Annotated in this window: 48 protein-coding genes, 1 tRNA gene and 1 other RNA gene (2 of these 50 running past the window's edge); 36 read left to right on the forward strand and 14 right to left on the reverse strand. The window is 72.6% G+C overall.

Annotated elements, in window-relative coordinates; translation table 11 throughout:
* Window positions 1–649: the beginning of an FHA domain-containing protein gene (locus ACZ4VF_RS29305; RefSeq protein ID WP_467929720.1), read on the reverse strand. 2,900 nt of this gene lie to the left of the window's left edge; only the first 649 of its 3,549 coding nucleotides appear in the window; its start codon is at window positions 647–649; its stop codon lies beyond the left edge, outside the window.
* A 306-nt stretch (window positions 650–955) separates the two neighbouring features.
* On the opposite strand from ACZ4VF_RS29305, the gene ACZ4VF_RS29310 reads away from it, so the two are divergent.
* The 4 genes from ACZ4VF_RS29310 (at window position 956) to ACZ4VF_RS29325 (ending at window position 6,411) form a co-directional block, all read left to right on the forward strand.
* Complete coding sequence (locus ACZ4VF_RS29310; RefSeq protein ID WP_467929722.1) at window positions 956–2,674, forward strand: serine/threonine-protein kinase; 1,719 nt, start codon at window positions 956–958, stop codon at window positions 2,672–2,674.
* Between the two features lie 111 nt (window positions 2,675–2,785).
* A complete protein-coding gene (locus ACZ4VF_RS29315) occupies window positions 2,786–4,012 on the forward strand; it encodes a serine/threonine-protein kinase (protein ID WP_467929724.1) in 1,227 nt (408 codons plus the stop codon).
* A gap of 98 nt (window positions 4,013–4,110) precedes the next feature.
* On the forward strand, window positions 4,111–5,217 hold the full coding sequence (prfB, locus tag ACZ4VF_RS29320; RefSeq protein WP_467929726.1) for a peptide chain release factor 2: 1,107 nt from the start codon (window positions 4,111–4,113) through the stop codon (window positions 5,215–5,217).
* A 294-nt stretch (window positions 5,218–5,511) separates the two neighbouring features.
* Window positions 5,512–6,411 (forward strand): hypothetical protein, encoded by a 900-nt coding sequence (locus ACZ4VF_RS29325; protein ID WP_467929727.1) that lies wholly within the window; start codon window positions 5,512–5,514, stop codon window positions 6,409–6,411.
* 104 nt (window positions 6,412–6,515) lie between these two features.
* On the opposite strand, the gene ACZ4VF_RS29330 is transcribed toward ACZ4VF_RS29325, so the two are convergent.
* The gene (locus ACZ4VF_RS29330) at window positions 6,516–6,716 is read right to left on the reverse strand and encodes a hypothetical protein (RefSeq protein WP_467929729.1); all 201 of its coding nucleotides are present in this window, start codon (window positions 6,714–6,716) and stop codon (window positions 6,516–6,518) included.
* 263 nt (window positions 6,717–6,979) lie between these two features.
* Here ACZ4VF_RS29330 and ftsE point away from each other — a divergent pair, with 263 nt between their 5' ends.
* From ftsE to ssrA, 5 genes are all read left to right on the forward strand, one after another.
* Entirely contained in the window at window positions 6,980–7,669 is a 690-nt protein-coding gene (gene ftsE / locus ACZ4VF_RS29335; protein WP_030610589.1) for a cell division ATP-binding protein FtsE, read from the forward strand.
* 42 nt (window positions 7,670–7,711) lie between these two features.
* A complete protein-coding gene (gene ftsX / locus ACZ4VF_RS29340; protein ID WP_467929731.1) occupies window positions 7,712–8,629 on the forward strand; it encodes a permease-like cell division protein FtsX in 918 nt (305 codons plus the stop codon).
* Between the two features lie 68 nt (window positions 8,630–8,697).
* On the forward strand, window positions 8,698–9,882 hold the full coding sequence (locus ACZ4VF_RS29345) for a S41 family peptidase (RefSeq protein WP_467929732.1): 1,185 nt from the start codon (window positions 8,698–8,700) through the stop codon (window positions 9,880–9,882).
* Window positions 9,883–9,949: 67 nt separating this feature from the next.
* On the forward strand, window positions 9,950–10,492 hold the full coding sequence (gene smpB, locus ACZ4VF_RS29350; protein WP_153535457.1) for an SsrA-binding protein SmpB: 543 nt from the start codon (window positions 9,950–9,952) through the stop codon (window positions 10,490–10,492).
* Window positions 10,493–10,595: 103 nt separating this feature from the next.
* Window positions 10,596–10,965, forward strand: a transfer-messenger RNA (tmRNA) gene (ssrA, locus tag ACZ4VF_RS29355).
* A gap of 65 nt (window positions 10,966–11,030) precedes the next feature.
* Here ssrA and ACZ4VF_RS29360 read toward each other — a convergent pair.
* A complete protein-coding gene (locus ACZ4VF_RS29360; RefSeq protein ID WP_467929733.1) occupies window positions 11,031–12,266 on the reverse strand; it encodes an MFS transporter in 1,236 nt (411 codons plus the stop codon).
* Window positions 12,267–12,350: 84 nt separating this feature from the next.
* Between ACZ4VF_RS29360 and ACZ4VF_RS29365 the strand changes: the two genes are divergently transcribed.
* The 3 genes from ACZ4VF_RS29365 to ACZ4VF_RS29375 all read left to right on the forward strand — a co-directional run bounded on the left by ACZ4VF_RS29365 (window position 12,351) and on the right by ACZ4VF_RS29375 (window position 17,022).
* Complete coding sequence (locus tag ACZ4VF_RS29365) at window positions 12,351–13,355, forward strand: LysR family transcriptional regulator (RefSeq protein ID WP_467929735.1); 1,005 nt, start codon at window positions 12,351–12,353, stop codon at window positions 13,353–13,355.
* Window positions 13,356–13,672: 317 nt separating this feature from the next.
* A complete protein-coding gene (locus ACZ4VF_RS29370) occupies window positions 13,673–14,836 on the forward strand; it encodes a hypothetical protein (RefSeq protein WP_467929736.1) in 1,164 nt (387 codons plus the stop codon).
* 17 nt (window positions 14,837–14,853) lie between these two features.
* Window positions 14,854–17,022, forward strand: a complete 2,169-nt coding sequence (locus ACZ4VF_RS29375; protein WP_467929737.1) for a bifunctional polysaccharide deacetylase/glycosyltransferase family 2 protein — start codon at window positions 14,854–14,856, stop codon at window positions 17,020–17,022.
* On the opposite strand, the gene ACZ4VF_RS29380 is transcribed toward ACZ4VF_RS29375, so the two are convergent.
* From ACZ4VF_RS29380 to ACZ4VF_RS29390, 3 genes are all read right to left on the reverse strand, one after another.
* Window positions 16,967–17,302 carry a hypothetical protein gene (locus ACZ4VF_RS29380; protein WP_467929738.1) on the reverse strand — a complete coding sequence of 112 codons (336 nt, stop codon included), beginning with the start codon at window positions 17,300–17,302 and terminating at the stop codon, window positions 16,967–16,969. The two genes, ACZ4VF_RS29375 and ACZ4VF_RS29380, sit on opposite strands and share 56 nt — an antisense overlap.
* 63 nt (window positions 17,303–17,365) lie before the next feature.
* Entirely contained in the window at window positions 17,366–17,557 is a 192-nt protein-coding gene (locus ACZ4VF_RS29385; RefSeq protein ID WP_467929740.1) for a DUF397 domain-containing protein, read from the reverse strand.
* Window positions 17,558–17,568: 11 nt separating this feature from the next.
* A complete protein-coding gene (locus tag ACZ4VF_RS29390; RefSeq protein WP_467929741.1) occupies window positions 17,569–18,420 on the reverse strand; it encodes a DUF5753 domain-containing protein in 852 nt (283 codons plus the stop codon).
* 228 nt (window positions 18,421–18,648) lie between these two features.
* Between ACZ4VF_RS29390 and ACZ4VF_RS29395 the strand changes: the two genes are divergently transcribed.
* Window positions 18,649–19,110: an ATP-binding protein gene (locus ACZ4VF_RS29395; protein ID WP_467929742.1), complete on the forward strand. Its 462-nt coding sequence runs from the start codon at window positions 18,649–18,651 to the stop codon at window positions 19,108–19,110.
* 845 nt (window positions 19,111–19,955) lie between these two features.
* On the opposite strand, the gene ACZ4VF_RS29400 is transcribed toward ACZ4VF_RS29395, so the two are convergent.
* Window positions 19,956–20,555, reverse strand: coding sequence for a hypothetical protein (locus ACZ4VF_RS29400; RefSeq protein ID WP_467929744.1), 600 nt, complete (start codon window positions 20,553–20,555; stop codon window positions 19,956–19,958).
* A 294-nt stretch (window positions 20,556–20,849) separates the two neighbouring features.
* Between ACZ4VF_RS29400 and ACZ4VF_RS29405 the strand changes: the two genes are divergently transcribed.
* Window positions 20,850–21,992, forward strand: coding sequence for a hypothetical protein (locus ACZ4VF_RS29405; protein ID WP_467929746.1), 1,143 nt, complete (start codon window positions 20,850–20,852; stop codon window positions 21,990–21,992).
* A 431-nt stretch (window positions 21,993–22,423) separates the two neighbouring features.
* On the opposite strand, the gene ACZ4VF_RS29410 is transcribed toward ACZ4VF_RS29405, so the two are convergent.
* Together ACZ4VF_RS29410 and ACZ4VF_RS29415 are read right to left on the reverse strand one after the other, a co-directional pair.
* Complete coding sequence (locus tag ACZ4VF_RS29410; protein ID WP_467929747.1) at window positions 22,424–23,575, reverse strand: uroporphyrinogen-III synthase; 1,152 nt, start codon at window positions 23,573–23,575, stop codon at window positions 22,424–22,426.
* 88 nt (window positions 23,576–23,663) lie between these two features.
* Window positions 23,664–25,034, reverse strand: a complete 1,371-nt coding sequence (locus ACZ4VF_RS29415; protein ID WP_467929749.1) for a nitrate/nitrite transporter — start codon at window positions 25,032–25,034, stop codon at window positions 23,664–23,666.
* Window positions 25,035–25,262: 228 nt separating this feature from the next.
* Here ACZ4VF_RS29415 and ACZ4VF_RS29420 point away from each other — a divergent pair, with 228 nt between their 5' ends.
* The 6 genes from ACZ4VF_RS29420 to ACZ4VF_RS29445 all read left to right on the forward strand — a co-directional run bounded on the left by ACZ4VF_RS29420 (window position 25,263) and on the right by ACZ4VF_RS29445 (window position 32,347).
* The gene (locus tag ACZ4VF_RS29420) at window positions 25,263–25,847 is read left to right on the forward strand and encodes a CGNR zinc finger domain-containing protein (RefSeq protein ID WP_467929750.1); all 585 of its coding nucleotides are present in this window, start codon (window positions 25,263–25,265) and stop codon (window positions 25,845–25,847) included.
* Between the two features lie 218 nt (window positions 25,848–26,065).
* A complete protein-coding gene (locus tag ACZ4VF_RS29425) occupies window positions 26,066–26,650 on the forward strand; it encodes a sigma-70 family RNA polymerase sigma factor (protein ID WP_079071569.1) in 585 nt (194 codons plus the stop codon).
* A gap of 62 nt (window positions 26,651–26,712) precedes the next feature.
* Entirely contained in the window at window positions 26,713–27,480 is a 768-nt protein-coding gene (locus ACZ4VF_RS29430) for an anti-sigma factor family protein (protein ID WP_467929751.1), read from the forward strand.
* Between the two features lie 157 nt (window positions 27,481–27,637).
* Window positions 27,638–29,971, forward strand: coding sequence for a HelD family protein (locus ACZ4VF_RS29435; protein ID WP_467929752.1), 2,334 nt, complete (start codon window positions 27,638–27,640; stop codon window positions 29,969–29,971).
* Window positions 29,972–30,327: 356 nt separating this feature from the next.
* The gene (locus ACZ4VF_RS29440; protein WP_467929753.1) at window positions 30,328–31,743 is read left to right on the forward strand and encodes an NAD-dependent malic enzyme; all 1,416 of its coding nucleotides are present in this window, start codon (window positions 30,328–30,330) and stop codon (window positions 31,741–31,743) included.
* Window positions 31,744–32,065: 322 nt separating this feature from the next.
* A complete protein-coding gene (locus ACZ4VF_RS29445) occupies window positions 32,066–32,347 on the forward strand; it encodes an HU family DNA-binding protein (protein ID WP_023550134.1) in 282 nt (93 codons plus the stop codon).
* Between the two features lie 176 nt (window positions 32,348–32,523).
* Here ACZ4VF_RS29445 and murA read toward each other — a convergent pair whose 3' ends face one another.
* Window positions 32,524–33,864 (reverse strand): UDP-N-acetylglucosamine 1-carboxyvinyltransferase, encoded by a 1,341-nt coding sequence (gene murA, locus ACZ4VF_RS29450; RefSeq protein ID WP_467929754.1) that lies wholly within the window; start codon window positions 33,862–33,864, stop codon window positions 32,524–32,526.
* 276 nt (window positions 33,865–34,140) lie between these two features.
* On the opposite strand from murA, the gene ACZ4VF_RS29455 reads away from it, so the two are divergent.
* From ACZ4VF_RS29455 to ACZ4VF_RS29490, 8 genes are all read left to right on the forward strand, one after another.
* The gene (locus tag ACZ4VF_RS29455) at window positions 34,141–34,713 is read left to right on the forward strand and encodes a YqgE/AlgH family protein (RefSeq protein WP_467929755.1); all 573 of its coding nucleotides are present in this window, start codon (window positions 34,141–34,143) and stop codon (window positions 34,711–34,713) included.
* A 229-nt stretch (window positions 34,714–34,942) separates the two neighbouring features.
* Entirely contained in the window at window positions 34,943–35,230 is a 288-nt protein-coding gene (locus ACZ4VF_RS29460) for a DUF3039 domain-containing protein (RefSeq protein WP_189294548.1), read from the forward strand.
* Between the two features lie 163 nt (window positions 35,231–35,393).
* Complete coding sequence (locus ACZ4VF_RS29465) at window positions 35,394–37,037, forward strand: beta-N-acetylhexosaminidase (RefSeq protein ID WP_467929756.1); 1,644 nt, start codon at window positions 35,394–35,396, stop codon at window positions 37,035–37,037.
* Window positions 37,038–37,331: 294 nt separating this feature from the next.
* Entirely contained in the window at window positions 37,332–38,225 is an 894-nt protein-coding gene (locus ACZ4VF_RS29470; RefSeq protein ID WP_467929757.1) for an FAD binding domain-containing protein, read from the forward strand.
* Entirely contained in the window at window positions 38,222–40,222 is a 2,001-nt protein-coding gene (locus ACZ4VF_RS29475) for a (2Fe-2S)-binding protein (RefSeq protein ID WP_467929758.1), read from the forward strand. The genes ACZ4VF_RS29470 and ACZ4VF_RS29475 overlap by 4 nt, the downstream gene beginning before the upstream one ends.
* Window positions 40,219–42,528, forward strand: a complete 2,310-nt coding sequence (locus ACZ4VF_RS29480; RefSeq protein ID WP_467929759.1) for a xanthine dehydrogenase family protein molybdopterin-binding subunit — start codon at window positions 40,219–40,221, stop codon at window positions 42,526–42,528. The genes ACZ4VF_RS29475 and ACZ4VF_RS29480 overlap by 4 nt, the downstream gene beginning before the upstream one ends.
* The gene (locus ACZ4VF_RS29485; RefSeq protein ID WP_467929760.1) at window positions 42,525–42,653 is read left to right on the forward strand and encodes a hypothetical protein; all 129 of its coding nucleotides are present in this window, start codon (window positions 42,525–42,527) and stop codon (window positions 42,651–42,653) included. Before ACZ4VF_RS29480 ends, ACZ4VF_RS29485 begins: the two co-directional genes overlap by 4 nt.
* 210 nt (window positions 42,654–42,863) lie before the next feature.
* Window positions 42,864–44,021: an SUKH-4 family immunity protein gene (locus ACZ4VF_RS29490; protein ID WP_467929761.1), complete on the forward strand. Its 1,158-nt coding sequence runs from the start codon at window positions 42,864–42,866 to the stop codon at window positions 44,019–44,021.
* A gap of 106 nt (window positions 44,022–44,127) precedes the next feature.
* On the opposite strand, the gene ACZ4VF_RS29495 is transcribed toward ACZ4VF_RS29490, so the two are convergent.
* Window positions 44,128–44,202: transfer RNA gene (locus tag ACZ4VF_RS29495), tRNA-Cys, on the reverse strand.
* A gap of 177 nt (window positions 44,203–44,379) precedes the next feature.
* On the opposite strand from ACZ4VF_RS29495, the gene ACZ4VF_RS29500 reads away from it, so the two are divergent.
* The 4 genes from ACZ4VF_RS29500 to dapE all read left to right on the forward strand — a co-directional run bounded on the left by ACZ4VF_RS29500 (window position 44,380) and on the right by dapE (window position 49,927).
* Window positions 44,380–45,825: an MFS transporter gene (locus ACZ4VF_RS29500; RefSeq protein ID WP_467929762.1), complete on the forward strand. Its 1,446-nt coding sequence runs from the start codon at window positions 44,380–44,382 to the stop codon at window positions 45,823–45,825.
* 154 nt (window positions 45,826–45,979) lie between these two features.
* Window positions 45,980–47,779: a DEAD/DEAH box helicase gene (locus ACZ4VF_RS29505; RefSeq protein WP_467929763.1), complete on the forward strand. Its 1,800-nt coding sequence runs from the start codon at window positions 45,980–45,982 to the stop codon at window positions 47,777–47,779.
* 296 nt (window positions 47,780–48,075) lie between these two features.
* Window positions 48,076–48,717 (forward strand): IclR family transcriptional regulator, encoded by a 642-nt coding sequence (locus ACZ4VF_RS29510; RefSeq protein WP_467929764.1) that lies wholly within the window; start codon window positions 48,076–48,078, stop codon window positions 48,715–48,717.
* A 154-nt stretch (window positions 48,718–48,871) separates the two neighbouring features.
* A complete protein-coding gene (gene dapE, locus ACZ4VF_RS29515; RefSeq protein WP_467929766.1) occupies window positions 48,872–49,927 on the forward strand; it encodes a succinyl-diaminopimelate desuccinylase in 1,056 nt (351 codons plus the stop codon).
* Here the strand turns inward: dapE and ACZ4VF_RS29520 are convergent.
* Window positions 49,908–51,485 carry a PucR family transcriptional regulator gene (locus tag ACZ4VF_RS29520; RefSeq protein ID WP_467929767.1) on the reverse strand — a complete coding sequence of 526 codons (1,578 nt, stop codon included), beginning with the start codon at window positions 51,483–51,485 and terminating at the stop codon, window positions 49,908–49,910. The genes dapE and ACZ4VF_RS29520 overlap by 20 nt on opposite strands.
* Window positions 51,486–51,589: 104 nt before the next feature.
* Between ACZ4VF_RS29520 and ACZ4VF_RS29525 the strand changes: the two genes are divergently transcribed.
* Genes ACZ4VF_RS29525 through ACZ4VF_RS29535 form a run of 3 tightly spaced genes read left to right on the forward strand, consistent with a single transcriptional unit; the run spans window position 51,590 to window position 54,294 of the window.
* Entirely contained in the window at window positions 51,590–52,339 is a 750-nt protein-coding gene (locus ACZ4VF_RS29525; protein WP_467929768.1) for a chorismate synthase, read from the forward strand.
* On the forward strand, window positions 52,336–53,445 hold the full coding sequence (menC, locus tag ACZ4VF_RS29530; protein ID WP_467929770.1) for an o-succinylbenzoate synthase: 1,110 nt from the start codon (window positions 52,336–52,338) through the stop codon (window positions 53,443–53,445). The genes ACZ4VF_RS29525 and menC overlap by 4 nt, the downstream gene beginning before the upstream one ends.
* A gap of 57 nt (window positions 53,446–53,502) precedes the next feature.
* Window positions 53,503–54,294 carry a S16 family serine protease gene (locus tag ACZ4VF_RS29535; RefSeq protein ID WP_467929771.1) on the forward strand — a complete coding sequence of 264 codons (792 nt, stop codon included), beginning with the start codon at window positions 53,503–53,505 and terminating at the stop codon, window positions 54,292–54,294.
* On the opposite strand, the gene ACZ4VF_RS29540 is transcribed toward ACZ4VF_RS29535, so the two are convergent.
* A complete protein-coding gene (locus tag ACZ4VF_RS29540) occupies window positions 54,291–54,797 on the reverse strand; it encodes an Lrp/AsnC family transcriptional regulator (protein WP_467929772.1) in 507 nt (168 codons plus the stop codon). The two genes, ACZ4VF_RS29535 and ACZ4VF_RS29540, sit on opposite strands and share 4 nt — an antisense overlap.
* A 122-nt stretch (window positions 54,798–54,919) precedes the next feature.
* On the opposite strand from ACZ4VF_RS29540, the gene hppD reads away from it, so the two are divergent.
* The gene (hppD, locus tag ACZ4VF_RS29545) at window positions 54,920–56,068 is read left to right on the forward strand and encodes a 4-hydroxyphenylpyruvate dioxygenase (RefSeq protein ID WP_467929773.1); all 1,149 of its coding nucleotides are present in this window, start codon (window positions 54,920–54,922) and stop codon (window positions 56,066–56,068) included.
* A gap of 9 nt (window positions 56,069–56,077) precedes the next feature.
* Here hppD and ACZ4VF_RS29550 read toward each other — a convergent pair whose 3' ends face one another.
* Window positions 56,078–57,333, reverse strand: partial view of a tetratricopeptide repeat protein gene (locus ACZ4VF_RS29550; protein ID WP_467929775.1) — the 3' portion only. Its footprint extends 223 nt past the window's final position; the window shows 1,256 of its 1,479 coding nt (coding positions 224–1,479); its start codon lies beyond the right edge, outside the window; the stop codon is at window positions 56,078–56,080.

Here is a 57,333-nt window from a genome sequence, read left to right on the forward strand (position 1 = left end):
CCCCGTCGGCCACCGTCCGCACCCGCGTCCCGGGGCCCCCGGCCGGAGTGACCCGCAGCGCGGACTCGCCGATCCGCAGCAGGCCCCCGGCGGGGACCCGCACCGGCCGGTCCGTCACCCGTACGCCGTCCAGGGTGGTGCCGTTCGTGGAGCCGAGATCGGTGACCGAGACGCGGCCGTCCGCGCCGACGGTGACCGCGCAGTGCAGACGGGAGACGTCGGGGTCGTCCAGCGGGACGTCGGCGTCGACGGACCGGCCGACGGTGATCCGGCCGCCGTGCAGCAGATGGACCCCGCCCGCGTCGGGGCCGGCGACCACGTGCAGCCGGGTCGGCGCGTCGTCGAGCTCGGGGTGCGGTTCCGGGGCGGCGGGGGCGCCCAGCGAGAGCACGGCGCCGTCGACCAGCGGGGGCTCGCCGAGTGTGCTGCGCCGGGGGTCGAGCCGCTCGGTGCCCGCGTACAGGACGACGGACGCGCCGCCGGCCTCCCGGCCCGTGCCGCCCTCGCCGGTGACCGCTCCGGCCAGCGCCGACGCGACCGCGGCCAGCTCCGTGCCCGCGGGCGCCGTGACCAGCACGTCGCGGCTCACGGCGCGGCCCCGCTGCGGCGCCGGACCGAGCGGGTCCACGACGGTCAGCCGGATCTGCATCCCCACCCCAACACGAGCACGTCGGCAAGTACCAGTACTGGAAGGCATCCTCGCACCTGCCACTGACAGTGCGCCCCGAACCCGGTGACATGTGATCTTGATTGGTCGGCTCTGCCCCCAAAAGTGCCTGACCAAGCGGACACAGGCGATCAGTTGAGATCGGTCACGTCCCCTTTCGGCAACCGCTGGAGCGGGGCGTGCGTCTTCCCGTCGAGCACCTGACGCCGCCAGGGGCGGCACTACAGTGGGTCGGGACAAACGGAATGCAGGCAGACAAGCAACAGCGACCAGCAGGGAGCGCGTGACGTGCGGCCAGTCGGCAGCAAGTACCTGCTTGAGGAGCCGCTCGGACGCGGCGCCACAGGCACCGTCTGGCGTGCCCGCCAGAGGGAGACCGCGGGTGCCGAGGCGGCCGTGCCCGGACAGCCGGGAGAGACGGTCGCGATCAAGGTCCTGAAGGAGGAGCTGGCGAGCGACCCGGACATCGTGATGCGCTTCCTGCGCGAGCGGTCCGTGCTGCTCCGGCTCACCCACCCCAACATCGTCCGGGTCCGCGACCTGGTCGTCGAGGGCGACCTGCTGGCCCTGGTCATGGACCTCGTCGAAGGCCCCGACCTGCACCGCTACCTGCGCCAGAACGGCCCCTTCACGCCCGTCGCCGCGGCCCTGCTGACCGCCCAGATCGCCGACGCGCTCGCCGCCAGCCACGCCGACGGCGTCGTCCACCGCGACCTGAAGCCCGCCAACGTGCTGCTCCAGCAGGGCGACGGCCAGATGCACCCGATGCTGACCGACTTCGGCATCGCCCGCCTCGCCGACTCCCCGGGCCTGACCCGCACCCACGAGTTCGTCGGCACGCCCGCCTACGTCGCCCCGGAGTCCGCCGAGGGCCGGCCGCAGACCTCCGCCGTCGACATCTACGGCGCCGGCATCCTGCTGTACGAGCTGGTCACCGGCCGTCCGCCGTTCGGCGGCGGCACCGCGCTGGAGGTCCTGCACCAGCACCTGAGCGCCGAGCCGCGCCGCCCCTCCACCGTCCCCGACCCGCTGTGGACGGTCATAGAGCGCTGCCTGCGCAAGAACCCGGACGAAAGGCCGGGCGCCGAGAACCTGGCCCGGGCCCTGCGGGTCGTCGCCGAGGGTGTCGGGGTGCACGCGAACGCCGCGCAGATCGCCGCCGCCGAGGGCGTCGGCGCGCTGCTCGCCCCCGACCCGGCCCCGGCCGCCGTCCCGGGGGTGCCCGGCGCCGCCGACCCCACGCAGGTCCTTCCGACGAACGCGTCGCAGGGGACCTACGGGCAGCACGACCCCAACGCGGCGACCAGCGTGCTGCCGCACACCGGCGGCCCGGCCGGCGCCGCCGACCCCACCGCCGTCCTGCCGAGCACGGGCGCGGCGGACCCGACGGCCGTCCTGCCCCCGGTCCCGCAGGGCCGGCCGGGCGGACAGCAGGGACAGCAGGACCAGCGGGGACAGCAGCCGCCCGAGCAGCCGCACCCCTGGCAGACGCAGCTGCGGGCCGCCCGCGACCGCAACGAGCAGACGCAGATCCAGTACCTGGACCCGGACGAGGACCCGCTGCGCCGCCGCCCCCAGCGGCAGGTGTCCCGGCCCCAGCAGCAGCCGCGTCCGGCCCCGCAGCCCCGCCCGCAGCAGCCGCAGCCGCGCGGCCGGCAGCGCGCGCCGCAGAACCCCGGCTACGGCTATCCGCAGCAGCAGCCCCAGCAGTACGCCCCGCCGCAACAGCCCCAGCAGCCCCAGCGGCCGCCGCGGCCCGCGCCCGAGCCCCGGGCGCCGCGGCAGCGCGGCGCCAACCCGATGAAGATCCCCGGGCTGGGCTGTCTGAAGGGCTGCCTGTTCACGATCGTCATCCTGATCGTGGCGAGCTGGCTGGTCTGGGAGCTGACCCCGCTGCAGGACTGGATCGGCACGGGCAAGGGCTACTGGGACCAGATGAGCGACTGGGTCGGCAAGGCCGGCGGCTGGATCAAGGATCTCGGCGGCTCCTCCGGCAGCGGAAACTGATCGCTGGTTTAGGGATTTGTCGACATCTGCCGGGTGATTTCCGTCTCCGCGGTGAAGGTTGGCTCTCCGGACGCGTAGTTTTGGCGACAACACGCGTCTGTAGGAGCAGTCTTGGCACGGAAGATCGGCAGCCGGTACACCGCGAACCAGATCCTGGGGCGGGGGAGCGCCGGCACGGTGTGGCTCGGCGAGGGACCGGACGGCCCCGTCGCCATCAAGCTGCTGCGCGAGGACCTCGCCTCCGACCAGGAGCTCGTCGGACGCTTCGTGCAGGAGCGCACCGCGCTGCTCGGCCTGGAGCACCCGCACATCGTCACCGTCCGCGACCTGGTGGTGGACGGCAACGACCTGGCGCTCGTCATGGACCTCGTGCGCGGCACCGACCTGCGCACCCGGCTGGAGCGGGAGCGGCGGCTCGCCCCCGAGGCGGCCGTGGCGATCGTCGCCGACGTCGCCGACGCGCTGGCCGCGGCCCACGCCGCCGGGGTCGTCCACCGGGACGTCAAGCCGGAGAACGTCCTGCTCGACATGCAGGGTCCGCTCGGGCCGGGCGGCGCCCACCCGGCGCTGCTGACGGACTTCGGGGTGGCCAAGCTGATCGACTCCCCGAAGCGCACCCGGGCCACGAAGATCATCGGCACGCCGGACTACCTGGCCCCCGAGATCGTCGAGGGGCTGCCGCCCCGGGCCGCCGTGGACATCTACGCCCTCGCGACGGTCCTGTACGAGCTGCTGGCCGGCTTCACGCCCTTCGGCGGCGGACACCCCGGCGCGGTGCTGCGGCGGCACGTGACCGAGACCGTCGTACCGCTGCCCGGCATCCCGGAGGAGCTGTGGCAGCTGCTGGTGCAGTGCCTGGCCAAGGCCCCCGCGTCCCGGCTGCGCGCCTCGGAGCTGGCGGCACGGCTGCGCGAGCAGCTGCCCCTGCTGGCCGGGATGCCGCCGCTGGACGTCGACGACCCGGGCCTCGCCGACGAGGACCCGGAGGAACCGGCCCCGCAGGCTCCCTCCGGCAGTGAGCCGGTACGGCGCCGGGGCGCGGTCTCGCTGGTCCCCGGCGCCAAGCCGGACTCCAACCGCGACACGCACACGTCGATGAGGGTGCCGGCGCCGGACGAGCTCGCCGGCGGCGCCCACGGGACCGCACGCGCCCCCCGCGCCACCGGCGCCCCCCGCCCGGGCTCGGCCCGCCACCGGGCCGCGGTGCGCAGGCGCCGGGTGACTCTCGGAGTGGCCGGGGTGGTGCTGGCGGCCGTCGTGGGCGTCGGCGCCTGGTGGGCGTCCGCCGACGGCGACTCCGAGCCGCCCCGGCCGTCCCCCACCACGTCGGCCCCCTGACCCGCCCGGGGTCCCGGGGCGGAGCCCGCCGGGGGGCGGAACAGGTACCGGGTGCAGCCCGGCCCCCGCCGCTCGGCGGAGCCGTTACGCTGGAAGGCGTGGCAGTCGTCGATGTATCCGAAGAGCTGAAGTCCCTCTCCTCGACCATGGAGTCGATCGAGGCCGTCCTGGACCTCGACACGATGAGGGCAGATATCGCCGTGCTTGAGGAGCAGGCGGCGGCCCCGTCCCTGTGGGACAACCCGGACGAGGCACAGAAGATCACCAGCAAGCTCTCCCACCTCCAGGCCGAGGTCAGGAAGGCGGAGACGCTGCGCGGGAGGATCGACGACCTCGCGGTCCTCTTCGAGATGGCCGAGGAGGAGGACGACCCGGACACCCGCGCCGAGGCCGAGTCCGAGCTGGTCGCCGTGCGCAAGGCGCTGGACGAGATGGAGGTCCGTACCCTCCTGTCCGGCGAGTACGACTCCCGTGAGGCGCTCGTCAACATCCGGGCCGAGGCCGGTGGCGTCGACGCCGCCGACTTCGCGGAGAAGCTCCAGCGCATGTACCTGCGCTGGGCCGAGCAGCGCGGCTACAAGACGGAGCTGATCGAGACGTCGTACGCCGAAGAGGCCGGCATCAAGTCGACCACCTTCGCCGTGCACTCGCCGTACGCCTACGGCACCCTCTCCGTCGAGCAGGGCACGCACCGCCTGGTGCGCATCTCGCCCTTCGACAACCAGGGCCGCCGGCAGACCTCCTTCGCGGGCGTCGAGGTGCTCCCCGTGGTCGAGCAGTCCGACCACGTCGAGATCGACGAGTCCGAGCTGCGCATCGACGTCTACCGCTCCTCCGGCCCCGGCGGCCAGGGCGTCAACACGACCGACTCCGCGGTCCGCATCACGCACCTCCCCACCGGCATCGTGGTCTCCTGCCAGAACGAGCGGTCGCAGATCCAGAACAAGGCCACCGCGATGAACGTCCTCCAGGCCAAGCTGCTGGAGCGGCGCCGGCAGGAGGAGCAGGCCAAGATGGACGCCCTCAAGGGCGACGGCGGCAACTCCTGGGGCAACCAGATGCGTTCGTACGTGCTGCACCCTTACCAGATGGTCAAGGACCTGCGCACCGACCACGAGGTGGGCAACCCGGAGGCCGTGTTCAACGGTGAGATCGACGGGTTCCTCGAGGCCGGGATTCGCTGGCGCAAGCAGCAGGAGAAGTAACTTTGTCGACATGACAACTGCCGTCCGAGGGGCGGCAGTTGTCGTTTGTCTGGGTTTTACATCACACTCACAGCTTTCATCTCCCCGCAAACGCCACCCCACCGGACATTGCGCCCGCAACGCCCTTGACGTTGCTTTGAAAAATGGGAAGGGTGAACCGCGGCATGCGTACTTGAGGGGCGCATGTGAACCGGGGGATCGAGTTGACGCTCTTCGTCACCAGCTGCCTCCGTCGATCACGGCACGCCCCACGCGAAGCCTCATTGACGTACAGCTACTGGGGGTAGCAACCATATGACGAAGAAGACGCGGATCCGGGTCGCGCGGATAGCCGCCGGCGCCGTGATCGCGGCCGGTGCGTCGCTGACCGCGGCGGGCGCGGCTTCCGCCCTGGACCTCGACGTCCAGGCGGGTCCGATCAGCCTCGGCGTGAGCGGTGTCGGCGCCGACGGCGGCAGCTCCGGGGGCGACCCTTGCCCGATCGCCATCTGCACCACCACCGGCGGGACCGGCACGACCGGTACCACGGGCGAGACCGGTACCAACGGTGAGACCGGCACCAATGGCGAGACCGGTACCAACGGTGAGACCGGCACCAATGGCGAGACCGGTACGAACGGTGAGACCGGTACCAACGGCACCACTGGTACGACTGGCACCAATGGCACCATCGGTACCACGGGCACGACCGGCACGACTGGCACCACGGGCACGACCGGTACCACTGGCACCACGGGCACGACCGGTACCACTGGCACCACGGGCACGACCGGCACCACCGGCACGACCGGCACCACGGGCACGACCGGTACCACCGGCACGACGGGCACCACTGGTACGTCTGGCACCACCGGTACGTCCGGCACCACCGGCACCTCCGGCAGCAGCTCCTCCGGTTCCACCGGCGGCGGTTCCACCGACGGCGGTTCCACCCACGGTGGCTCCGGCGGCACCGGCGGTAACCACACCGGCCCCGAGGGCGGCAACAACAACGTGCCGCAGGACGAGGGCTCCTCGGCGCTGACCGCGACCGGCTCCGACGACTCCGCCCAGGGCGGTGGCAAGCAGCTCGCCGAGACCGGTGCCGGTCAGACCGCGTTCCTGCTCGTCGGCGCGGCCACGATGATCGCCGGCGGCATCGGCTTCCGTGTCCTGCCGCGTCTGGTGAGCGGCCGGGGCGGGGCTGCCGCCTGACCGTAGCCCCACGGTCACGCGGCGCACGTACGGCGCACGGTGAAGGGCCCGGAGCTTGGCGCTCCGGGCCCTTTCACGACGCTTGGGCGGGTCCTGTCACCCGGTCACGCGGTCTGGTGCGCCAGCAGCGCCACCGCGGCGATCAGCACCGCGAGCAGCGCGATCAACGCCATCGGGTTCAGCCCGTTCAGGCCCCCGAGGAAGCCCTGCTGCTGCAGACGCTCGCGGTTGGCACGGCACACCGGGCACCGGCCCTCGCTCACGGGCGCCGCGCAGTTCGCGCACACCAACCGGTCGTACGTCATGCGCTCGCCCTCCTTGCACCGGCCATCACATGTACAACGTTCGTCGGGACGAGAACGTTCCCCCGCGTTCCCGCTCTCCGTCGTTTCCCTTCCACTGTGCCAGGTTCCCGCGGACCGTGCGCGGGGCCCGCCGGGAACGGTCCGGGGGCGGTGGCCGGTACAAAAACGTACAAGTCTTGCCCAACCTCAACCTGCGACTGCACTTGCACACCCGGTTCGCGTATGGTCACGCTCATCTACCCCCGGCGACCCGTGGTGCATCCGTGATCCGATTCGACAACGTCTCCAAGGTCTACCCCAAGCAGACCCGGCCCGCACTCAGGGATGTCTCCCTGGAGGTGGAGAAGGGCGAGTTCGTCTTCCTCGTGGGGTCCTCCGGCTCCGGAAAGTCCACCTTCCTGCGGCTCATCCTCCGCGAGGAGCGGTGCAGCCACGGCCAGGTGCACGTGCTGGGCAAGGACCTCGCGCGGCTGTCCAACTGGAAGGTGCCGCAGATGCGACGCCAGCTGGGCACGGTCTTCCAGGACTTCCGGCTGCTGCCGAACAAGACGGTCGCGGAGAACGTGGCCTTCGCGCAGGAGGTCATCGGCAAGTCCCGCGGCGAGATCCGCAAGTCCGTGCCGCAGGTGCTCGACCTCGTCGGGCTCGGCGGCAAGGAGGACCGCAGGCCGGGCGAGCTGTCCGGTGGTGAGCAGCAGCGCGTCGCCATCGCGCGCGCGTTCGTCAACCGGCCGAAGCTGCTCATCGCCGACGAGCCCACCGGCAACCTCGACCCGCAGACCTCCGTCGGCATCATGAAGCTGCTCGACCGCATCAACCGCACGGGCACCACCGTCATCATGGCGACGCACGACCAGAACATCGTGGACCAGATGCGCAAGCGCGTCATCGAGCTGGAGAAGGGCCGCCTCGTCCGCGACCAGGCCCGCGGCGTCTACGGCTACCAGCACTGACCGCACCAGCACCCAGTTCCCGAAAGGCCTGAAGAACCCGCCATGCGCGCCCAGTTCGTCCTGTCGGAGATCGGTGTCGGTCTCCGCCGCAACCTGACGATGACCTTCGCCGTCATCGTCTCCGTCGCCCTGTCCCTGGCCCTGTTCGGCGGCTCGCTGCTGATGAGCGACCAGGTGAGCACCATGAAGGGTTACTGGTACGACAAGGTCAACGTCTCGATCTTCCTGTGCAACAAGCACGACGCGGAGAACGACGTGCACTGCGCCAAGGGCGCGGTCACCGAGGACCAGAAGAAGCAGATCCTGGCGGACCTCCACCGGATGCAGGTCGTCGAGAAGGTGACCTACGAATCGCAGGACGAGGCCTACAAGCACTACAAGGAGCAGTTCGGCAACTCCCCGCTGGCGGGCTCGCTCACGCCGGACCAGATGCAGGAGTCGTACCGGATCAAGCTCAAGGACCCGCAGAAGTACCAGGTGATCGCGACCGCGTTCAACGGGCGGGACGGCGTGCAGTCGGTGCAGGACCAGAAGGGCATTCTGGACAACCTCTTCCAGTTGCTGAACCTGATGAACCGGGGCGCGCTCGGCGTGATGGCGATGATGCTGATCGTCGCGCTGCTGCTGATCGTCAACACCGTGCGCGTCTCGGCGTTCAGCCGTCGGCGGGAAACCGGGATCATGCGCCTGGTCGGTGCCTCGGGCTTCTACATCCAGGCGCCGTTCATCGCCGAGGCCGCGGTCGCCGGGCTCATCGGCGGCGGCCTCGCCTGTGTGGCGCTCGTGGTCGGCCGGTACTTCACCATCGACCACGGCATGGAGCTGTCCCACAAGCTGACGCTCATCAACTTCGTCGGCTGGGACGCGGTGTTGACCAAGCTGCCGCTCATCCTCGCGACCAGCGTGCTGATGCCGTCGCTCGCGGCGTTCTTCGCGCTGCGCAAGTACCTCAAGGTGTGACGCATGCCAAGGGGGTCGTACGGTCATCCGGCCGTACGGCCCCTGCGCGTTGCCCTAGACTCGCCGCCATGTCAGGCCGTGACCTGTTCTGTCCGCCCCGCCGCGTCCGCCGCGGGGCCACCCTGACATTGGTCTTCGCCGGTGTGCTGATCGCCGGCGCCGCCACCGGTTCCTTCCCCGAACCCGACGGTGCCGCGCGGAAGTCCGCCGCCGGTCCGGCGGGGCCGGCCACCCGGCACGAGGCCGTCGAGCGGGCCGCCGCCGAGGCGATGGCCGACGGCAAGTCCCCGATGGAGGCCGCCGAACGGGCCGTCAGCCGCAGCGGGGACCGCTGGGCCGCGGTCTACTCCGAGGGCGAGTACGAGGAGTTCCAGGACGCCCTCGACGGCCGCTACACCGGCGTCGGCCTGTCGGCGCGGCAGACGCCGGACGGCCGGGTCGAGGTCACGCGCGTGCAGCCCGGATCACCCGCCGACGACGCCGGGATCCGCACCGGCGACCGGCTGCGCAGCGTCGACGGCCAGGCGGTCGACGGGTGGCCGGTCACCGAGGTGGTCGCGTTACTGCGCGGTGACGCGCTGCGCGGGGAGGCCGAGGACGCCCCGGCCGGCACGACGGTCACCCTCGGCCTGGAGCGCGGCACGCGCGCGTGGACCAGGACCCTGCGCCGGGCCCGGCTGTCCACCGACTCCGTGACCGTGCACCGGCTGCCCGGCGGGGTCACCGTCCTGAGGATCGCCGCCTTCACCAAGGGCACCGCCGACGCGGTGCGCGAGGCGCTGCGCACCGCCCCGGACGACGGCCGGACCGTCCTGGACCTGCGCGGCAACTCCGGCGGCCTGGTCACCGAGGCGGTGGACACCGCCTCCGCCTTCCTGGACGGCGGCCTGGTCGCCACCTACGACGTCGACGGCGCCCAGCGCGCCCTGCACGCCGCTCCCGGCGGCGACACCACGCGCCCCCTGGTCGTCCTCGTCGACGGCGGCACCATGAGCGCGGCCGAGCTGCTCACCGGCGCCCTCCAGGACCGGGGCCGGGCGGTGGTCATCGGCTCCCGCACCTTCGGCAAGGGCTCCGTCCAGATGCCGACGACCCTGCCCGACGGCTCGGTGGCCGAGCTGACCGTCGGCCACTACCGCACCCCCTTGGGCCACACCGTCGACGGCCGGGGCATCACCCCCGACCTGGAGGCGGGCACCCACGCGCTGGAGCGGGCCGAGACGGTGCTCACCGGCCTCGGCGACCCGTCGTAGCCTCGCGTAATCGGCTGTACCCGGACCCCCTGTGTGGTGCGAAAATGGCGGCACTATGAGCAAGGGAATGTACGTACCGAAGGAATCCCAGCCCAAGCAGGGCGGCGGGGCGGCCAAGGCCAGGGACGGCGAGAAGGGCGGCAAGCGCAAGATCGTCGCCCAGAACAAGAAGGCCCGGCACGACTACGCGATCATCGACACCTACGAGGCCGGACTCGTCCTCATGGGCACGGAGGTCAAGTCGCTGCGCGAGGGCCGGACCTCGCTGACCGACGGCTTCGTCCAGATCGACCGGGGCGAGGCGTGGCTCCACAACGCCCACATCCCCGAGTACCACCAGGGCAGCTGGACCAACCACTCCGCGCGCCGCAAGCGCAAGCTGCTGCTGCACCGCGAGGAGATCGACAAGCTGGAGTCGAAGTCCCAGGAGACGGGACACACGATCGTGCCCCTCGCCATCTACTTCAAGGACGGCCGGGCGAAGGCCGAGATCGCCCTCGCACGCGGTAAGAAGGAGTACGACAAGCGGCAGACGCTGCGGGAGAAGCAGGACCGGCGGGAGTCGGACCGGGCGATCGCGGCGGCGAAGCGCAGGCAGCGCGGCGTGTAGCCGGGAATAGGCTGGCATCGTCGGGCGTTGGTCACGTACGATGGCACCGCACTCCACAGAGGGTGCGCGCACCTCCTCGCGGAGGGCATTGAAAAATCAACATGGGGATGATCGGTTTCGACAGCGGCTGTCGAAGCAGGGGAAGCGTGTCGAGGAAGCGGCAATGATCTCGTAAACCATATGTCGCAAAAAATAATCGCCAACACCAAGCGCGATTCCTTCGCCCTCGCTGCCTAAGTAGCGACTTGCGAAGTGTCAGCCCGGGGCTGTTCCCGACCCGGATCCTGGCATCAGCTAGGGAACTAAACCTCTAGGCCCGGTCACGGGGTGTAGAGGGAAACCAAACAGTGACTGAGCCCGTCGGAGACTTGTCCGCGTGATCTCCGGGGCCGAGAAAATCGCAGCGGACTGCACACGGAGAAGCCCTGATTCCGCACCGTTGGACGCGGGTTCGATTCCCGCCATCTCCACGAGGCCCCTCCGGGGGGCCGACCCCATGTGGGCAAAGGCCCCGTCGCTTCTAGCGGCGGGGCCTTCGTCATGGGGTCCCCCGCGTCCCGCCCCCGGCGCGGGTGAGCGAGGCGACCCCCAGCGCGAGAGTGGCGGCCGCCACGGGGACGGCGTACGCCGAGGCGGGGGAGAGGTGCTCCGCCGCCCAGCCTCCGGCCGCCGAGCCGGCCGCGATCCCGGTGAGCAGTCCCGTCACCATCAGGCTCATGCCCTCGTTCAGGCGGTCGGCCGGGGTGCGCTCCTGCACCAGTGTCATCGCCGTCACCATCGTCGGGGCCGTCGCCATGCCGGCCACCAGCAGCGCGGCCGCCAGCGCCCACAGCGAACCGGCGAGGCCCGCGGCAGCCCACGGCAGGGTCATCAGCGCGGCCATGGCGGCCAGGCACCAGGAGAAGCGCACCCCCTCCGGTTTCCGCGCCCCGTACGCCAGCCCCGCCGCGCACGAGCCGGCCGCCTGGAGCGCGAGCACGGCACCGGCCGCCGTGCGGTGCCCCTGGGCGTCGGCGTAGGCGATCGTGACGACCTCCATGGAGCCGAACACCGCGCCGGTCGCGGTGAAGCAGGCCAGCAGCGGCGGGATGCCCGGGCTGCGCAGCGGCGAGGGCCCCTGCGAGCGGGGCGTCGGCGGCGGCTCGGTCGCCCGCTGGGCGGTGAACAGCAGCATGCCGGCGAGCAGCAGCACCGCCGCGGCCAGGGTGCCCGCCTCCGGGAAGAACGCGCCGGTCAGGAAGGACGCCAGGACCGGTCCGAGCATGAAGCACAGCTCGTCCGCGGCCTGCTCGAACGCGTTCGCGGTGTGCAGTGCGCCCGGTTCGTCGCGCAGCAGATGGGCCCAGCGGGCGCGGGACAGACCGCCGATGTTGGGGGTGGCCGCGGAGCCGGCGTAGGCGGCGAACAGGGTCCAGCCGGGGGCGTCGTAGCGGACGCACAGCAGCAGCGCCAGGCTCCCCAGCACCGAGACCACCGTGGCCGGCAGCGCGACGCGGGCCTGTCCGTGCCGGTCCACCAGCCGGGCGATCAGGGGCCCGGCCAGCGCGGTCGCGGCGAGCCCGGTCGCGGTGACGGCACCCGCGAGGGCGTACGAGCCCCGCGACCCGGCGATCATCACGACCGCGCTCACGCTGAACATGCCGACCGGGAGGCGGGCGAGGAGGTTGCCGGCGGCGAAGCCGCGGGCGCCGGGAAGGGTGAAGAGGTAACGGTATCCGGTGGTTCGCGGAGAGACAGGCGGTATCTGCCTGTCTTCGGCGGTCTGTTGGGGCATGGCTCCACGGTCCCCCGGAGTGGATCACCGGGTCCAACACCTTCCGCGTACCGATTCACGCACCCGCGTTGTAAGTTCGCCGGCATGCCGGTCCCCGCCCCCACAGACCCCCGCCTGCTGCGCGCCTTCGTGGCCGTCGCCGAGGAACTGCACTTCACCCGGGCGGCGGCCCGCCTCTACGTCGCCCAGCAGGCGCTCAGCCGGGACGTACGGCGGCTGGAGCGGGAGCTGGGCGCCGAGCTGTTCGTCCGCACCACCCGGCAGGTCACGCTCACCCCGGACGGCGAACGGCTGCTGCCGCACGCGCGCCGGGTCCTCGCCGCCCACGACGACCTGCTGGCCGCGTTCGCGGCCGGCCAGGCCCGCCCCCTGCTGGTCGACCTCAACTCGTCCGGCATGGTCACCGGCCGCCGCGTCCTGCACCGGGCCCGGGAACTGGCCCCCGACTGCGAGCTGATGGCCCGCTACGAGAGCGGCCTGACCGGAGCCGCCGCCGAACTGCTCGCCGGCCGCCTGGACGCCTCCTTCGGCCGGTTCGCCGGCCTCGACCCCGCGCTCCGCTCCGGGCTGGAGCAGCAGCCGGTGCGGTACGAGCCGATGGCCGTGGTCCTGCCCCGGGACCATCCGCTGGCCGGGTCGGCCGAGGTGCCGCTGTCCGCGCTGGCCGGGGAGACGGTGTACGCCGGTGCCGGCAACCCGCGCACCCGGGAGTGGACCGAGCTGGCCGTACGCCTCTTCGACCGGCACGCCGTACGGCTCGCCCCGCCCCTTCCGCTGGCCGTCGGGGACGAGGAGTTCGGCCGCGTCATGGCGAAGACGGGGCACCCGGTGCTCGCCGTCGTGGACTTCCCGCCGCTCCCGGGGACGGTACGGCGTCCCCTCGTCGACCCCGTTCCGCTCTCACCCGTCTCCCTGGTCTGGCGGAAGGGGCTGGTTCATCCCGGACTGACCGCACTGCGGACGGCGGTGGCCGAGATCGCTCGGGCGGAGGAATGGCTGCGGCGGCCTGCCGGGGGATGGATTCCGGCCATGGATGAAGAGGTGATGAACGACGTGCGCTACATTCATGGCCCGGGCGCAGGGTGGTGATGGGGGCGCTCGGACCGGGCGGGGGCCTGGTCCGTCGGCAGAGGCCCGGCTCGTGAGCGCGCCCTTCGAACGGTCCCGTGGGGGGATGTGCGCGCGTGAAAAAGTGTCTGGAAGACGCCCAACCTGACGGGCTGAAGGATGCGTCCGAGGGGTGCGGTGTGTCCGCGGGCGGGGATGAGGAGCAGATGCTTTCGGCCGCGCGTTGTGCCGAGCCCGCGGAGCCGGTGGCGCCCGGGAAGCCAGTGGAGCCCGTGGGGCCCGCTGAGCCGGCAGAGCTTGTGCAGCCCGCCGAGTCCGACGAGCCGGCGGAGCCGACGGTGGCTGCCGAGTCCGTCGAGCCGGTGGGGCTTGTGGAGTCCGCCGAGTCCGTCGAGCCGGCGGAGCCGATGGTGGCTGCCGAGTCCGTCGAGCCGGTGGGGCTTGTGGAGTCCGCCGAGTCCGTCGAGCCGGCGGAGCCGATGGTGGCTGCCGAGTCTGTCGAGCCGGTGGGGCTTGTGGAGTCCGCCGAGTCCGTCGAGCCGGCGGAGCCGATGGTGGCTGCCGAGTCTGTCGAGCTGGTGGGGCTTGTGGAGTCCGCCGAGTCCGTCGAGCCGGCGGAGCCGACGGTGGCCGCCGCGTCCGTCGAGTCCGTCGCGTCCGTCGAGTCGGCCGAGGGCGTTGCCGGGCCCGCTGCGTCGGCTGAAGGCGCCGAGGCGGCCGTGCCTGCCTCCGAGGCGGCCGTGCCTGCCTCCGAGCCGGCCGAACCCACCCCGCCCGTCGAGGCTGCCCCTGAGCCCCCCGAGCCCGTCGAGGCTGCCCCCGGCCCCGCTCACCCCACCTCCGCCACCGCCCCGGACGACGTGACCGTCCAGCTGGACGACGTCCGTATCGCCGCCGCGGGCGCGCGGTCGGCCGTGGACGGGCCGGAGCCGGCGGTGGGTGAGGCGCGGGGGTCCGACGGACCGGTGTTCGTGGACGAGTCGGGGCGTCGCAGCCGGCGCTTCCGCCGGCTGGGTGTGGCCGTGGGCGTGGCCTGTGCCGGTTACGCCGCCGTCATCGTCGCCACCCTGCTGTCCGGCAACTCGGCCGCGCCCTGGCTGCCGGTACCGGGCCAGCAAGAGGGCAAGCCGGCCGGGAAGGCGGAGACCTCCCCGCTGCCCAGCGCCACCACCGCACCGACCACGCCCGCGGCCGGCGCGGTGACCGCCCCGGCCGTGGGCGCCGCCGTGACCGGCACCGCCGTACCCGGCAGCGGGGCTCCCGCCGACGCCGCCACCGGGGCCGACGCGTCCGCTTCCGCCGAGCCGGCGGCCGGCACCTCCACCGCGCCCGGCGCCACGGACCCCGCCTCCCCGGCCGTACCGACCGCCGGTGAGACCACGGCCCCGTCCGCCACCGGCACCGCCACCGCCACCGCTCCGGCGCCCACGCCGACCCCGGCGGGCCGCACCCACACCCCGCCCGGCCGCACCCGGCACCCGCACCCCAAGCTCTCCCTCTGACCGCGGAACCTCCTCAGATGGCCTCACACCCCCGGCGCCGTGCCCGGCTGCCGCTGCGCTACCTGCTGCCCCTCGTGGTCCTCGGCGCCACGCTGGCGATGCTGATGCTGCGCGGCTACGTGCACAACGAGATCCTCGCCGACCACCGCGTCCGCCCTGCCGCGGCGAACGACGAGGTGCCGCGGCGGATCCTGGACGGCGGCCCGGTCGTCGACACCCGGCACGACCGTGTCCGCAGCCTGCGCATCCCCGACCACGACATCGTCCTCACCTTCGACGACGGCCCCGACCCGACCTGGACCCCGAAGGTGCTGGACGTGCTGAAGAAGCACCACGCGCACGCGGTCTTCTTCGTCACCGGGACCATGACCTCCCGCCACCCGGAGCTGGTGCGGCGCATGGTCGCCGAGGGGCACGAGGTGGGCCTGCACACCTTCGGCCACCCCGACCTGTCGTACCACTCCACCCGGCGGATCGACTGGGAGCTGTCCCAGAACCAGCTGGCGCTCGCCGGAGCGGCCGGTATCCGCAGCTCGCTGTTCCGGCCGCCGTACTCGTCCTCCGCCGACGCGATCGACAACAGGTCCTGGCCGGTCGCGCGGTACATCGGCAGCCGCGGCTACCTCACCGTCGTGGACGACGCCGACAGCGAGGACTGGCGCAAGCCGGGCGTCGGACGGATCATCCGGAACGCCACCCCGCACGGCGGCCGGGGCGCGGTCGTCCTGATGCACGACTCGGGCGGCGACCGGCACCAGACCGTGCACGCGCTGGACCGGCTCCTGCCCCGGCTCCAGCAGCAGGGCTACACCTTCCGGACCCTCACCGGCGCGCTGCGCGCACCCAGCGCGGACACTCCCGTCACGGGCCTCGACCTGTGGAAGGGCAAGGCCTGGGTCCTCCTGGTGAGGGCGTCCGACGACATCACCACGGTCCTCGTCGTCGGCCTGGCCGCCGTCGGCGTCCTCGTCCTCGCCCGCTTCGCCCTGATGCTGCTGCTGTCCGGCGCGCACGCGCGCCGCACCCGGCGCCCCGGCTTCCGCTGGGGCGAGGGGCCGGTCACCGAGCCGGTGTCGGTGCTCGTGCCGGCGTACAACGAGGCCAAGTGCATCGAGCACACCGTGCGTTCACTGATGCGCGGCGAGCACCCCGTCGAAGTGCTCGTCATCGACGACGGCTCCGGCGACGGCACCGCGGACATCGTCGAGGCGCTCGGCCTGCCCGAGGTCCGGGTGATCCGCCAGGCCAACGCGGGCAAGCCGGCCGCGCTCAACCGGGGCCTGGCCCACGCCCGGTACGACCTGGTCGTGATGATGGACGGCGACACGGTCTTCGAGCCGGCCACGGTCCGCGAACTCGTGCAGCCCTTCGCCGATCCGCGCGTCGGCGCGGTCGCCGGCAACGCCAAGGTCGGGAACAAGAACCGGCTCATCGGCGCGTGGCAGCACATCGAGTACGTGATGGGCTTCAACCTCGACCGGCGCATGTACGACGTCCTGCGCTGCATGCCGACGATCCCGGGCGCGGTCGGGGCGTTCCGCCGCTCGGCGCTGGAGCGGGTGGGCGGCATGAGCGAGGACACGCTCGCCGAGGACACCGACGTCACGATGGCCCTGCACCGCGACGGCTGGCGGGTGGTGTACGCGGAGAAGGCCCGGGCGTGGACGGAGGCACCGGAGACGGTCCAGCAGCTGTGGTCCCAGCGGTACCGCTGGTCGTACGGCACCATGCAGGCCATCTGGAAGCACCGGCGCGCGCTCTTCGAGCGGGGCCCGTCGGGCCGCTTCGGGCGCGTGGGCCTGCCCCTGGTCGCCCTCTTCACGGTCGTCGCCCCGCTCCTGGCCCCCCTGATCGACCTGTTCCTCGTCTACGGCCTCGTCTTCGGCCCGACGGGGAGGACGATCGCGGCCTGGTGCGCCGTCCTCGCCGTCCAGGCCGCCTGCGCGGCCTACGCCTTCCGCCTCGACCGCGAGCGCCTCACCCCGCTCCTCGCGCTCCCCCTCCAGCAGCTCCTCTACCGCCAGCTCATGTACGTCGTCCTGCTCCAGTCCTGGATCACCGCCCTCACCGGCGGCCGCCTCCGCTGGCAGAAGCTCCGCCGCACGGGAGGGGTGACGGCACCCCCGGCCCCTACGCCGGGTGGGCCACCGCTTCCTTCTGCAGCTGCACCGCGGCCAGCAGACTGAGCGCCGGCTCGGCCTGCCGCAGCGCCTTGATGGCGGCGACGGAGCCGACGTCGCCGGTGAAGCCGACGTCGGCCAGCCGGCTGCGGACCCAGTCGGCCCGCAGCCGCCCCTCACTCGCGCCGGCGGTCTCCGAGACGATCGCGACCGCCCGCTCCAGCCCCGCCCGCTCCTCCTCCGGGGCCGCGTCCAACGCCTCGCGCAGCGCCGCCGCGACGAGGTCGGAGTCCCGGATGACCAGTACGAGGTCCTGCCGCTTGCTGAATCCCGCGAATCCCTTCATACCGATCATGCTCGCCGCCGCGGGCCGCGCTCTCCAAACCACTTGAGCAGTTCCAGAGCCTTGTCAGCGAGCGGATGCTCCGCTTTCCGCCACGTACGGCAGGAACTCGGCCCAGGCGGAGGGGGCGAGGGTGAGGTGGGGGGTGGTGGGGGTCTTGGAGTCGCGGATGTGGACGGTGGTGGGGGTGGAGGCCACCTCGACGCAGTTGGAGGCGTCACCGCTGTAGGTGGACTTCTGCCAGATGAGTTCGGGCATGGCGCGGTTCCTCAGAGGTCTCGTGCGATGCGGTGGATGAAGTCGCGGGAGGGCTCGCGGCCGAGGGCGCTCGCCTCCATGTGGTCCACCACCGCGCGGTACTTGTTCAGCTGCGCTTCTCCATCGAGGAACTCGCAGCCATGGTGGGTGTCCAGCTGCACGGTGTCGAGCTGGGGTACTGCTCCAGCTACGTAGTCGATTCCCTGGCCGGTGCCGTGGAAGCTCGCCTTGCCGAAGGGAATGATCCGGATGGTGACGTGGGGGAGTTCGCTCATGCTCACGAGGTGCTTGAGCTGGGCGACGGCTACGTCCCGGCCGCCGAACCCCATTCTGAGCGCGGCCTCGTGAATGGTCGCGGTATAGGGGGTCGGATCGTCCCGGTGGAGGATGGCCTGCCGCTTGATGCGGTGGGTGAGGCGATGCTCGATCTCGTACTGCTGGAGCGGCGGGAACACCGTGCGGAACAGCGCACGGGCGTGGTCCGTGGTCTGGAGCAGGGCGGGGATGTGGATGACAAGGGCCACCCGCAGCTCGGCGGCATAGTGCTCCAGCTCCGCCAGGTCGATCAGGCTGGCCGGCAGGTGATCCCGGTACTCGTCCCACCAGCCGCGTTTGCGTCCGCCGGTCATCGAGGCGAGGGCTTCGACCAGGGCGGTGTCCGCGCAACTGTAGGCGCGCGCGAAGGTGCGTACCCGGTCGGCGCTGACGGCGTAACGGCCCGACTCGATGTTGCTGATCTGTGCCTGCTTGAGGCCGAGCAGTGCCGCAGCGGCCGTCGTCGTAAGCCCTGAATGCTCCCTGAGCTTGCGCAGCTCGGCGCCGAGGCGCTGCTGACGCAAGGTGGGGGTGGTGCTGGGCGGCACTGAGTCCTCTCTCGTCATCGCGTTCGCCGGTGGGTCACCCACAGGAGGGAACTATCAACCGTTCCCGTCGATCGCTGTTAATTATGACATCGCGGCGCTCTATGGTGATGCTGCATCGCCCAACTCGCCTCGCCCGTAAGCCGGAAGCGCACCTCCCCAGGCAATGCCACCGCTTGGCGTGATCGGTTGAGCGAGTCCAGGTCGTCCCTTCTCTCACCGGAGGTTTCCATGGGCACCGTATCCCTGCCCGACACCTGGGTGTACGCCCTTCGCCTGCCCCATGATCCCCGCGCGGCACGCGTCGCACGTATGACCGTACGGGCCGTGCTCGGCGGGCACGGGCGGGAGGAACTGCGCGAGGCCGTCGAGCTGTTGACGTCCGAGCTGGTCGGCAACGCCTACCGGCACACCCGCGGCCCCGCCTCCCTGCGGCTCACCGCGCTCGCGGACGGCCGGCTGCGGGTCGGTGTCTGGGACAGTCACCCCCGTATCCCCGCGCCCTTCGGGCAGCCGCCGTGGGACCGGGTGCCGGTGCCGGCGCTGGACGCCGAGGAGGGGCGCGGGCTGCACCTCGTACAGGAGTACGCCGACACCTGGGGAGGGCTCCAGGTCGGAGACAGCCCGCTGGACCGGGGCGCCGGGAAGCTGCTGTGGTTCGAGGTGGGCGGGGGCGGGGCGGTGAGGCCATGACGCCACGCCGTTGTCCGTGGGGCCCAGTACGGTGGGTGCAGGAAGCTGAGCGCGTGAGCACGGAGGAGCCGCCACGTGACCACACAACCGGATCACGACCATGAGCTGATTCCCCGCCCCGAGCGCACTCCGGCGGCGGTCCGTATCGCGCTCAATACCGGGTCATGCGGACTCTCGGCGCGCACCTCGGCCAGGTCCTCGTGCAGGCCCTTGAACTCGGTCGCCACATGCGACGTGAGGGCGGCGGTGTACCGGGCTCGGTCCGCGTGGAGCCGCTCCCGACCCGCGCCCGGATGAGATCACACTGAGCCGCCGACTCGGTCTCAACGCGCCGCACTTCGGCTTCCGTCTGGGAGCCCGCAGTTGCTGCCGGTCTGCTCACCGCCACCAGACGGGTCGTGGGTCTTCACGCCGGAGCGCATCAGCTCACTCATGCAGCATCACGCCCCGGGTAGGAGCGACTGGCGTACCGCACCAGCCAGGCATAGTCCGTCTCCAGCTCCCGCAGGAAGCGAGACGGCTCAGGGTCGCCGACCACCACCGGGCAAGGGAAAGGGTGAAAGCGCAACCAGACTAGTATCTACTGCTGGCATGGTGCTCTCCGTACTCGTCCTAGTGCCGCTCATCTACGGTTTTGATCGCCAACTCTTCCAGTAGCTAGTCGACTGTCGCTGAGGCTGCGGCCCGCAGTCGTCCCTTGTACCGCTCACCATGCCCTTAGGTCATCGCCCCGCCGGCGCCCGCTTCACTCGCGGCAGTACCGAGCCGCGGCGGCCGCCATCCAGCATCCAGACACAGCAACCGCCTGACCAGGAAGCCGCCTGGTCGGGCTCTTGGTCAGATGCTCACCACCGCTTGACGGTGACCGGATTGGACACCCGGCGCACACCGTCGGGCAGCTTCAAGAGGATGCCTTCCGAGTCTGCTCCATCGGTCATCTCGCGGTAGCCCTGCTCGTCCGCAATGACGACGTAGGTCTTACGGATGGAGCCGTGCTCCGCTTTTCCCAGGTGGACATCGAAGGGGTAGCTTCCCGCGCTCCCGAGCTCGCTTTTCGGGTAGTAGTTGGTGTGGGGCGGACTGCTGACGCCATCAATCTGCACCATCCAGAGCAGGTGGTCGCCAGGGCGCAGCTGGCAGCTCACCAGGGCGTTGAGCGTGGCGTCCGTGTCTACGTCAAGCTCGCGGTGCGGCCGCACGTCAACGTCGTAACCCGAGCCCTCGCCACACACAGCCAGAGTGGGCGACCCCTTGGGCTCGGGCTCGATCGTACTGGTCGACGGCTTTGGGTCGGCTTTGGTCGTGTCGTCGCCGCCACCAAAAAAGCCTGAAAACAGGCCGAAGACGCCTCCAATAGTTGCGATCAGCACTCCGCTGCTGGCGGTAAGTATGGCGATCTTGGCTTCCCTGCTGCGTCGGGACCACCAGGAACCCAACCCACTCACGGCACCCCTCCCCCGGGTCGGCAGTGGTGATCTGTCTCTACCGCGATGATCTGCCCCTCACACCCGGTGCATCCATTTTGTTACTTTCTGTTACAGCTGAGAGGCGAGGTGCGTACTGATGCAAGGTAGAGCCCCCTTGCATCGCTTCCAGGTCATCGGAGAGTACGGGCGCAACACGGCCGAGACTCCCCGTCCCTGGCCTTGCTCGATGGGCGCCAAAGCCGCTAGCTCACTGTCAGTGACCGGCGTACCATCTGAGGTCATCTGTGGGGATGACCTCAAGAGTGGATGTCCATGTCCAAGCTCCTCAAGGCCAAGCTGACCGACCAGCAACTGACGCTCAGGAACGTCATGGTGGAGCTGTTCCTGGCGACGGGTCAGTGGCCGGTCTGGCACTACGTCGTCACTGAGCTGGACCGCAAGGGCCTGGATGCCGAGGAGCTGCTGAAGTCGCTGCCGTATGTCGGTGATCGGTCGGTTGGGCGTGCGTCGTACGGGCTGGCCTGGTTCGACCACAACCGCCTAGCAGACGACAGCCGGCCGAGCCTGACCATGGCGGCAGCGCTGTACCTGGAGCAGTACGGTCCTGTGGCTGATGAGCTGCTGCGTCTCATCAAGTACTTCATCGACTGCCAGCGGATCGCCCGGGCGTCACCGGACTCGGTGCGGCGCAGCTTCGTGGAAGCGGACGAAGTGGCACGTCTGTTTCCCCTCATGACTCCTGAGTTCTTGCACGCCGTCCCGCGCCTGCTTCAGCATGAGCCGCTGTTGGCTCGCGGTGTCCAGGGGTGCTACACCAAGGACGATGGCACTGAGTCCTGGCGGTATGAGCTGTATCGGCACATCCTGAAGTTGCAGGACGTGGGCTACAGCCTGCGCACCTACGTTGAGCGCCAGGTGGAAGAAGTGGAGCGCTCGGAGCGAGAGGTCAAGACCACGTTGTTTGGCTTCGGTGAGCACGTGGTGTTCAACAACGCCCAGATCATTACGAGTGCCGCAGCCGCCGAAGCGGAGCTGCCGCCCACGGTAACGCCGGTGGCTGAGCGCAAGCTGTACGTCAATGCCGGTCTCCGCGATGAGCTGGCTGCCAAGCAGGGCAAGACCCAGCTGAACGTGGACAAGCTCATTGCACTGCTGCGCGAGCTGGATGACAACTTCGCGGACGGCCATGCCTACTCGTGCCACGCCCTGCTGCGCGCCGTCATCGACCACGTGCCGCCCATCCTCAAGCACAAGTCCTTTGAGGCGGCGGTGAACAACTACCCGTGGAGCCGGACCGACAAGAAGTACATGACCCGCTTGCTGGAGTTCAAGACGCAGGCGGACGACGTACTGCACCGCCAAATCCGGGACAGCGCCGATGTCATCACCATGCATGACCTGCCCCAGGCCGCCGCGCTCAGCGCGCTTCTGCGGGTCTGCATCGACAAGCTCTAGTGAGCTTGTATCGGCCGTCATCCGCTTCGGACGTCGCCCCGCCGGCGGCCGTTCTACTTGCGGCAGTCCCGGCCGCTTGCAGAGCTAGGTAGGGGCCAACCGAGCCGTGTTACTGAGGCTCGCGGTGCTGCCGCAACAGTTGTTTCACGCTGGTCAGGCTGATCCCGTACTCCTTGGCCAGTTGCGTCCTATGCGTTCCGGCGCAGAACTGAGTCACCAGCCGCTGGACCTCTTCGCTGCTCAGTCGGTCCGCTAGCAGCTTGGAGGTCTCGCGCTTCGGGGCGTTCTTGATCGTCTGGTGCGGAGGGTCCGAGGGCATGGGCCAGCGCCTGCATGGCCGTTTCCAGGTCGTGGAGCAGGTCCTGGCGGTTGGAGTAACGGGACACAAGGTCCACCAGGCCACCTACTGTGAGCAGAGGCCCGGCTCCCGCTCACGCGTCCGCGTACTTCGCGTCCGTCGCCGGGTCCAGGGCCAGCCGGTAGCCCCGCTTCACGACCGTCTGGATCAGCTTCGGTGCGCCGAGGGCCGTGCGGAGGCGGGCCATCGCCGTCTCCACGGCGTGTTCGTCGCGGCCCGCGCCCGGCAGCGCGCGTAGGAGGTCGGCCCGGGCGACCACCCAGCCGGGGCGGCGGGCCAGGGCGCGCAGGAGGGACATGCCGGCCGGGGGGACGGGCTTGAGGTCGCCGTCGACCAGGACCGCGTGGCCGCGGATCTCGACGTGGTGGCCGGCGACGGGCAACGCCCGGGCGCGGGCCGGGAGTTCCTGGCAGAGCAGCTGGACCAGGGGGCCGAGGCGGAAGCGTTCCGGCTGGACCGTGTCGATCCCGCGTGCCTGGAGGGGGAGCGCGGTGACCGGGCCCACGCAGGCCGGGAGGACGTCGTGCGCCAGGGCCGCCAGCAGCTCGTCCAGCAGACCGCGGTCCTCGGCGCGGGAGAGGAGGGAGGCCGCGGCGGGCGCGCTGGTGAAGGTGAGGGCGTCCAGGCCGTGGGTGACGGCCGCGTCCAGGAGGCGGTCCAGCGGACCGGGGTCCTCCGGCGGCATCCAGCGATAGACCGGGACCGGGACGACCTCCGCCCCGGCCGCGCGGAGCGACTCCACGAAGCCCGGAAGGGGCTCGCCGTGGAGCTGTACGGCTATGCGGGTGCCGTCGAGGCCCTCCTCCAGGAGGCGGTCCAGGACCTCGGCCAGGGACTCCGAGGAGGGGGACCACTCCTCGGTGAGGCCCGCCGCGCGGATCGCGCCCTTGACCTTCGGGCCGCGCGCCAGCATCCGGGTCCCGCGCAGCCTGCCGAGGAGCTGCTCGCCGAGGCCCCAGCCGTCGGCGGCCTCGACCCAGCCCCGGAAGCCGATCGCGGTGGTGGCCACGACCACGTCCGGCACCTGGCCGATGATCTCCTTGGTGGCGGCGAGCAGTTCGCTGTCGTCCGCGAGCGGCACGATCCGCAGCGCGGGAGCGTGCAGGACGGTGGCGCCGCGCCGCCGCAGCAGGGCGCCCAGCTCGTCGGCCCGGCGCGCGGCGGTGACACCCACGGTGAACCCGGCGAGGGGGCCGTGCTCGGGGATCTGCTCTTCGTCGTACATGGGGCCTCTCCTAGCTGACCGGCACGCCGAACGAGCCTGTCAACGAAGCGTGACAGGCTCGGTTCGGCTCGATGTCACCGGTGTTACGTCACACCTCGGCGTACCCGAGCCGGGCCTTCTCCTGCGGCGCGGCCGCCGCGGCCGGGAGCGGCGACGGGCGGCGAAGGTATACGGCCCAGGTGACCGCGAAGCAGACACCGTAGTAGGCGAGGAAGGCGACGAACGCGCCCGTGCCGGAGCCGTAGGACAGGAAGGACTGGCGGAAGGAGAGGTTGATGCCGACACCGCCGAGCGCGCCGACCGCGCCGATCAGGCCCATGGAGGCACCGGACAGGCGCCGTCCGTGCGCGACGGCCGCCTCGCCTTCCAGGCCCTTGGCCAGCGCCTTCGCCTGGAAGATGCCGGGGATCATCTTGAACGTCGAACCGTTGCCGAGGCCGCTGAGCACGAACAGCACCACGAAGACGCACACGAACAGCGCCAGCGACTTCTGCATGCTGGCCACGACGAGGACGGCGGTGGCGGCGGCCATGCCGACGTAGTTCCACAGCGTGATGCGCGCGCCGCCGTAGCGGTCGGCGAGCCGGCCGCCGACGGGGCGGACGAGGGAGCCGAGCAGCGGACCGATGAAGGTGAGGTACGCGGCCTGGAGGGGGGTCCGGCCGAACCCGTTCGTCAGCACCTGGCCGAAGGCGAAGCTGTAGCCGATGAACGAGCCGAACGTGCCGATGTAGAGGAGCGCCATGATCCAGGTGTGCGCGTCCCGGGCGGCGTCCTTGGCCGCGCCGGTGTCGTTCTTCACCGTGGCCAGGTTGTCCATGAAGAGGGCCGCCAGCACCGCGGCCACGACGATCAGCGGGATGTAGATCCCCAGCAGCACGCGCGGACCGCCGCTCGCCCCGATGATCGCGAGCGCGACCAGCTGGATGACGGGGACGCCGATGTTCCCGCCGCCCGCGTTCAGACCGAGCGCCCAGCCCTTCCTCCGCAGCGGGAAGAAGGCGTTGATGTTGGTCATGGAGGAGGCGAAGTTGCCGCCGCCGATGCCGGCCAGCAGACCCACCAGGAGGAAGGTGGAGTACGACGTCCCCGGCTCCATCACCCAGAACGCGGCGACCGTCGGGACCAGCAGCAGGCTCGCCGAGACGATCGTCCAGTTGCGGCCGCCGAAGACGGCCACGGCGAACGTGTACGGCACCCGGACCACCGCGCCGACCAGCGTGACCACCGAGGTCAGCAGGAACTTGTCGGCGGGGGTGAGGCCGTACTCCGGGCCCATGAACAGGACCAGCACGGACCACAGGGTCCACACCGAGAACCCGATGTGCTCGCAGAGCACGGAGAACCACAGGTTCCGGCGCGCGATCCGCTCCCCGGTCGCCTTCCAGAATCCCTCGTCCTCCGGATCCCACCGCTCGATCCAGCGGCCACTGCGACGGGTTGGGGCTGGGGCTGTCATCACGCCTCCACGGTGCTCCGGCTGCTCGGTCTGCCAACCAACTGACTGGGCCCGAAGGTAGGGAGGGCGCGTTTCCGGTCCTGTGGCCGCCCGGTGACCGGAAGGGAACGTTGCTCTCACTCGGGCGGCCGGCGGCCGGTGAGGGCGCGAGGGGTTCCGGCACCGCCTTCCGGCGGGCACTGTGGAGGGGCTCTCCCGCTCGCTCCCTGCCCAGGCGGTGACTCGCACATGGCACTCGGTGGCGCCCATCCCGCGTACCCCGTCCGGTTCGACGCCGGGCGGGTGAGTCTGGACCTGCTCGCCACCGCTCACCCCGGCGAACGGCTGGACACGACGGGGGCGTTGTGCGCGTGGATCCGTGGGGCCGGGCTGGTGCCGGACGGCACGGCGCTCGACCACGCCGACGTGGCCTGGCTCACCGGCTTCCGGGAACTGCGGACGCACATCGGGGTGTTGGTCCGGGGCGGGGACACCCTGTCGTACGGGCGGGCGCTGCGGCGGGTGAACGAGGCCGCCCGGGACGCGCCCCCCGCTCCCGTCGCCGTACCCGCGGAAGACGGCCGGCTCGTGCGGGAGTTGGCCGGGCCGCCCGGCTGCGCGGCCCTGCTGGCCGCCGTCGCGCGGGACGCCGTCGAGTTGCTCACCGATCCCGTCGCACGGGCCGCCGTGCGGGAGTGCGAGGCGGACGACTGTCCCCTCGTGTACCTCGACGCCTCGCGCGGCCGGCGCCGGCGCTGGTGCTCCAGCGAGGTGTGCGGGAACCGGGAGCGGGTGGCCCGGCACCGGCGGCGGGCCGCGCTGGCCAGGGCGTGATTTCCGACACAGCGCGTTTTGGATGGCGTATACACGGGAAGCGCCGGCCGTCCCCGGCGGTGTGTCGGAAATGTAAAGATCGCGGGACGGGTATGTGCTCGCATGTCCCGCTCGTCACGTCACCCCCGGGAAATCTGTCACTCCGGTTTGAACACCGGGCAGCCCCCGTCCGTACGGGTGGGCGAGCGACCGACTGGGGGAACCCCCGGACACCGGAGGTGGGCGTGCGCAAGGATGCGGCCGTGGCCAATGAACGTGGAACGAGGGCCCGACATCGCATGTCCTCACAGCCCTCGGAGCCGGATGAGGAGCTGATGCGTGCGCTGTATCGAGAGCACGCCGGACCTCTGCTCGCGTATGTCCTGCGCCTGGTCGCCGGTGACCGGCAGCGCGCCGAGGACGTCGTACAGGAAACGCTCATCCGTGCCTGGAAGAACGCCGGTCAGCTCAATCGGGCGACCGGATCGGTACGCCCCTGGCTGGTGACGGTCGCGCGCCGCATCGTCATCGACGGCCACCGCAGCCGGCAGGCCCGGCCGCAGGAGGTCGATCCGTCGCCGCTGGAGGTCATCCCCGCGGAGGACGAGATCGACAAGGCGCTGTGGCTGATGACGCTGTCGGACGCACTCGACGACCTGACCCCGGCCCACCGGGAGGTGCTCGTCGAGACGTACTTCAAGGGGCGTACCGTCAATGAGGCGGCGGAGACACTGGGCATACCGAGCGGAACCGTCCGTTCCCGGGTGTTCTACGCCCTGCGGTCGATGAAGCTGGCACTGGAGGAGCGGGGGGTGACGGCGTGATGAGCAGCGGGTACGGGGGGATGCAGGGATTCGGACCGGGTGGTCCGGGTATGTCTGGGCCCATGAACCCCAGTCAGGGATCTTCGGTGCCGAGCGAGCACGAGACCGTCGGCGCCTACGCCCTCGGGATTCTGGACGACGCCGAGGCAACCGCTTTCGAGGCCCACCTCGCCGGCTGCGAGTGGTGCGCCCAGCAGCTGGACGAGCTGGCCGGGATGGAGCCGATGCTGGCCGCTCTCGCGGACCTGCCGGGCTCCGGCAGTACGCCCGCGATCGGCGAGTCGCTGTCCGCCAGGCCCAGCCCGCGGGTCGTGGAGAAGCTGGTGGACGAGGTCGCCGAGGGGCGGGCCCGGAAGCGCCGGCGCAGCATGTACATGATCGCGGCGGCGGCCGCGCTGATCATCGCCGGCCCGCTGGCCGCGGTGGCGCTGAACGGCGGCTCGGACGGCGGGCAGCAGGTCGCGGCCACGCCCGCCCAGCAGACCTTCCGCACCATGTCCGACAAGAAGTCCGCCACGGACGCGTCGACCCACGTCAGCGCCACCGTCGCCATGTCACCCAAGGACTGGGGCACCCAGGCCGTCCTGGAGCTGAAGAACGTCAAGGGGCCGCTGAAGTGCTCCCTAGTGCTCGTCGCGAAGAACGGGCAGCGCGTGACCATGTCGTCGTGGTCGGTGCCGAACTGGGGGTACGGCATTCCGGACGCCCAGACCGAGCAGTCGAAGCAACCGCTGTACATCGGCGGTGCCGCGGCCTTCCAGCCCAACGAGATCGACCACTTCGAGGTGGTGACCTTCGAGGGCAAGAAGCTCGTGCAGGTACAGGCCTAGTGACATTCCGGGGTGCCCGTCCGGCCGAGTGGCGGCCGCGGGCGCGTCGTCGCTGGTCGCGCGGTTCCCCGCACCCCGGGGAACCGCCGCCCCGTAGCTTTGACGGGTCCCCTTCGCGTACGGTTGACGGCTGCCCAGCACGTCAGAAGGGGGCCCGGTGGCCGCTCAGGTTCAGCAGTCCGCGGTCGGCTCGGTACAGGACGCACCCGATTCCGTCCGTGACCGTGAGATCAGCGTCGAACAGGAACACCTGGACCGGGTGTACCGGCGGCTGGAGGAGAAGATCCACGAGGCCGAGTTCCTGATGAACGACGCGGCCAAACGCGGCCAGGTGGGCACCCCGGGCGCGCTGGCCGAACGGGACGCGCAGGTCTTCCGGGCCGGCATCCACCTCAACCGCCTGAACAACGAGTTCGAGGACTTCCTCTTCGGGCGGATCGACCTGCTGCTCGGCAAGGACGGCAAGAAGGGGCCCGACGGCGCCTACACCGCCGTGGAACCCGCCGAAGGAGCCGTGCGGCCGGACAACACCGCCGACATCGCCGAGACCCTGCACATCGGGCGGATCGGCGTCCTGGACGAGGACTACTCCCCGCTGGTCATCGACTGGCGCGCGCCCGCCGCGGCGCCCTTCTACCGGGCCACGCCCGTGGACCCGGGCCGGGTGGTGCGGCGCCGGGTCATCCGGTCCAAGGGGCGCCGGGTGCTCGGCGTCGAGGACGACCTCATGCGGCCCGAGCTGACGGCCCGTCTCGACGGCCGCGAGCTGTCCGTCATCGGCGACGGCGCCCTGATGGCCGCCCTCGGCCAGGCCCGCAGCCACACCATGCGGGACATCGTCTCCTCCATCCAGGCCGAGCAGGACCTCGTGATCCGCGCCCCCGCCGCCTCCGTCACCTACGTGGAGGGCGGCCCGGGGACGGGCAAGACCGCCGTCGCGCTGCACCGCGCCGCCTACCTGCTCTACCAGGACCGCAGACGCTACGCGGGCGGCATCCTGATCGTCTCGCCGACCCCGCTGCTCGTCGCCTACACCGAGGGCGTGCTGCCCTCGCTCGGCGAGGAGGGCCAGGTCGCGATCCGCGCGATCGGCTCCCTGGTCGACGGCGTGGAGGCCACCCTGTACGACTCCCCGGCCGTGGCCCGTGCCAAGGGTTCGTACCGCATGCTGAAGGTGCTGCGGAAGGCCGCCCGGGGCGCCCTGGAGCTGGGGCCGGCCGCAGCGGAGGGGGAGACGGTCACCGGTCCGCCCGCCCGGCTCCGGGTCGTCGCCTTCGGGCGCCGCATCGAACTGGAGGCCGAGGAGCTGGAACGTATCCGCCGTACCGCCCTCGGCGGCACCGCGCCCGTCAACCTGCTCCGCCCGCGCGCCCGCAAGCTCCTGCTGGACGCCCTGTGGGCGAAGTCCGGCGCCGCCGCCCGGCACACCGACCCGGAGCTGGCCGCCGAGCTGCGCTCCTCCTTCGACGAGGACGTCACCGGTGAGGACTCCTTCCTCGGCTTCCTCGACGCCTGGTGGCCCGAGCTGACCCCGACGTCCGTGCTCGCCGCCATGGCCGACGAGAGGCGGCTCGGCCGCTGGGCCCGGCGGATCCTGAACCCCGGCGAGGTCCGCAAGGTCGCCCGCTCGCTGAGACGCGACGGCCGCTCCGTGCACGACATCGCCATGCTGGACGAGCTCCAGGCGATCCTCGGCGCCCCGGCCCGGCCGCGCAGGAAGCGCGAACTCGACCCGCTGGACCAGCTCACCGGCCTGGAGGAGCTGATGCCGGTGCGCGAGGAGACCCAGCGGGAGCGGGCCGAGCGGCTCGCGCAGGAGCGCACCGAGTACGCGCACGTCATCGTGGACGAGGCGCAGGACCTCACGCCGATGCAGTGGCGCATGGTCGGCCGCCGCGGCCGGCACGCCACCTGGACGGTCGTCGGCGACCCGGCGCAGTCCTCCTGGTCCGACCCGGACGAGGCGGCCGAGGCCCGCGACGAGGCCCTCGGCACCCGGCCGCGGCGCCGCTTCCAGCTGACCGTGAACTACCGCAACCCGGCCGAGATCGCCGAGCTGGCCGCGAAGGTGCTGGCGCTCGCCATGCCCGGCTCCGAGGCGCCGTCGGCCGTACGGTCCACGGGGATCGAGCCGCGCTTCACCGTGGTGGCCGACTCGCTGGAGAAGACCGTGCGGGCCGAGGCCGAGCGGCTGCTGGGGCTGGTGGACGGCACGGTCGGCGTGGTCGTGGCGATGAACCGGCGCGAGGAGGCCCGGCGCTGGCTGGCCGGGCTCGGCGACCGGGTGGTGGCGCTCGGCAGCCTGGAGGCCAAGGGCCTGGAGTACGACGCGACGGTCGTCGTCTCGCCCGCGGAGATCGCCGACGAGTCGCCGGCCGGGCTGCGGGTGCTGTACGTCGCGCTGACCAGGGCCACGCAGCAGCTGACCGTGGTGTCGGGGGAGCGCGACGAGCCGGACGCGACCGGGGTTCCGGACCTGCTCCGGGACTGAAGGTGCCGGACGGGAATGGCCTTGCCGGATCCGTTTGTTAGCCTGGGTGTGGCACCGGCCCGATCCAAGCCCCCGGGCCCAACCTTCGTCCCTCAGAGGGACCACTTGCCGCGAGGCGAGCATGGCGGGTCGGTGTCATGAGCGGAGGAGAGACCCACGTCACGACCGTGACGTGGGTCTCTTTCTTTGTCTGATCGTTTCTCGTATGGTGGAAGTGCTTTTCCAAAAAAGACGGAACAGTCATGCACCGCTCATGAACACAACGTCCGCAATCCGGGGCGACTACCACGTACTCCGCGGTAGGTGCGACGATCGGACGGCACACAGCGACACGGTGAAAGCAGAGGAAGTCGGCCATGGCAACGGCGCCCAGCGTCTCCTACTCGATGACGATCCGGCTGGAGGTGCCCGCGAGCGGAACCGCCGTCTCGCAGCTCACCACCGCCGTGGAGTCCTCCGGAGGCTCGGTGACCGGCCTCGACGTCACCGCGTCCGGTCACGAGAAGCTCCGTATCGACGTGACCATCGCGGCCACCTCCACGGCCCACGCCGAGGAGATCGTCGAGAAGCTGCGCGGCATCGAGGGCGTCACGCTGGGCAAGGTCTCGGACCGTACGTTCCTCATGCACCTCGGCGGCAAGATCGAGATGGCGTCGAAGCACCCCATCCGCAACCGTGACGACCTGTCCATGGTCTACACGCCCGGCGTGGCCCGCGTCTGCATGGCCATCGCCGAGAACCCCGAGGACGCCCGCCGCCTCACCATCAAGCGCAACTCCGTTGCGGTCGTGACCGACGGCTCCGCCGTGCTCGGCCTCGGCAACATCGGCCCCAAGGCCGCGCTGCCCGTCATGGAGGGCAAGGCGGCCCTCTTCAAGCGCTTCGCCGGCATCGACGCCTGGCCGATCTGCCTGGACACCCAGGACACCGACGCCATCGTGGAGATCGTCAAGGCGATCGCCCCCGGGTTCGCCGGCATCAACCTGGAGGACATCTCCGCGCCCCGCTGCTTCGAGATCGAGGCGCGGCTGCGCGAGGCCCTCGACATCCCCGTCTTCCACGACGACCAGCACGGCACCGCCATCGTCGTGCTCGCCGCCCTGACCAACGCCCTGCGCGTCACCGACAAGGCGATCGAGAACATCCGGGTCGTCATGTCCGGCGCCGGCGCGGCCGGCACGGCCATCCTCAAGCTGCTCATCGCCGCCGGTGTGAAGAACGCCGTCGTCGCCGACATCCACGGTGTCGTCCACGCCGGCCGCGAGGACCTGGTGAACGCCCCGGCCGACTCGCCGCTGCGCTGGATCGCCGACAACACCAACCCCGAGGGCCTCACCGGCACCCTCAAGGAGGCCGTGCGCGGCGCCGACGTCTTCATCGGCGTCTCGGCCCCGAACGTCCTGGACGGCGCCGACGTGGCCGCCATGGCCGAGGGCGCCATCGTGTTCGCGCTCGCGAACCCCGACCCGGAGGTCGACCCGGCGGTCGCCCGCCAGACGGCCGCCGTCGTGGCCACCGGCCGCTCCGACTTCCCGAACCAGATCAACAACGTGCTGGTCTTCCCGGGCGTCTTCCGCGGCCTGCTGGACGCCCAGTCCCGCACGGTCAACACCGAGATGATGCTCGCCGCCGCCCAGGCCCTCGCCGACGTGGTGACCGAGGACGAGCTGAACCCGAACTACATCATCCCCAGCGTCTTCAACGACAAGGTCGCGGGCGCCGTCGCCGGAGCGGTCCGCGAGGCCGCCAAGGCGGTCGGCGCGACGGCCTGACCACGGCGTGTCGTAGTGTGCGGGGGGCTGTGAGCATCACCACGGCGGCCCCTCGCACCGGCGCGTCGTGGAACCGCCAGATGCCGGACGCGCTCTAGGGTGACGGCCGGGCGGGCGCTTTTCGCGTGACTCCCCAGGGTGTTCTCACGACTCCTACGGGTGCCGGATTGGCTTTCCCGCCGCAGGTAGGGGCAGGATGCTCCCCCAGGGACCACATCCCAGGGGGCACCCCCAAGGGCGCGAGCGCATCGGCATCGCAGTGCCTCGGGCGGCTCCGCCGCGTGGCACACCCCAACGGCAAGAAAAACACGGGAGTAACAACATGAACCGCAGTGAGCTGGTGGCCGCGCTGGCCGACCGCGCCGAGGTGACCCGCAAGGACGCCGACGCCGTGCTGGCCGCGTTCGCCGAGACCGTCGGCGAGATCGTCGCCAAGGGCGACGAGAAGGTCACCATCCCCGGCTTCCTGACCTTCGAGCGCACCCACCGTGCCGCTCGCACCGCGCGCAACCCGCAGACCGGCGAGCCCATCAACATCCCGGCCGGCTACAGCGTGAAGGTCACCGCGGGCAGCAAGCTCAAGGAAGCCGCCAAGGGCAAGTGAGCGCAAGCGCTCCCGCCGGGAGCGCCATCCCGCTGAGCGCCGTGGGAGACTGCGGGCCCGCCGTGGCCGGCCGCGCAGTTCCCCGCCCCCCTTCCGGGGCGTGCCTCGGCTGAGGACGCCGAAAAGGGCGGCCCCCCTTCCACAGAGGGGGGCCGCCCTTTCGTCGTTCGCGGTGCCTAGCCGAGCGCCTTGCCCGGCAGCTCGACCTTCGCGCCGAGTTCCACGAGCTTCTCCATGAAGTTCTCGTAGCCGCGGTTGATCAGGTCGATGCCGTGGACCCGCGAGGTGCCCTCGGCGGCCAGGGCCGCGATGAGGTACGAGAAGCCGCCGCGCAGGTCCGGGATGACCAGGTCGGCCCCCTGCAGCTTGGTGGGGCCCGAGACGACCGCGGAGTGCAGGAAGTTGCGCGCGCCGAAGCGGCACGCGGAGCCGCCCAGGCACTCGCGGTACAGCTGGATGTGCGCGCCCATCTGGTTCAGCGCGGAGGTGAAGCCGAGCCGGGACTCGTACACCGTCTCGTGGATGATGGACAGGCCCGTGGCCTGCGTCAGGGCCACCACCAGCGGCTGCTGCCAGTCCGTCTGGAAACCGGGGTGCACGTCCGTCTCCAGCGCGATGGACTTCAACTGCCCGCCGGGGTGCCAGAAGCGGATGCCCTCGTCGTCGATCTCGAAGGCACCGCCCACCTTCCGGTAGGTGTTCAGGAACGTCATCATCGAGCGCTGCTGCGCGCCGCGGACGTAGATGTTGCCGTTGGTCGCCAGCGCCGCGGAGGCCCAGGAGGCGGCCTCCAGCCGGTCGGGGAGCGCCTGGTGGGTGTAGCCGCCGAGCTTGTCCACACCGGTGATGCGGATCGTGCGGTCGGTGTCCATCGCGATGATCGCGCCCATCTTCTGCAGCACGCAGATGAGGTCCTCGATCTCCGGCTCCACGGCCGCGTTGGCCAACTCGGTGACGCCCTCGGCCAGTACGGCCGTCAGCAGCACCTGCTCGGTCGCGCCGACCGACGGGTACGGCAGCCGGATCTTCGTGCCCCGCAGCCGCTGCGGGGCCTCCAGGTACTGGCCGTCCGCCCGCTTCTCGATGGTCGCGCCGAACTGCCGCAGCACGTCGAAGTGGAAGTCGATGGGCCGGCCGCCGATGTCGCAGCCGCCCAGACCCGGGATGAACGCGTGGCCGAGGCGGTGCAGCAGCGGACCGCAGAACAGGATCGGGATACGGCTGGAACCCGCGTGGGCATCGATGTCGGCCACGTTGGCGCTCTCGACCCGCGTCGGGTCCATCACCAGTTCGCCGGGCTCCTCGCCCGGGCGGACCGTCACCCCGTGCAGCTGGAGCAGGCCGCGGACGACCCGCACGTCACGGATGTCCGGAACGTTGCGCAGTCGGCTCGGCTCGCTGCCCAGCAGGGCGGCGACCATGGCCTTCGGCACGAGGTTCTTCGCACCGCGGACACGGATCTCGCCCTCCAGCGGGGTTCCGCCGTGGACAAGCAGGACATCGTCGTTGACGGTCATGAATCTCGCGTTCCGATGAGTTGGTCAGGGGCCGGCCGATCACTGTGCGCGGGGGCCGGGAAGACAGGGTAATCGCCGATCACCCCTCGCCCGTAAGTCCAAGGACCGCCCAGCCACGTCATAGGTGTGTCACAACACGAACCGTTCCCCGGCGGGCACAAGGGGTCACCGGCGCACAGGCGCGCCCCCGGCGCCCCCTCTGCGCCCTGAGCTGCTCTCACCTCCGCCCCCCGATTGGCTCCCCACGCGGGGGGAAGATGGGGGATCATGTCTGGCATGACCGAGGTGTCCTCGCTCACAGGGCGGCTGCTCGTGGCCACCCCCGCCCTGGCGGACCCGAACTTCGACCGCGCGGTGGTGCTCCTCCTCGACCACGACGAGGAGGGCTCCCTCGGTGTCGTCCTCAACCGGCCCACCCCGGTGGGCGTCGGTGACATCCTGGAGGACTGGGCCGACCTCGCCGGCGAGCCCGGTGTCGTCTTCCAGGGCGGTCCCGTCTCGCTGGACTCCGCGCTCGGCGTCGCCGTCATCCCCGGCGGCGCGAACGGCGACGGCGCGCCGCTCGGCTGGCGGCGGGTGCACGGCGCGATCGGCCTGGTCGACCTGGAGGCCCCGCCGGAACTCCTCGCCGCCGCCGTCGGGTCCCTGAGGATCTTCGCCGGGTACGCCGGCTGGGGCCCGGGCCAGCTGGAGGACGAGCTGGCCGAGGGGGCCTGGTACGTCGTCGAGTCCGAGCCGGGCGACGTCTCCTGCCCGGTCCCGGAGCGACTCTGGCGCGAGGTGCTGCGCCGCCAGCGCAACGAGCTGGCGATGGTGGCGACGTATCCGGACGACCCGTCGCTCAACTGACGCGCACAGCGATCCCCCGGCTTTCGCGGGAGAGCGCCGTGGCGGATGCCGTCCGTGACGGTCCGGCGGGTGTCCGCGAGCCGGGTCAGGTCCGATTCCGCGCGAACCTCGGCGCACGCGCGTGGGGGGTGCGGCGATGCGGGGCCTCGCCAACGGCCCCTGCTCCACCACGCGCCCGTTGCGCAAGGCGAGGGCCCGGAGACCGGTGCGGTTGATTACCCTTGCTGGTATGAGCACTCTCGAGCCCGAGCGCGGGACTGGTACGGGGACCCTCGTAGAGCCGACGCCGCAGGTGTCCCACGGCGACGGCGACCACGAGCGCTTCGCCCACTACGTCCAGAAGGACAAGATCATGGCGAGCGCCCTCGACGGCACCCCCGTCGTGGCGCTGTGCGGGAAGGTCTGGGTGCCGGGCCGCGACCCCAAGAAGTACCCGGTCTGCCCGATGTGCAAGGAGATCTACGAGTCCATGGGCAGCGGCGGCGACGAGGGCAAGGGCAAGGGCGGCGACAAGTAGGCCGTCCCCCCGCCCGCGGACGGTGAGGTCCCCGGGGTGCGCGGCAGGCGCGTCCCGGGGATCTCTGCGTTCTCCGGACGATGAATGGTCCAGACCTCTTGTGGGGGGCCGGGTCCGGTCCCTAGCCTTCGAGGCGTCGCGCAGGGGAGCAGGGGAGGGCCCGATGTCCGTGGAACTGATTCCGGCGCCGCGCGCCGTCGAGGGGGCGACGGGGGCCGTCGTGCCGCTCGGCCACGGCACCACGCTGTGGGCCGGACCGGGCACGGAGCGCACCGAGCGCTGGCTCCGCGCCACCCTCGGCCAGGCCCTGGGGCTGCCGCTGCGGTCCGGGTCCCCGGACGACCCGGACGGTGTGCGGCTGCTGCTGGACGACGGCCTGGCACCGGAGGCGTACCGGCTCACCGCCGTCGCCGGCCGGGGCGTGGAGATCCGCGGCGGCGGGCCCGCCGGGGTGTTCTGGGGCGCGCAGACCCTGCGCCAGCTGCTCGGCCCCGAGGCCTTCCGGCGCGCCCCCGTACGGCCGGACCCCGCCCCCGGGGTGCCGGCCCAGGTCGTCGAGGACGCCCCCCGCTTCCGCTGGCGCGGACTCCTCCTCGACGTCGCCCGGCACTTCATGCCCAAGGAGGGCGTGCTGCGCTATCTGGACCTGATGGCCGCGCACAAACTCAACGTCCTGCACCTCCACCTGACGGACGACCAGGGCTGGCGCATCGAGATCGAGCGGTATCCGAAACTGACCGAGATCGCCTCCTGGCGTACGAGGACAAAATACGGCCACCGGGCCTCGCGGCTGTGGGACGAGAAACCGCACGGCGGTTACTACACCCGGGACGACATCCGGGAGATCGTCGCCTACGCCGCCGAACGGCACATCAGCGTCGTCCCCGAGATCGACGTACCGGGCCACTCGCAGGCCGCCATCGCCGCCTACCCCGAACTCGGCAACACCGACGTCGTCGACACCACCGCCCTCTCCGTCTGGGACACCTGGGGCATCTCCGCCAACGTACTGGCCCCCACCGACACCACCCTGCGGTTCTACGAAGGGGTGTTCGAGGAGGTTCTGGAGCTGTTCCCCGCGGACGCCGCCGCGTTCTCGGAGTTCGTGCACGTCGGCGGCGACGAGTGCCGCAAGGAGCAGTGGGCCGAGTCCGTCACCGCCAAGACCCGCCTCGCCGACCTCGGCCTCGCCGACGAGGACGCGCTGCAGTCCTGGTTCATCGGGCACTTCGACGCCTGGCTCGCCGCGCGCGGTCGCCGCCTCATCGGCTGGGACGAGATCCTGGAGGGCGGTCTGGCGCCCGGCGCGGCCGTCTCCTCCTGGCGCGGCTACGCCGGCGGGATCGCCGCCGCGCGGGCCGGCCACGACGTGGTCATGTGCCCCGAGCAGTACGTGTACCTGGACCACCGTCAGGCCCCGGGCGAGGACGAGCCCGTGCCGATCGGCTTCGTGCGCACCCTGGAGGACGTCTACCGGTTCGAGCCCGTCCCGGCGGGGCTCACCGAGGCGGAGGCCCGGCACGTGCTGGGCACCCAGGCCAACGTGTGGACCGAGGTGCTGGAGGACAGCGCGCGCGTGGACTACCAGGCCTTCCCCCGCCTCGCGGCCTTCGCCGAGGTCGCCTGGAGCGCGCTGCCGGCCCCCGCCGAACGGAACTACGCCGACTTCGAACGCCGGATGACCGCCCACTACCGGCGACTTGACGCCCTGGGCGTCGCTTACCGGCCACCCACCGGGCCCCGCCCGTGGCAGCGGCGCCCCGGCGTCCCCGGCCGCCCGATCGAGGGGCCGCCCCCGAACCGGTGACGCGGACCGGCAACGGCGCCGCGCCGCCCCGGAACGGTGCGGCGGGGTTTTTCCGTCACCCGCCGGGCAAGGGGAAAACCCCGGCACCATCACCGAAGAGTGGCAATCGGTGCGCACCGGTGATGCGGTGCGAAAACGGACCATCTCCCTGGTGAGGTGGGCGAATGCCTCCTAGCGGACCCCCGCGTTCGAGCGTTGCGAAGATGTGCCAGAGTTGCGTCGTCCGCCCTGTCAGCACGTACCGTACGGCAACACAGGCGGGACCAGGTGGGGCAGCGGGAAGGGGCAGCCGGTTTGACCACGCACGCACCGCAGGCGGCGCAGGCCGTCACCTTGCCCACGACACTGGACGAGGCCGTGGCGGCCCTGGCCGCCATGCCCACCGCCGTCCCCGTCGCGGGCGGCACCGACCTGATGGCCGCCGTCAACTCCGGCCAGCTCCGGCCCTCCGCGCTGGTGGGCCTCGGCCGGATCAGCGAGATCCGCGGCTGGCAGTACCAGGACGGCCACGCGCTGCTCGGCGCCGGCCTCACGCACGCGCGCATGGGCCGCCCCGACTTCGCGGCCCTCATCCCGGCGCTCGCCGCCGCCGCGCGCGCCGCGGGCCCGCCGCACATCCGCAACGCGGGCACCCTGGGCGGCAACATCGCCTCGGCCGCCCCCACCGGCGACGCGCTGCCGGTGCTGGCCGCGCTGGAAGCGACCCTGATCATCGCGGGCCCGGGCGGAGCCCGCCGGGAGATCCCGGTGTCGCACCTGCTGGCCGGCGTGGAGATGCTGCGCGGCGGCGAACTCATCGGCTACGTGCGCGTGCCGCTGCTGCACGCCCCGCAGGTCTTCCTGAAGGCCACCGGGCGCACCGGCCCGGGCCGCGCGCTGGCCTCCGTGGCCCTCGTCCTCGACCCCGCCCGGCGCGGCGTGCGCTGCGCCGTCGGGGCCATAGCGCCGATGCCGCTCAGGCCCCTGGAGGCCGAGCAGTGGGTGGCGCGGCTCATCGACTGGGACAACGACCGCGCGCTCGTCCCGGAGGCCCTGCACGCCTTCGGGGAGTACGTCGCCGCGGCCTGCATCCCCGACCCGGCCCCCGAGCCCGACGGCTCGGTGAGCCCGCTTCCGCCCGCCGTACTGCACCTGCGGCGCACCGTCGCCGCGCTGGCCCGACGAGCACTGGGGAGGGCGCTGTCGTGACCGACGACCAGCACGGAGAGGGCACGCCCCAGGGCGGCGGACGCTGGGACCCGCTGCCCCAGGGCGACTACGACGACGGCGCCACCGCCTTCGTCAAGCTCCCCGAGGGCGGCATCGACGCCCTGCTGTCCGGCGACAGCCCGTTGGCCGCGCCGGGACACGGCTACGTGCCGCCGCGGATCACCGCCACGCACACCGACGGCGCCGGGGACACCTGGCCCGCGCCCGGGAGCGGCGGCCAGTGGCCCGACCCGAACGCCGTGCCGGCCCCGCCGCAGACCGCGGACGACCGGTTCACCTACCAGCCCGCCGCCACCCAGCACTGGACCTTCGAGGAGCCCGCGGCCCCGGCCGCCCCGGGCCACGACGTCACCGGGCAGTGGTCCATCCCGGTCGCCGGCGGCGACCTTCCGGACGAGTCGGGCGAGTACACCACGTCCTCGCTGGTCGAGCAGTGGGGCGGCACCCCGCCGGCCACGCTGCCCGGCGGCGCGCCGGCACCCTGGGCGACGGACGGCGCGGGCCTCGCGTGGGACCACGCGGCGCCCCGGCCGGCCGCCCCCGAGCAGGACGCCGACGACCACCCGGCCCACACCGGCCACAGCGCCGTACCCGGCCACACGGCCGAACCCGAGCACACCGCCGTGCCCGACCACGCCGGGGCGCACCCGGCCGGGGACGGGCCGGCCCCGGCTCCGGAGGCGTACGGGTACGTTCCGCAGGACACCGCCCACCCCGGCACCGGGGACGCCGGGGACGCCGACACGCCCGACGGCACGGGCGAGCACTCCGTGGCGCCCGAAGCGGATGCCCACGGCCTCGCCGAAGCCCCTGAGCGCCCCGCTGACGGCCCCGCGGGCCACGAGCAGCCGACGGATCCCGCCGACGCGCAGGAGCCCGCCACGACGCCGGCCACGGCCGGGACAGGGGCTCCCGAGGCTCCCGCCGACGCCCCGGAGGCGCCCGCGTCCCCGGAGGAAGCCGCCGAACCCGAGCCCGTCGACGAGACCTCCGACCCGGACGCCGTCCCCGCCGAAGCCGCCGCCGCCGTCGACGAGGACCCCGCGCCCGCCCACGAGGACGCCCCCCACGCGCCCGCGGCCGCCGGGGAGCCGGCCGAGGCAGCGGACGCGGCGGCCGACGCGGCCGGCGGGGCCGCCGAGACGGACGGGGAGCCGGCCGCCGACACCCCGCCACCGCACGACGACCACCCCCTCGCCTCCTACGTCCTGCGCGTCAACGGCACCGACCGCCCGGTGACCGACGCCTGGATCGGCGAGTCCCTGCTGTACGTGCTGCGGGAGCGGCTCGGCCTCGCGGGCGCCAAGGACGGCTGCTCGCAGGGCGAGTGCGGGGCCTGCAACGTGCAGGTCGACGGCCGCCTGGTGGCCTCCTGCCTGGTCCCGGCGGTCACCGCGGCCGGCAGCGAGGTGCGGACGGTCGAGGGCCTGGCCGTCGACGGGCAGCCCTCCGACGTACAGCGCGCGCTCGCCCGCTGCGGGGCCGTGCAGTGCGGCTTCTGCGTGCCCGGCATGGCGATGACCGTGCACGACCTGCTGGAGGGCAACCCGGCGCCGACCGAGCTGGAGGCCCGGCAGGCCCTGTGCGGCAACCTGTGCCGCTGCTCGGGCTACCGGGGGGTCCTGGAGGCCGTCAGGGAGGTCGTCGCCGAGCGCGAGGCCTTCCACGCCGGCCCGGAGGGCGAGACGGACGAGGCGCGCATCCCGCACCAGGCGGGCCCCGGCGCCGGAGGCGTCCACCCGTCGGCGTTCGAGGCGCCGGGCGCGTTCGACACCCCGCGGGCACCGGAGCCGTACGACGCCCACGAGGCCTACGACACACCGGACGCCTACGACGCACCCGACACGTACGGCGCGGCGGACGGCTACGACACGCCCGGCGCGTACGGCGCCCCGGACGGCTACGACCCGGACCCGTACGGCACGCCACCGGGCCCGCACGACCAGCACTACGGCCAGGACGGAGGCCAGGTGTGAGCAACGAAGCCGGCATCGCGACCACCGCCGCGGAACCCGCCCCCGAGACCGAACCGCCGGCGCACGGCATCGGCGCCTCCCTGCCGCACGCCGACGCCCGCGCCAAGACGGAGGGCACCTTCCCGTACGCGGCCGACCTGTGGGCCGAGGGCCTGCTGTGGGCGGCCGTGCTGCGCTCCCCGCACGCGCACGCGCGCATCGTCTCCATCGACACCACCCACGCGCGCGAGATGCCCGGCGTCCGCGCCGTCGTCACCCACGAGGACGTGCCCGGCACGCCCCGCCACGGCCGGGGCACGCCCGACCGGCCGGTGTTCGCCTCCGAGGTCGTGCGCCACCACGGAGAGCCCATCGCGGCCGTGGCCGCCGACCACCCGGACACCGCGCGGATGGCCGCCGCCGCCGTCATCGTCGAGTACGAGGTCCTCGACCCGGTCACCGACCCCGAACACGCCTTCGAGGCGGAGCCGTTGCACCCCGACGGCAACCTGATCCGGCACATCCCGCTGCGCCACGGCGACCCGGAGGCGGTCGGCGAGGTGGTGGTCGAGGGCCTGTACCGCATCGGCCGCCAGGACCCGGCCCCGATCGGCGCCGAGGCCGGCCTCGCCGTGCCCCGCCCCGACGGCGGGGTGGAGCTGTACCTGGCCTCCACCGACCCGCACACCGACCGCAACACGGCCGCGGCCTGCTACGGCCTGACCCCCGATCGGGTGAAGATCGTCGTCACCGGGGTGCCCGGCGCCACCGCCGACCGCGAGGACCAGGGCTTCCAGCTCCCGCTCGGCCTGCTCGCGCTGAAGACCGGCTGCCCGGTGAAGCTGACGGCGACCCGCGAGGAGTCCTTCCTCGGCCACGCCCACCGGCATCCGACGTTGCTGCGCTACCGCCACCACGCCGACGCCGAGGGCAGGCTGGTGAAGGTGGAGGCGCAGATCCTGCTGGACGCGGGCGCGTACGCCGACACCTCCGCCGACGCGCTGGCCGCCGCCGTCTCCTTCGCGTGCGGCCCCTACGTCGTCCCGAACGCCTTCATCGAGGGCTGGGCCGTACGCACCAACAACCCGCCCTCCGGGCACGTGCGCGGCGAGGGCGCCCTGCAGGTGTGCGCCGCCTACGAGGCGCAGATGGACAAGCTGGCGAAGAAGCTGGCCCTGGACCCGGCCGAGCTGCGACTGCGCAACGTCCTCGCGACCGGGGACGTCCTCCCGATCGGCCAGACCGTGACCTGTCCGGCGCCGGTCGCCGAACTCCTTCAGGCGGTACGGGACTTCCCGCTCCCGGCGCTGCCCAAGGACACCCCCGAGGAGGAGTGGCTGCTGCCCGGCGGCCCCGAGGGCGCGGGCGAACCGGGCGCGGTCCGCCGGGGCGTCGGCTACGGCCTCGGCATGGTCCACATGCTCGGCGCGGAGGGCGCCGACGAGGTGTCGACCGCGACGGTCAAGGTCCACGACGGCATCGCGACCGTGCTGTGCGCGGCCGTGGAGACCGGCCAGGGCTTCACCACCCTGGCCCGGCAGATCGTCCAGGAGACCCTCGGCGTCGAGGAGGTCCACGTCGCCCCGGTCGACACCGACCAGCCGTCGGCCGGCGCGGGCTGCCGGGGCCGGCACACCTGGGTGTCGGGCGGCGCGGTGGAACGGGCGGCCAAGATGGTCCGCACGCAACTGCTCCAGCCCCTCGCGCACAAGTTCGGCATGTCCACCGAGCTGCTCCAGATCACGGACGGCAAGATCACCTCCTACGACGGCGTGCTGTCGACCACCGTCACGGAGGCGCTGGAGGGCAAGGAGCTGTGGGCCACGGCCCAGTGCCGCCCGCACCCCACCGAGCCGCTGGACGCCGCCGGCCAGGGCGACGCCTTCGTGGGCCTCGCCTTCTGCGCGATCCGCGCGGTGGTGGACGTCGACGTCGAGCTGGGCTCGGTGCGGGTGGTGGAGCTGGCGGTCGCCCAGGACGTGGGCCGGGTGCTGAACCCGGCGCAGCTGGCGGCGCGCATCGAGGCGGGCGTCACGCAGGGCGTGGGCATCGCCCTCACCGAGAACCTGCGCACGCCCCGCGGCCTGGTCCGCCACCCCGACCTGACCGGCTACGCCCTGCCGACCGCCCTGGACGCCCCCGACATCCGGATCGTGAAACTGGTCGAGGAACGGGACGTGGTGGCGCCCTTCGGCGCCAAGTCGGTCAGCGCGGTCCCGGTGGTGACGGCACCGGCGGCGATCGCCTCCGCGGTCCGCGCCGCCACCGGCCGCCCGGTCAACCGCCTGCCGATCCGCCCGCAGGCGGCCGTGGTGACGGACCGGTGAGCACGCCACCGCCCGGCGCGCCGCGTTACGAACCGCCGCCCGGCACGGGCAAGGTGTTCCTCTGGGTCCTGCTGTTCGTCGTGGCGGCGCTGGCCGTGGTCCTGGGCGGGGTCTACTTCACCTGAGGCACCCGACCCGGTCCCACCCGGGGCCCGGCCTCGCGGAGTCGATCCCCGCGGGGGCGCAACGCGCCCCGGCCGTCCCGCGTCCTCCCTCTCCGGGGGCCGTTGTCAGTGGGGCGGCGTAGTGTGCCGAGCGGTGGGGGCACCTGCCCCGGGGCCGCCTACGACGGTGTGCGCGGACCCGTCACGCCAGGGAAGATCGCAGGGGGAGCGATGAGCACGACCGACGCCGGCGTACCGGTGATCACGCTGACCGAGGCGGAGCTGGACCGCTTCGTCACGCACCCGCCGACGCGCGGCCTGCTCACGGGCGCCGGTCTGCCCGCGGAGACCGGGCTGCTGACCTTCTCCCCGCTGCGCACCCACGGCCTGCGCACGCTCGCCGACGCCGCCGACGGCCCCTTCGGCCTGGCGGAGGAGCTGCGCGGCCGCCTGGTGATAGGCGAACTCCTCGGCCCGGCCGGCAGGGAGCGCGAGTCGATCCTGCTCGACGGCACCACGGGCGAGCTGACGACGGCCTACCTCTTCTCCCCGTCCGACCCGCGCCCCTTCGCGCCGTCCCTGGACACGCTGCTGCGCTTCGCCGCGGTCACCGAGGAACTGGCGGGCCTGCGCGGCCGGTTCGCCGCGCTGGCGGGACAGTACGGCCCCAAGACGGTGACGGAGGCCTCCCGCCGCCTGCTCACCCTCTTCGAGGAGGGCACCGGCGGGGTGGTCCCGCCGTACTGGAAGGCGGCGGCCCTGATCCGCCCGCTCTCCCTCGTCGCCGGCCCCGGCACGGCGTCGGGCCTCACCCTCGACGTCCCGGCCCGCGTCCTGGAGCAGGAGTTCGGGCACGGCAGGGTGGCCCGCTTCGAGGAGGTCGACTTCCCGAAGACGCTCACCCACGAACCGACCCGCCGCTTCCTGCGCGAGACCGGTCTGCCGGAGGAGGCGGTCTTCTTCCACGCCGACACGGACGTCCCGCTGCCGACCCTGCGCGAGTACTTCACCGAGGAGCGCCCCCACCGCCCCGCCCCGGAACTCCCGGCCCACTGCGACCACTTGATCCGTCTCGGCTGCCTGCCGGAGGAGACCAGCCTGGTGGTCGACGGCAGAACGGGCGCGGTCCTCACCTTCAGCGAGCCCGAGGCGGCGCTCCACCCGCTCAACACCGACGTCTCCACCCTGGCCTTCACCCTCTGGCTCGTCCACCACGAGCGCACGATCGACGCACACCTGGGCCACGAGCTGGCGACCCACGCCTACGACCACCTCGTCGCCCTCATGATCCACACCCTCCGCTCGATCGACCCGACGGGCACGCTCCCGGAGACGGGCCGGCACTACTGGACGGAGCTGTTCCAGGACGAGGCGGGCGGAGTGTTCTGAGGCAGGCACCCGCCGGGCTCCCACACGAGCCCTCCCGCCCCCGGCCACACGGCGAAGGGCGGCACCCCGGGGGGTACCGCCCTCGCGTCCGCGCCGGTCAGGCGCCTGGAGGCCGTGGCGGGAATCGAACCCACGTAACTCGCTTTGCAGGCGAGCCCCTCAACCACTCGGGCACACGGCCGTGTCCGTGAGAAGAACGTACGGGCCGTGCGGCAGGGGGCTCAAGAGAGGCGGCGGGGCTGCAACGGGACTGACACACCGCGTTCATGAAGGGGGAGCGGACGTACGACCAAGGGCCTAGTGAGGGCGGGACTCCTGACAGGGGCCAAAGGCGGTCGTGGGCCTTACTCTGGCGGGCATGAGTGCCCTTGAGTCCCGTGACCCCGCTGTTCTCGATCCGGTCGCCGAGCAGGACGGCGGCGTGCTGAGCAGGGCGTACCGGGCGCTGAGTATCGGGATCGTGTCGGTCGTGGTGCTGATCGCGTTCGAGGCGACCGCCGTGGGGACCGCCATGCCGGTGGCCGCGCGGGAGCTGGACGGGGTGGCGCTGTACGCGTTCGCCTTCTCCGGGTACTTCACGACCAGCCTGTTCGGGATGGTGCTCGCCGGGCAGTGGTCCGACCGGAGGGGCCCCCTGGGCGCGCTCACCACCGGTATCGGCGCCTTCGCCGCGGGTCTCGTCGTGGCCGGCACCGCCCGGGTGATGTGGGTGTTCATCCTGGGGCGGGCCGTGCAGGGACTCGGCGGCGGGCTCGTCATCGTGGCGCTGTACGTCGTCGTCGGGCGGGCCTACCCCGAGCGGCTGCGCCCCGCGATCATGGCGTCCTTCGCGGCCGGCTGGGTCGTCCCCTCCATAGTCGGCCCCCTCGCCTCCGGCGCCGTCACCGAGCACCTCGGCTGGCGCTGGGTCTTCCTCGGCATCCCGGCCCTCGTCGTGTTCCCGCTCGCCCTCGCCCTGCCCCGGATACGGCGCCGGGCGTCCGGCCCGGTGGACGAGCGGGCCGGGGCCGAGCCCTTCGACCGGCGACGGATCCGGCTGGCCCTCGGCATCTCCCTCGGCGCCGGGCTCCTCCAGTACGCCGCCCAGGACCTGCGCCCCCTGTCCCTGCTCCCGGGCCTGGCCGGGGCGGCGCTCCTGGTGCCGGCGGTGTCCGGGCTGCTGCCCCGCGGTACGTACCGGGCCGCCCGCGGGCTGCCCTCCGTGGTGCTGCTGCGCGGCCTCGCGGCGGGCTCCTTCATCGCCGCGGAGTCCTTCGTGCCGCTGATGCTGGTCACCCAGCGCGGCCTGTCGCCGACGCTCGCCGGGTTCTCGCTGGCCGCGGGCGGCGCGACGTGGGCGCTGGGGTCGTTCGTGCAGTCCCGGGCGCGCGTGGCGCCGTACCGGGAGCGGCTGATGACCGTGGGGATGGTGCTGGTCGCCGTGGCGATCGTCACCGCGCCGAGCGTGCTCGTGCACGCCGTGCCGGTGTGGACCGTCGCCGTCGCGTGGGGCGTCGGCTGCTTCGGCATGGGCCTGGTGATCTCCTCCACCAGCGTGCTGCTGCTCCAGCTCTCCGCCCCGGAGGAGGCCGGCGCGAACTCCGCCGCGCTCCAGATCTCCGACGCCCTGGCCAACGTCGTCCTCCTCGCGGCGACCGGCGCGGCCTTCGCCGCGCTCGGCGGCGGCAGCACCACGGCCACCACCGCCGGGGCCGGCGGCGGGCATCCCGCCGCCTTCGCCGCCGTCTTCCTGCCAATGGCGGTGGTGGCGCTGGCGGGGTCCTGGGTGACCCGGCGGCTGCGGGAACGGGCACCGGCGCGGTGAGCGGCGGACCGGTGCGCGAACGGCGGTTGCCGCGGTTGTGACGTGGCTCCCACCCGGGGGCGACCCGGGGCCGTTCGCGCGTGGACGGGAGGGCGGCGCCGGTAGGGTGGCCCGGTTGTCATACGTAGCCGCCCGACCCTGATTCACGGAGACCGTGACTACTACCGCCTCCTCCTCCGCTCACTCCCACCACCTCTCGCCCGCCTTCCCGGGCCGGGCCCCCTGGGGTACCGCCAGCAAGCTGCGCGCCTGGCAGCAGGGCGCGATGGAGAAGTACATCCAGGAGCAGCCGCGTGACTTCCTCGCCGTCGCCACGCCCGGCGCCGGCAAGACGACCTTCGCCCTGACGCTGGCCTCCTGGCTGCTGCACCACCACGTCGTGCAGCAGGTGACGGTGGTCGCGCCCACCGAGCACCTGAAGAAGCAGTGGGCGGAGGCGGCCGCCCGGATAGGGATCAAGCTCGACCCCGAGTACAGCGCGGGCCCGCTCGGCCGGGAGTACGACGGCGTCGCCGTGACGTACGCCGGTGTGGGGGTGCGCCCGATGCTGCACCGCAACCGGGTCGAGCAGCGCAAGACCCTCGTCATCCTGGACGAGATCCACCACGCCGGCGACTCCAAGTCCTGGGGCGAGGCCTGCCTGGAGGCGTTCGAGCCCGCCACGCGCCGGCTCGCGCTGACCGGTACGCCGTTCCGCTCCGACACCAACCCGATCCCCTTCGTGACGTACGAGGAGGACAACGCGGGCATCCGGCGCTCCGCCGCCGACTACACCTACGGCTACGGTTCCGCGCTGTCGGACGGCGTCGTCCGGCCGGTGATCTTCCTGTCCTACAGCGGCAACATGCGCTGGCGGACCAAGGCCGGCGACGAGATCGCCGCGCGGCTCGGCGAGCCGATGACCAAGGACGCGGTCAGCCAGGCCTGGCGTACGGCGCTCGACCCGCGCGGCGACTGGATGCCGAGCGTGCTGCGCGCCGCCGACCAGCGGCTGACCGAGGTCCGCAAGGCGATCCCGGACGCCGGGGCGCTCGTCATCGCCTCCGACCAGGACTCCGCGCGCGCCTACGCCAAGCTCATCCGGGAGATCACGGGGACGAAGGCCACGCTCGTGCTGTCGGACGACGCGGGGGCCTCGAAGAGGATCGACGAGTTCAGCGCGAGCGACGACCGGTGGATGGTCGCCGTGCGGATGGTGTCCGAGGGCGTCGACGTACCGCGGCTGGCGGTCGGGGTGTACGCCACCACCATCTCGACCCCGCTGTTCTTCGCCCAGGCCGTCGGGCGTTTCGTGCGGTCCCGGCGGCGCGGCGAGACCGCGTCCGTCTTCCTGCCGACCGTGCCCGACCTGCTGACCTTCGCCAACGAGATGGAGAAGGAGCGGGACCACGCCCTCGACAAGCCGAAGAAGGAGGGCGAGGAGGACCCGTACGCCGAATCCGAGAAGGAGATGGAGGAGGCGAACAAGGAGCAGGACGAGGACACCGGCGAGCAGGACATGCTGCCCTTCGAGGCGCTGGAGTCCGACGCCGTCTTCGACCGGGTGCTGTACGACGGCGCCGAGTTCGGCATGCAGGCCCACCCCGGCAGCGAGGAGGAGCAGGACTACCTGGGGATCCCGGGGCTGCTCGAACCCGAGCAGGTGCAGCTGCTGCTGCAGAAGCGGCAGGCGCGGCAGATCGCGCACAGCCGGAAGAAGCCGGACACCGAGGCGGATCTGCTGGAGCTGCCGGCCGAGCGGCGGCCGGTGGTCTCGCACAAGGAGATGATGGAGCTGCGCAAGCAGCTGAACACGATGGTCGGCGCCTACGTCCACCAGAGCGGCAAGCCGCACGGGGTGATCCACACCGAGCTGCGGCGGGTGTGCGGGGGTCCGCCCAGCGCGGAGGCCACGGCGGGGCAGCTGCGCCAGCGCATCGCCAAGGTCCAGGAGTGGGCCACACGCATGCGGTGAGGGGCCGTCCCCGGCCGGGGACGGTGTGCGTATCCGGACGAATGCAGGCAGGCCGGATCTGGTCTTGCCCGGATTCTGGACCAAGACTTCCGCTCAGCGAACCCCCTTCGCTACTGTCCGGCTACGCACACGCCCCGTGGCAGCGCCGCCGCGGAGCGCAGCCGTGAAGCGACTTGGCCCGGAGCCGCCGGGCCTCCTGCCGATCGGCGGCCTCTGAGGCGCGTCGCCGACGGGACTCGGTGACGCATCCGCCACCTCAGGGCCCCGCCGACCTCACCGCCGAAGGAGTGGGCGTCGTGACCGCGGAGACCTCTCAGACGCTCGACCGGGGACTGCGCGTCCTCAAGCTGCTGGCCGACACGGACCACGGGCTGACCGTCACCGAGTTGTCCACCAAACTGGGCGTGAACCGGACCGTGGTGTACCGGTTGCTCGCCACGCTGGAACAGCACGCGCTCGTACGACGCGACCTGGGCGGGCGAGCCCGGGTCGGGCTCGGGGTGCTGAGGCTCGGGCGGCAGGTGCATCCGCTGGTACGGGAGGCCGCGCTGCCCGCGCTCAGGTCGCTCGCCGAGGACATAGGGGCGACGGCGCACCTGACCCTCGTGGACGGTTCCGAGGCGCTCGCCGTGGCGGTGGTCGAGCCCACGTGGACCGACTACCACGTCGCCTACCGGGCCGGATTCCGGCATCCGCTGGACCGCGGCGCGGCCGGCAGGGCGATCCTCGCCGCACGGCAGTCGCCCTCGGCCGACCCCGGATACACCCTCACCCACGGTGAGCTGGAGGCGGGGGCGAGCGGGGCCGCCGCGCCGCTGATCGGGGTGACGGGCGTCGAGGGCAGTGTGGGCGTGGTGATGCTGGCGGACGCCGTGCCGGAGCGGGTCGGGGCGCGGGTGGTGGAGGCGGCACGGGAGGTCGCCGAAGCGCTGCGCTGAGCCCGGCCGGCCGTTCGACACCCCTGCGGCTCCGGGCGGGGGAGGGGTTCACCCGTCCGCGGCCGAGCTCTTTGGCCACTTCTCCAACCGCGCTCCCCGCTCTTTGAGTCATCGGCCCACACCCACCGGCCCCTCCCCACCCATGATCGAGGGCATGACCGCCCTCGATCTCACCGCCGACGTCGTCACCCTCACCCGCGCCCTCGTCGACCTGCCCTCCGAGAGCGGGCAGGAGGCGCGGATCGCGGACGCCGTCCAGGCGGCTCTGAGCGCCCTGCCCCACCTCACCGTGGACCGCGTCGGCAACTCCGTCATCGCCCGCACCGGACTCGGACGGGGCGAGCGAGCCCTGATCGCCGGGCACCTGGACACCGTGCCGGCCGCCGGGAACCTGCCCTCCCGGCTCGACGGCGGGCGGGTGTACGGGCTCGGCGCCTGTGACATGAAGGGCGGTGTGGCGGTGGCGCTGCGGCTCGCGGCCACCGTGCCCGAGCCGTCCCGGGACCTCACCTACGTCTTCTACGAGTGCGAGGAGGTGGACGGCGAGCGCAACGGGCTCGGCCGGATCGCCGCCGCCCGGCCCGGCCTCCTGGAGGAAGCCGGACTCGCTCTCCTCATGGAGCCCTCCGGTGCCGGCGTCGAGGCCGGCTGCCAGGGCATCCTCACCGCCGACATCGTCGTGAAGGGCACCCGCGCGCACACCGCCCGCGCCTGGCAGGGCACCAACGCCGCGCACAAGGCGGGCCGGGTGCTCCAGCGGCTGGACGCGCACGTCCCGGAGCGGGTCGTGATCGACGGACTGGAGTACCGGGAGGGGCTCGGCGCCGTCGCCGTACGCGCCGGGGTCGCCGGGAACGTCGTACCCGACGAGTGCGTCGTCACCGTCGGCCACCGCTTCGCGCCCAGCCGTACGGAGGCGGAGGCGGAGGCGTACGTGCGCGGGCTCTTCCCGGAGTACGAGGTGCGGGTCACCGAGGTCGTCGGCGGTGCCCCGCCGCACCTGGACCGGGTGGGCCCGCTGGTCGCCGCGCTCGGAGCCGAGCCCCGGGCCAAGCTGGGGTGGACCGACGTGGCCCGGTTCGCCGCGCTGGGCGTGCCCGCGCTCAACTACGGTCCCGGGGACCCGTCCCTCGCGCACACGGCGGGGGAGTACGTGCCCGTCGCCCACCTCCGCCAGTGCGAGGACCGGCTCAGGGCGTGGCTGCGCTGAGCCCCGCCAGCGTCCGCAACTGCAGCCACAGCACCAGCCGTTCGTCGGGATCGTCCAGGTCGATGCCGGTGTGCTGCTGGAGCTGCCGGAGCCGGTAGCGGCAGGTGTTCGGGTGCACGGCCAGCAGCCGGGCCGCGCCCGCCATGTCGCAGCCCGCGTCGAACCAGCAGACGAGGGTGTGCGCGTACGCGGTGCCGTGCCCGGCGTCGTACGCCAGCACCCGCCGCCACCCGCCCGCGCTCAGCTCCCGGTGTCCGCGCATCACCTCGGCCAGCCGCAGCAGCGTCACCCGGGCCCGCACCTCGTCCACCACGGCCACCGGCAGCTCCGCGTCCAGCACCCGCAGCACCAGGTCCGCGTCCGCCCGCGAGTCCGTGAGCCCGTCCGCACCCGGCACCACCTCGCCGAGCGCCGCCCGCACCGGCACCCTGAGCGCCTGCCCGGCCCGCGCCACGATGTCCTCGGCGAGCCGGCGGTGCCGCTCGCCGGGGCCCGGCAGCACCGCGTACACCACCCCGTCCAGCAGCACGCACGCCTGCCGGCCGTAGCGGGCCTCGCACTGCAGGCGTACGACGTCCAGCAGGCGCAGCGCGGTGCGTTCGGCGTCCGGGACGCTCGCGGCGGCGGCCGGCACGAACGCCGCCACCCGGGCCGCGCCGTCGACACCGAGGCGGGCGGCGGCCGTCGCCGGGTCGTCCGCCGTGCCGGCCAGCAGCCGGCGCAGCAGGTCGCCGCCCCGGTGCCGGGCCAGCTCGCGGGCCGCCCGCTCCCGCAGCAGGAGCAGCGCGGCGGTGGAGGCGCCCTGGGCGAGGGCGGTCTCGGCGTCCGGGGCGAGCGTGCCGTCGTCGACCACCCACACCGAGCCGAGGGTCTCCCCGCCGGCCCGTACCGGCATCGCCAGCCGGGGCAGGCCGGTACCGGTCAGCGCGGGCAGCCGGACCGGCCGGTCGGCCGCGAACAGCCGCCGGTACTGCTCGGTGTTCTCCGCGCTGGCCGGTACCTGCCGGCCGAGGATGCCCTGCCGGCGGTCCTCGTCCACGGGCTGGCCGGGGACGGTGGAGTAGGCGAGGAGCCGCTGGTGCGGGTCCTCGACGGCGGTCGCCCCGCCCGTCGCGACCGCGACGGCGTCGGCCAGCGCGAACAGATCCCCGAGCCCCGCGTCCCCGGGCCCGCCCCCGTCGTGCTCCGTGGGGACGCCACCGTGCCGGGCGGTGATCGTGGAGGCCAGCTGCAGATGGACCCGGTGCCAGGGCGCGTCCTCCGCGACCGACAGCAGAGCCACGCCGTGCGCCTCGGCGGCCGCGGCCGGCCCGTCGGCGCCGCGCACCACCACCCCGGTCATCCCGGCCCGCGCCGCCGCCCGCAGCAGCGGTCCGACGTCCGCCGCCCGCACCCCGACCGCCAGCAGCAGCGCGCCGGGCTGCCGGGGGAGCGGGGCACCGCCGTCGTACAGGACCGCCTCGGTGACCGGGGCGCCGAGCCCGGCAGGAGCGGTGTGCAGGCGCAGCGCGGAACCACCGGCGGCGTCCAGGAGGTCGCCGAGCGTGCAGGCGTCCATGGGAATCCTCGGGGCAGGCGGCTTGGCGGATGGTGCAACGAACGTACGCCCGGCTTGGCCGCACGCACAACACACGCGCGACCGGCTCCTTCGAGACTCGTCCCATGACAGCAGGAGCCACCATCCGCACCGTCCACGACGTCGCCGGGCTCGCGGCCGTCGCCGACCACTTCAGCGACGTCTGGCGCACGCCCCGCACCGCCCCGCCCTACCCGGCAGAGGTCCTGCACAGCCTGGTGTACGCGGGCGGCGCGGTGCACGCCGTCCACGACGGGCCGCGGCTCGCCGGGGCGGCCGTCGCCGTGCTCGGCCCGGACCGGAGCACGTACTCCCTGGTCGCCGCCGCCGAGCGCGGTCTCGGCCCCGCCCTGAAGCGGGCCCAGCGGGACTGGGCCCTCGCCCTCGGCGCCCGCACCATGCGCTGGACGTTCGACCCGCTGGTCGGCCGCAACGCCCGCTTCAACCTGGTCAAGCTGGGCGCCGTCGGCACCGAGTACCTGGTCGACTTCTACGGCCCCATGGCCGACGGCGTGAACGACGGCGACGAGAGCGACCGGCTGACGGTCACCTGGGACCTCGCGGCGCCGGGGAGACCGTACGACGGCGAGCCGCGGGGGCCCGTGCTGCGGACCGCACCCGACGGCGGGCCGCTCGTCCGGCGGGCCGGCGGGCGGCTGTGGTGCCGGGTCCCGCAGGACGCCGTCGCGCTGCGCGCCGCCGATCCCGCGCTGGCGCTGCGCTGGCGGCACGCCGTGCGCGAGGTGTTCCTGGACGCCTTCGTGGAGGGGTTCCGGGCCACCGGGATGTCCCGCGACGGCTGGTACACCCTCGGCCGGACGGAGGAGGCCGCGTGAGGCTGGAGCGCGTGGAGATCGTGCACGTCGCGATCCCGCTGGTCACCCCGTTCCGTACGTCGTTCGGGACGATGACGGCGAAGGACACCTTCCTGCTGCGGGTCGTGACCGACGAGGCCGAGGGCTGGTCGGAGTTCGCCGCCGACCCCGAACCGCTGTACTGCTCGGAGTTCGTCGCCGGTGCCGAGCTGGTGCTGCGCGACTTCCTGCTGCCCCGCGTGGCCGCGCTCCCGCACCTCACCACGGCCGCGCTGGCCCCGGCCATGGCGGGGGTCAAGGGGCACGAGCTGGCGAAGGCGGCCCTGGAGACGGCCGTGCTCGACGCCGAGCTGCGCGGCCACGGCATGCCGCTCGCCACCTACCTGGGCGCGGTACGGGACCGGGTGCCCGCCGGGGTGTCCGTCGGCATCCGGGACTCGGTGCCCGAGCTGCTGGACGACGTCGAGCGCTACCTCGCCGAGGGGTACGTCCGCATCAAGCTGAAGATAGAACCGGGCTGGGACGTCGAACCGGTGCGGGCGGTCCGCGAGCGCTTCGGCGAGGACCTGCCCCTCCAGGTCGACGCCAACACCGCCTACACCCTCGCCGACACCGAGCACCTGCGCCGGCTGGACGCGTTCGGGCTGCTGCTGATCGAGGAGCCGCTGGAGGAGAACAACCTGTACGCCCACGCACGGCTCCAGCAGCGCCTCGCCACCCCGGTCTGCCTGGACGAGTCCCTGCACCACGCCCGGGACACCGCGTCCGCGATCGCCCTGGACGCCTGCCGGGTGGTGAACGTCAAGCCCGCCCGGGTCGGCGGCTACCTGGAGGCCCGCCGGGTCCACGACGTCGCCCACGCGCACGGGGTGCCGGTGTGGTGCGGCGGCATGCTGGAGACCGGCATCGGACGGGCGCCGAACCTCGCCCTGGCCGCGCTGCCCGGCTTCACCCTGCCCGGGGACACCTCGGCGTCCAGCCGTTACTTCGCCGAGGACCTCACCGAGCCGTTCGTCCTCAGGGACGGCCACCTGCCCGTCCCCACCGGCCCCGGCATCGGCGTCGAGCCCCGGCCGGACGCGCTGCGCCGGTTCACGCGGGCGCGGCGGGACCTGTACACGGCATGAGAAGCGGGACCAGTACACGGCACCGGGGGCAGGTCGCGGTCACGTTAGATTGAATCCGTGCTCTCACGTCTCACACGCCCCCAGGCCCTCGCCGTCTGCGCGCTGCCCCTCGTGGCCCTGCTCGCCACGGCGTTGTTCGCGCCCCTGCCGTTCTCGGTGGCGCAGCCCGGCATGACGGCGAACGTCCTGGGCGAGAACAAGGGCACCCCGGTGATCTCGGTCTCCGGCGCGGCGACCCGCAGGACCAGCGGACAGCTGCGGATGACCACGATCGAGGCGACCGGCCCCGACACCCGGGTCTCCCTCGGCGACGTCCTCGGCAACTGGTTCCGCACCGACCGGGCCGTCATGCCGCACGACTCGGTCTACCCGAGCGGCGACACCGTCAAGGAGATCGAGAAGCACAACGAGGCGCAGATGCGGCAGTCCCAGGACGCGGCGACCCAGGCGGCACTGAAGTACCTGGGGATCGGCCCCGACCAGGTCAGGGTCACGCTGAAGCTCGCCGACGTGGGCGGGCCCAGCGCGGGGCTGCTGTTCAGCCTGGGCATCGTCGACAAGCTGGACGGCGACGGCAGCGGCGGCGACCTCACCGGGGGCCGCACCATCGCCGGCACGGGGACGATCGACGCCGCCGGGAAGGTCGGCGCGGTCGGCGGGGTGGCCCTGAAGACACAGGCCGCCCGCCGGGACGGCGCCACCGTCTTCCTGGTGCCGAAGGCGGAGTGCGCCGACGCCCGGGCCGAGCTGCCGAAGGGCTTGCGGCTGGTCCCGGTGACCACGCTCAAGGGCGCGGTCGACTCCCTGGTGGCACTGGAGAAGGGCAAGGGCACGGTCCCCGGCTGCTAGCCGCCCCCGCTGTCCGCCGCCGCCCGGCCGCCCCCGCTGTCCGCCGCCGCCTGTTCCACCAGCGGGATGATCCGCAGCGGCACCGGGGTCTCCATGACGATCGTCGTGGAGGCCCGGACGATGCCGTCGAAGCCGACGACCCGGTCGATGACCCGCTGGAGATCGGCGTTCGAGCGGGCCACCAGGCGGCACAGCATGTCCCCGCTGCCGGTGGTGGTCAGCAGCTCCAGCACCTCCGGCACGGTCGCCAGGTGCGTCCGCACGTCCGCCCCCTGACCCTGCCGGATCTGGAGGGTGGCGAACGCGGTGACCGGGTAGCCGAGGGCCGCGGGATCCACCTGCGGACCGAATCCGCGGACGACCCCGTTCGACTGGAGCCGGTCCAGCCGCGCCTGCACCGTGCCCCGGGCCACGCCCAGCCGCCGGGACATCTCCAGCACCCCGATGCGCGGCTCCTCCGCCAGCAGCACGATGATCCGCCCGTCCAGATGATCGATCGCCACGGGACCCCCTGAGATGGTCATCCTGTACACATAGACCGCCGACACGGCCGTACCGCTGGTCATATTGCCCAGCGATTGTGCGAACTATTGCGCACCTTGCAGAGCGGGGCCACCCTTCCGCTATGACGCAGACCACACACCACACTCCCGGCACGACGGCCCGGCAGGACGACCCCTTCCCGGTCAAGGGAATGGACGCGGTCGTCTTCGCCGTGGGCAACGCCAAGCAGGCGGCGCACTACTACTCGACCGCCTTCGGCATGCGGCTGGTCGCCTACTCCGGACCGGAGAACGGCAGCCGCGAGACCGCCAGTTACGTGCTGGAGAACGGCTCCGCCCGCTTCGTCCTCACCTCGGTGATCAAGCCGAGCAGCACCTGGGGCCACTTCCTCGCCCAGCACGTGGCCGAGCACGGCGACGGCGTCATCGACCTCGCCATCGAGGTCCCGGACGCGCGCGCCGCCCACGCGTACGCGATCGAGCACGGCGCGACGAGCGTCACCGAGCCGTACGAGGTGAAGGACGAGCACGGCACGGTCGTCCTCGCCGCCATCGCCACCTACGGCAAGACCCGCCACACCCTGGTCGAGCGCAGCGGCTACGACGGCCCCTACCTGCCCGGCTACGTCGCCGCCGCGCCGCTCGTCGAGCCGCCCGCCCAGCGCACCTTCCAGGCCGTCGACCACTGCGTCGGCAACGTGGAACTCGGGAAGATGAACGAGTGGGTGGCCTTCTACAACAAGGTCATGGGCTTCACGAACATGAAGGAGTTCGTGGGCGACGACATCGCCACCGAGTACAGCGCGCTGATGTCGAAGGTGGTCGCGGACGGCACCCTCAAGGTGAAGTTCCCGATCAACGAGCCCGCCATCGCCAAGAAGAAGTCCCAGATCGACGAGTACCTGGAGTTCTACGGCGGCGCCGGCGTCCAGCACATCGCGCTCAACACCAACGACATCGTGCAGACGGTCCGCACCATGCGCGCGGCCGGCGTCGAGTTCCTCGACACCCCGGACTCCTACTACGACACCCTCGGCGAGTGGGTCGGCGACACCCGCGTGCCGATCGACACCCTGCGCGAGCTGAAGATCCTCGCCGACCGCGACGAGGACGGCTACCTGCTGCAGATCTTCACCAAGCCGGTCCAGGACCGGCCGACGGTGTTCTTCGAACTCATCGAGCGGCACGGCTCCATGGGCTTCGGCAAGGGCAACTTCAAGGCCCTGTTCGAGGCGATCGAGCGCGAGCAGGAGAAGCGGGGCAACCTGTAGCGGCGGCCCCTACTCGCCGGGCGGCGGCTCCTCGGAGTCGTCGCCCAGCGCCTGCAACGCCTCCCGCGCCACCGGCACCCGCAGCGGCGAGAAGTACGGGTTGATCCGCAGCGCCTCCTCCAGATACCGCCGCGCGGGCCCGTACCGCTCCAGCTCCGCCTCGATCACCCCCCGGTGGAACGCGTACAGCGCGCTGCGCACCCCGCCGCCCTTCGACTCGTCCGTCGCGGCGGTCGCGTACGTCAGCGCCTCCTGGTCCTCGCCCGACCGGTGCAGCGCCCAGCCCAGCGCGTCGGCCACCTCGGTCCCCGGCTGGCGCCGCCACTCCTCGCGCAGCCGCTCCACCGCCTCCCACGCGTCCCCGTGGTCCGCCTCGAACCTCCCGATCAGCAGCTCCTCGTCCACACCGCCCGCCACCGACCGCCGTACCGCCTCCCTCAGCCGTGCGTACTGCTCCTCGGCGGGCCGCGGCTGGCCCAGCGACTCGTACAGCTCGCCCAGCTCCAGCAGGTCCTCCGGGTCCGGCCGGCGCGCGACGACGGCCCGGTACGCGGCCAGCGCCTGAGCCGTACGCCCCTGCGCGGCCAGCGTCCGCGCCCGCCCGGCCGCCGCCGTCCGCTGGTCGGGGTCGAGCCGCAGCGCGGCCTCGAAGTGCCGCAGCGCGTCCGGCAGATCCCCGCGCTCCCACGCCAGCTGCCCCACCCCCGCCAGCCAGGCGGCCTGCTCCGCGGGGGTGCGGGCGGCGGCCGCCGCGTCCGTCAGCTGGGCCACCGCGTCCTCGCGCCAGCCCCGGTCCCGGTACACCGCCGCGGCCCGCGCCCGCACGGCCGGCCGCTCCGCCGGACCGGTGCGCAGCCCCATCAGCGTGTCCAGGGCGGCCCGGGCCTTCTTGTAGTCACCGAGCCCGGTGTAGGCGTCGATCAGCGGCGGATACGCCGACCACCGCTTGGGCGCCGCCTTCAGCGCCTGCTCGCCGTAGCTCTTCGCCGCCGGAAAGTCCCGGCGGGCCAGCGCCAGCGCGGTCAGGCCGTCCAGCGCCTCGGTGTTCCGGCCGCCGCGCACCTCCAGGGAGGTCCGCAGCGCCCGCTCGGCCTTCGGGTAGTCCGCCGCGTCACCCGCCCGGCGCCCCCGCTCCACGTACGCGGACCCCAGCACCGCCCACGCCCGGGCGTCCTTCGGCCGCTGTCGCACCGCCTGCTCCTCGCGCCCGATCAGCGCGGTCAGCCCGGGGAGCGCGGCCGGCACCCCGTAGGTCACCGTGGTCA

The organism is Streptomyces sp. NPDC029151 (assembly GCF_055564315.1).

What these genes read in the sequence shown, in the direction of transcription:
- ACZ4VF_RS29430 (WP_467929751.1), top strand. Translation starts at nt 26,713, where the DNA reads ATGAACCCCAGTCAGGGATCTTCGGTGCCGAGCGAGCACGAGACCGTC.
- ACZ4VF_RS29405 (WP_467929746.1), top strand. Translation starts at nt 20,850, where the DNA reads ATGTCCAAGCTCCTCAAGGCCAAGCTGACCGACCAGCAACTGACGCTC.
- ACZ4VF_RS29385 (WP_467929740.1), bottom strand. Translation starts at nt 17,557, where the DNA reads ATGCCCGAACTCATCTGGCAGAAGTCCACCTACAGCGGTGACGCCTCC.
- ACZ4VF_RS29445 (WP_023550134.1), top strand. Translation starts at nt 32,066, where the DNA reads ATGAACCGCAGTGAGCTGGTGGCCGCGCTGGCCGACCGCGCCGAGGTG.
- ACZ4VF_RS29345 (WP_467929732.1), top strand. Translation starts at nt 8,698, where the DNA reads ATGTCAGGCCGTGACCTGTTCTGTCCGCCCCGCCGCGTCCGCCGCGGG.
- ACZ4VF_RS29395 (WP_467929742.1), top strand. Translation starts at nt 18,649, where the DNA reads ATGGGCACCGTATCCCTGCCCGACACCTGGGTGTACGCCCTTCGCCTG.
- ACZ4VF_RS29440 (WP_467929753.1), top strand. Translation starts at nt 30,328, where the DNA reads ATGGCAACGGCGCCCAGCGTCTCCTACTCGATGACGATCCGGCTGGAG.
- dapE (WP_467929766.1), top strand. Translation starts at nt 48,872, where the DNA reads ATGACCGCCCTCGATCTCACCGCCGACGTCGTCACCCTCACCCGCGCC.
- ACZ4VF_RS29375 (WP_467929737.1), top strand. Translation starts at nt 14,854, where the DNA reads ATGGCCTCACACCCCCGGCGCCGTGCCCGGCTGCCGCTGCGCTACCTG.
- ACZ4VF_RS29460 (WP_189294548.1), top strand. Translation starts at nt 34,943, where the DNA reads ATGAGCACTCTCGAGCCCGAGCGCGGGACTGGTACGGGGACCCTCGTA.
- ACZ4VF_RS29360 (WP_467929733.1), bottom strand. Translation starts at nt 12,266, where the DNA reads ATGCCCCAACAGACCGCCGAAGACAGGCAGATACCGCCTGTCTCTCCG.
- ACZ4VF_RS29330 (WP_467929729.1), bottom strand. Translation starts at nt 6,716, where the DNA reads ATGACGTACGACCGGTTGGTGTGCGCGAACTGCGCGGCGCCCGTGAGC.
- hppD (WP_467929773.1), top strand. Translation starts at nt 54,920, where the DNA reads ATGACGCAGACCACACACCACACTCCCGGCACGACGGCCCGGCAGGAC.
- ACZ4VF_RS29455 (WP_467929755.1), top strand. Translation starts at nt 34,141, where the DNA reads ATGACCGAGGTGTCCTCGCTCACAGGGCGGCTGCTCGTGGCCACCCCC.
- ACZ4VF_RS29415 (WP_467929749.1), bottom strand. Translation starts at nt 25,034, where the DNA reads ATGACAGCCCCAGCCCCAACCCGTCGCAGTGGCCGCTGGATCGAGCGG.
- ACZ4VF_RS29420 (WP_467929750.1), top strand. Translation starts at nt 25,263, where the DNA reads ATGGCACTCGGTGGCGCCCATCCCGCGTACCCCGTCCGGTTCGACGCC.
- murA (WP_467929754.1), bottom strand. Translation starts at nt 33,864, where the DNA reads ATGACCGTCAACGACGATGTCCTGCTTGTCCACGGCGGAACCCCGCTG.
- ACZ4VF_RS29490 (WP_467929761.1), top strand. Translation starts at nt 42,864, where the DNA reads ATGAGCACGACCGACGCCGGCGTACCGGTGATCACGCTGACCGAGGCG.
- ACZ4VF_RS29380 (WP_467929738.1), bottom strand. Translation starts at nt 17,302, where the DNA reads ATGAAGGGATTCGCGGGATTCAGCAAGCGGCAGGACCTCGTACTGGTC.
- ACZ4VF_RS29410 (WP_467929747.1), bottom strand. Translation starts at nt 23,575, where the DNA reads ATGTACGACGAAGAGCAGATCCCCGAGCACGGCCCCCTCGCCGGGTTC.
- ftsX (WP_467929731.1), top strand. Translation starts at nt 7,712, where the DNA reads ATGCGCGCCCAGTTCGTCCTGTCGGAGATCGGTGTCGGTCTCCGCCGC.
- ACZ4VF_RS29525 (WP_467929768.1), top strand. Translation starts at nt 51,590, where the DNA reads ATGACAGCAGGAGCCACCATCCGCACCGTCCACGACGTCGCCGGGCTC.
- smpB (WP_153535457.1), top strand. Translation starts at nt 9,950, where the DNA reads ATGTACGTACCGAAGGAATCCCAGCCCAAGCAGGGCGGCGGGGCGGCC.
- ACZ4VF_RS29520 (WP_467929767.1), bottom strand. Translation starts at nt 51,485, where the DNA reads ATGGACGCCTGCACGCTCGGCGACCTCCTGGACGCCGCCGGTGGTTCC.
- ACZ4VF_RS29365 (WP_467929735.1), top strand. Translation starts at nt 12,351, where the DNA reads ATGCCGGTCCCCGCCCCCACAGACCCCCGCCTGCTGCGCGCCTTCGTG.
- ACZ4VF_RS29465 (WP_467929756.1), top strand. Translation starts at nt 35,394, where the DNA reads ATGTCCGTGGAACTGATTCCGGCGCCGCGCGCCGTCGAGGGGGCGACG.
- ACZ4VF_RS29500 (WP_467929762.1), top strand. Translation starts at nt 44,380, where the DNA reads ATGAGTGCCCTTGAGTCCCGTGACCCCGCTGTTCTCGATCCGGTCGCC.
- ACZ4VF_RS29325 (WP_467929727.1), top strand. Translation starts at nt 5,512, where the DNA reads ATGACGAAGAAGACGCGGATCCGGGTCGCGCGGATAGCCGCCGGCGCC.